Source organism: Arthrobacter sp. P1_H7 (genome assembly GCF_056405215.1).
The window spans coordinates 1-55268 of the sequence record NZ_JBFUCO010000019.1; the positions used below are offsets into that span (position 1 = coordinate 1).

56 protein-coding genes, 1 pseudogene and 2 riboswitches (1 of these 59 running past the window's edge) are annotated in these 55268 nt (G+C 67.5%); of the genes and pseudogenes, 10 read left to right on the plus strand and 47 right to left on the minus strand.

The genetic code is table 11. From position 1 onward, the window contains the following. Positions 1 to 7 precede the first annotated feature (7 nt). The 6 genes and pseudogenes from AC1DXI_RS17880 to AC1DXI_RS17905 form a co-directional block, all read right to left on the minus strand. Positions 8 to 847, minus strand: a pseudogene (locus AC1DXI_RS17880) (serine dehydratase beta chain); the annotation flags it as partial. A gap of 159 nt (positions 848 to 1006) precedes the next feature. Further along, a complete protein-coding gene (glyA, locus tag AC1DXI_RS17885) occupies positions 1007 to 2329 on the minus strand; it encodes a serine hydroxymethyltransferase (protein ID WP_476939725.1) in 1323 nt (440 codons plus the stop codon). Next, entirely contained in the window at positions 2326 to 2709 is a 384-nt protein-coding gene (gene gcvH, locus AC1DXI_RS17890) for a glycine cleavage system protein GcvH (RefSeq protein WP_476939726.1), read from the minus strand. The genes glyA and gcvH overlap by 4 nt, the downstream gene beginning before the upstream one ends. A gap of 544 nt (positions 2710 to 3253) precedes the next feature. Beyond that, a complete protein-coding gene (gene gcvT / locus AC1DXI_RS17895; protein WP_476939727.1) occupies positions 3254 to 4417 on the minus strand; it encodes a glycine cleavage system aminomethyltransferase GcvT in 1164 nt (387 codons plus the stop codon). Between the two features lie 12 nt (positions 4418 to 4429). Next, positions 4430 to 7312, minus strand: a complete 2883-nt coding sequence (gene gcvP, locus AC1DXI_RS17900) for an aminomethyl-transferring glycine dehydrogenase (RefSeq protein WP_476939728.1) — start codon at positions 7310 to 7312, stop codon at positions 4430 to 4432. A gap of 39 nt (positions 7313 to 7351) precedes the next feature. Continuing rightward, positions 7352 to 7466: riboswitch (glycine riboswitch) on the minus strand. Position 7467: 1 nt separating this feature from the next. Beyond that, a riboswitch (glycine riboswitch) is annotated at positions 7468 to 7566 on the minus strand. Positions 7567 to 7797: 231 nt separating this feature from the next. After that, positions 7798 to 8337 carry a TetR/AcrR family transcriptional regulator gene (locus tag AC1DXI_RS17905; RefSeq protein WP_026266834.1) on the minus strand — a complete coding sequence of 180 codons (540 nt, stop codon included), beginning with the start codon at positions 8335 to 8337 and terminating at the stop codon, positions 7798 to 7800. A gap of 67 nt (positions 8338 to 8404) precedes the next feature. Here AC1DXI_RS17905 and AC1DXI_RS17910 point away from each other — a divergent pair, with 67 nt between their 5' ends. After that, the gene (locus AC1DXI_RS17910; protein WP_476939729.1) at positions 8405 to 10003 is read left to right on the plus strand and encodes an MFS transporter; all 1599 of its coding nucleotides are present in this window, start codon (positions 8405 to 8407) and stop codon (positions 10001 to 10003) included. Between the two features lie 22 nt (positions 10004 to 10025). On the opposite strand, the gene AC1DXI_RS17915 is transcribed toward AC1DXI_RS17910, so the two are convergent. Continuing rightward, positions 10026 to 10529, minus strand: coding sequence for a Dps family protein (locus AC1DXI_RS17915; protein WP_476939730.1), 504 nt, complete (start codon positions 10527 to 10529; stop codon positions 10026 to 10028). Positions 10530 to 10696: 167 nt separating this feature from the next. Further along, positions 10697 to 11506, minus strand: a complete 810-nt coding sequence (locus AC1DXI_RS17920; RefSeq protein ID WP_476939731.1) for a sigma-70 family RNA polymerase sigma factor — start codon at positions 11504 to 11506, stop codon at positions 10697 to 10699. A 252-nt stretch (positions 11507 to 11758) separates the two neighbouring features. Between AC1DXI_RS17920 and flgN the strand changes: the two genes are divergently transcribed. Continuing rightward, complete coding sequence (flgN, locus tag AC1DXI_RS17925) at positions 11759 to 12274, plus strand: flagellar export chaperone FlgN (protein ID WP_476939732.1); 516 nt, start codon at positions 11759 to 11761, stop codon at positions 12272 to 12274. 14 nt (positions 12275 to 12288) lie between these two features. Here the strand turns inward: flgN and AC1DXI_RS17930 are convergent, their stop codons facing one another. The 13 genes from AC1DXI_RS17930 to AC1DXI_RS17990 all read right to left on the minus strand — a co-directional run bounded on the left by AC1DXI_RS17930 (position 12289) and on the right by AC1DXI_RS17990 (position 23188). Then, positions 12289 to 12537 carry a carbon storage regulator gene (locus AC1DXI_RS17930; protein ID WP_018775795.1) on the minus strand — a complete coding sequence of 83 codons (249 nt, stop codon included), beginning with the start codon at positions 12535 to 12537 and terminating at the stop codon, positions 12289 to 12291. A 9-nt stretch (positions 12538 to 12546) separates the two neighbouring features. Further along, positions 12547 to 13818, minus strand: coding sequence for a hypothetical protein (locus AC1DXI_RS17935; protein WP_476939733.1), 1272 nt, complete (start codon positions 13816 to 13818; stop codon positions 12547 to 12549). Beyond that, entirely contained in the window at positions 13796 to 15844 is a 2049-nt protein-coding gene (locus AC1DXI_RS17940; RefSeq protein WP_476939734.1) for a flagellar biosynthesis protein FlhA, read from the minus strand. Before AC1DXI_RS17940 ends, AC1DXI_RS17935 begins: the two co-directional genes overlap by 23 nt. Before the next feature lie 73 nt (positions 15845 to 15917). After that, positions 15918 to 17006 (minus strand): EscU/YscU/HrcU family type III secretion system export apparatus switch protein, encoded by a 1089-nt coding sequence (locus AC1DXI_RS17945; protein WP_476939735.1) that lies wholly within the window; start codon positions 17004 to 17006, stop codon positions 15918 to 15920. Next, a complete protein-coding gene (locus AC1DXI_RS17950) occupies positions 17006 to 17764 on the minus strand; it encodes a flagellar biosynthetic protein FliR (protein WP_476939736.1) in 759 nt (252 codons plus the stop codon). Before AC1DXI_RS17950 ends, AC1DXI_RS17945 begins: the two co-directional genes overlap by 1 nt. 1 nt (position 17765) lies before the next feature. Further along, entirely contained in the window at positions 17766 to 18041 is a 276-nt protein-coding gene (gene fliQ / locus AC1DXI_RS17955; RefSeq protein WP_018775799.1) for a flagellar biosynthesis protein FliQ, read from the minus strand. After that, entirely contained in the window at positions 18038 to 18904 is an 867-nt protein-coding gene (gene fliP, locus AC1DXI_RS17960) for a flagellar type III secretion system pore protein FliP (RefSeq protein WP_476939737.1), read from the minus strand. The genes fliQ and fliP overlap by 4 nt, the downstream gene beginning before the upstream one ends. After that, complete coding sequence (fliO, locus tag AC1DXI_RS17965) at positions 18901 to 19506, minus strand: flagellar biosynthetic protein FliO (RefSeq protein WP_476939738.1); 606 nt, start codon at positions 19504 to 19506, stop codon at positions 18901 to 18903. Before fliO ends, fliP begins: the two co-directional genes overlap by 4 nt. After that, positions 19507 to 20229: a flagellar motor switch protein FliN gene (gene fliN, locus AC1DXI_RS17970; protein ID WP_018775802.1), complete on the minus strand. Its 723-nt coding sequence runs from the start codon at positions 20227 to 20229 to the stop codon at positions 19507 to 19509. Beyond that, complete coding sequence (locus tag AC1DXI_RS17975) at positions 20226 to 21122, minus strand: flagellar motor switch protein FliM (protein ID WP_476939739.1); 897 nt, start codon at positions 21120 to 21122, stop codon at positions 20226 to 20228. The genes fliN and AC1DXI_RS17975 overlap by 4 nt, the downstream gene beginning before the upstream one ends. A 130-nt stretch (positions 21123 to 21252) precedes the next feature. Further along, a complete protein-coding gene (locus AC1DXI_RS17980) occupies positions 21253 to 22077 on the minus strand; it encodes an OmpA/MotB family protein (RefSeq protein WP_018775804.1) in 825 nt (274 codons plus the stop codon). Further along, on the minus strand, positions 22074 to 22883 hold the full coding sequence (locus AC1DXI_RS17985) for a motility protein A (protein WP_476939740.1): 810 nt from the start codon (positions 22881 to 22883) through the stop codon (positions 22074 to 22076). Before AC1DXI_RS17985 ends, AC1DXI_RS17980 begins: the two co-directional genes overlap by 4 nt. Positions 22884 to 22885: 2 nt before the next feature. Beyond that, positions 22886 to 23188 (minus strand): flagellar FlbD family protein, encoded by a 303-nt coding sequence (locus tag AC1DXI_RS17990; protein ID WP_018775806.1) that lies wholly within the window; start codon positions 23186 to 23188, stop codon positions 22886 to 22888. A 299-nt stretch (positions 23189 to 23487) separates the two neighbouring features. Here AC1DXI_RS17990 and AC1DXI_RS17995 point away from each other — a divergent pair, with 299 nt between their 5' ends. Beyond that, positions 23488 to 24654 carry a cytochrome P450 gene (locus tag AC1DXI_RS17995; RefSeq protein ID WP_476939741.1) on the plus strand — a complete coding sequence of 389 codons (1167 nt, stop codon included), beginning with the start codon at positions 23488 to 23490 and terminating at the stop codon, positions 24652 to 24654. A 14-nt stretch (positions 24655 to 24668) separates the two neighbouring features. Here AC1DXI_RS17995 and rox read toward each other — a convergent pair whose 3' ends face one another. The 18 genes from rox to AC1DXI_RS18085 form a co-directional block, all read right to left on the minus strand. Then, positions 24669 to 26129: a rifampin monooxygenase gene (gene rox, locus AC1DXI_RS18000; protein ID WP_476939772.1), complete on the minus strand. Its 1461-nt coding sequence runs from the start codon at positions 26127 to 26129 to the stop codon at positions 24669 to 24671. Positions 26130 to 26208: 79 nt separating this feature from the next. Further along, positions 26209 to 26673: a phage tail protein gene (locus AC1DXI_RS18005; protein WP_476939742.1), complete on the minus strand. Its 465-nt coding sequence runs from the start codon at positions 26671 to 26673 to the stop codon at positions 26209 to 26211. A 175-nt stretch (positions 26674 to 26848) separates the two neighbouring features. Then, positions 26849 to 28015: a flagellar hook protein FlgE gene (locus AC1DXI_RS18010; RefSeq protein WP_018775810.1), complete on the minus strand. Its 1167-nt coding sequence runs from the start codon at positions 28013 to 28015 to the stop codon at positions 26849 to 26851. A gap of 31 nt (positions 28016 to 28046) precedes the next feature. After that, on the minus strand, positions 28047 to 28481 hold the full coding sequence (locus AC1DXI_RS18015; protein ID WP_476939743.1) for a flagellar hook assembly protein FlgD: 435 nt from the start codon (positions 28479 to 28481) through the stop codon (positions 28047 to 28049). Between the two features lie 18 nt (positions 28482 to 28499). Then, on the minus strand, positions 28500 to 30581 hold the full coding sequence (locus AC1DXI_RS18020; protein ID WP_476939744.1) for a flagellar hook-length control protein FliK: 2082 nt from the start codon (positions 30579 to 30581) through the stop codon (positions 28500 to 28502). Beyond that, entirely contained in the window at positions 30578 to 31291 is a 714-nt protein-coding gene (locus AC1DXI_RS18025) for a C40 family peptidase (RefSeq protein ID WP_476939745.1), read from the minus strand. Before AC1DXI_RS18025 ends, AC1DXI_RS18020 begins: the two co-directional genes overlap by 4 nt. After that, on the minus strand, positions 31288 to 31722 hold the full coding sequence (locus AC1DXI_RS18030; protein WP_476939746.1) for a flagellar FliJ family protein: 435 nt from the start codon (positions 31720 to 31722) through the stop codon (positions 31288 to 31290). The genes AC1DXI_RS18025 and AC1DXI_RS18030 overlap by 4 nt, the downstream gene beginning before the upstream one ends. Beyond that, positions 31719 to 33047, minus strand: a complete 1329-nt coding sequence (locus AC1DXI_RS18035) for a FliI/YscN family ATPase (RefSeq protein WP_476939747.1) — start codon at positions 33045 to 33047, stop codon at positions 31719 to 31721. The genes AC1DXI_RS18030 and AC1DXI_RS18035 overlap by 4 nt, the downstream gene beginning before the upstream one ends. Further along, positions 33044 to 33751 carry a FliH/SctL family protein gene (locus tag AC1DXI_RS18040; RefSeq protein ID WP_476939748.1) on the minus strand — a complete coding sequence of 236 codons (708 nt, stop codon included), beginning with the start codon at positions 33749 to 33751 and terminating at the stop codon, positions 33044 to 33046. The genes AC1DXI_RS18035 and AC1DXI_RS18040 overlap by 4 nt, the downstream gene beginning before the upstream one ends. After that, the gene (gene fliG / locus AC1DXI_RS18045; protein WP_018775816.1) at positions 33741 to 34757 is read right to left on the minus strand and encodes a flagellar motor switch protein FliG; all 1017 of its coding nucleotides are present in this window, start codon (positions 34755 to 34757) and stop codon (positions 33741 to 33743) included. The genes AC1DXI_RS18040 and fliG overlap by 11 nt, the downstream gene beginning before the upstream one ends. Next, the gene (gene fliF / locus AC1DXI_RS18050; protein ID WP_476939749.1) at positions 34754 to 36358 is read right to left on the minus strand and encodes a flagellar basal-body MS-ring/collar protein FliF; all 1605 of its coding nucleotides are present in this window, start codon (positions 36356 to 36358) and stop codon (positions 34754 to 34756) included. Before fliF ends, fliG begins: the two co-directional genes overlap by 4 nt. Then, positions 36358 to 36669: a flagellar hook-basal body complex protein FliE gene (fliE, locus tag AC1DXI_RS18055; RefSeq protein WP_476939750.1), complete on the minus strand. Its 312-nt coding sequence runs from the start codon at positions 36667 to 36669 to the stop codon at positions 36358 to 36360. The genes fliF and fliE overlap by 1 nt, the downstream gene beginning before the upstream one ends. After that, positions 36669 to 37061, minus strand: a complete 393-nt coding sequence (locus tag AC1DXI_RS18060; RefSeq protein WP_476939751.1) for a flagellar basal body rod protein FlgC — start codon at positions 37059 to 37061, stop codon at positions 36669 to 36671. Before AC1DXI_RS18060 ends, fliE begins: the two co-directional genes overlap by 1 nt. Beyond that, a complete protein-coding gene (gene flgB / locus AC1DXI_RS18065) occupies positions 37061 to 37402 on the minus strand; it encodes a flagellar basal body rod protein FlgB (RefSeq protein ID WP_476939752.1) in 342 nt (113 codons plus the stop codon). The genes AC1DXI_RS18060 and flgB overlap by 1 nt, the downstream gene beginning before the upstream one ends. A 145-nt stretch (positions 37403 to 37547) precedes the next feature. Next, complete coding sequence (locus AC1DXI_RS18070) at positions 37548 to 37973, minus strand: hypothetical protein (RefSeq protein ID WP_476939753.1); 426 nt, start codon at positions 37971 to 37973, stop codon at positions 37548 to 37550. Further along, entirely contained in the window at positions 37966 to 38475 is a 510-nt protein-coding gene (gene fliS / locus AC1DXI_RS18075) for a flagellar export chaperone FliS (protein ID WP_476939754.1), read from the minus strand. Before fliS ends, AC1DXI_RS18070 begins: the two co-directional genes overlap by 8 nt. Then, positions 38472 to 39785 carry a flagellar filament capping protein FliD gene (gene fliD, locus AC1DXI_RS18080; protein ID WP_476939755.1) on the minus strand — a complete coding sequence of 438 codons (1314 nt, stop codon included), beginning with the start codon at positions 39783 to 39785 and terminating at the stop codon, positions 38472 to 38474. The genes fliS and fliD overlap by 4 nt, the downstream gene beginning before the upstream one ends. Before the next feature lie 181 nt (positions 39786 to 39966). Further along, positions 39967 to 40806, minus strand: coding sequence for a flagellin N-terminal helical domain-containing protein (locus AC1DXI_RS18085; protein ID WP_476939756.1), 840 nt, complete (start codon positions 40804 to 40806; stop codon positions 39967 to 39969). A gap of 293 nt (positions 40807 to 41099) precedes the next feature. On the opposite strand from AC1DXI_RS18085, the gene AC1DXI_RS18090 reads away from it, so the two are divergent. The 4 genes from AC1DXI_RS18090 to fliW are packed head-to-tail and all read left to right on the plus strand — an operon-like array spanning position 41100 to position 44338. Next, positions 41100 to 41588: a flagellar protein FlgN gene (locus AC1DXI_RS18090; protein ID WP_018775825.1), complete on the plus strand. Its 489-nt coding sequence runs from the start codon at positions 41100 to 41102 to the stop codon at positions 41586 to 41588. Between the two features lie 10 nt (positions 41589 to 41598). Then, a complete protein-coding gene (flgK, locus tag AC1DXI_RS18095) occupies positions 41599 to 43011 on the plus strand; it encodes a flagellar hook-associated protein FlgK (RefSeq protein WP_476939757.1) in 1413 nt (470 codons plus the stop codon). Positions 43012 to 43013: 2 nt separating this feature from the next. Beyond that, a complete protein-coding gene (gene flgL, locus AC1DXI_RS18100) occupies positions 43014 to 43937 on the plus strand; it encodes a flagellar hook-associated protein FlgL (RefSeq protein ID WP_476939758.1) in 924 nt (307 codons plus the stop codon). Then, positions 43934 to 44338 (plus strand): flagellar assembly protein FliW, encoded by a 405-nt coding sequence (fliW, locus tag AC1DXI_RS18105; RefSeq protein ID WP_476939759.1) that lies wholly within the window; start codon positions 43934 to 43936, stop codon positions 44336 to 44338. Before flgL ends, fliW begins: the two co-directional genes overlap by 4 nt. Before the next feature lie 27 nt (positions 44339 to 44365). Here fliW and AC1DXI_RS18110 read toward each other — a convergent pair whose 3' ends face one another. The 3 genes from AC1DXI_RS18110 to AC1DXI_RS18120 all read right to left on the minus strand — a co-directional run bounded on the left by AC1DXI_RS18110 (position 44366) and on the right by AC1DXI_RS18120 (position 46208). Then, entirely contained in the window at positions 44366 to 44911 is a 546-nt protein-coding gene (locus AC1DXI_RS18110; protein WP_476939773.1) for an AMIN-like domain-containing (lipo)protein, read from the minus strand. Between the two features lie 307 nt (positions 44912 to 45218). After that, complete coding sequence (locus tag AC1DXI_RS18115) at positions 45219 to 45521, minus strand: DUF4193 domain-containing protein (RefSeq protein ID WP_018775830.1); 303 nt, start codon at positions 45519 to 45521, stop codon at positions 45219 to 45221. Between the two features lie 192 nt (positions 45522 to 45713). Further along, positions 45714 to 46208, minus strand: a complete 495-nt coding sequence (locus AC1DXI_RS18120) for a GyrI-like domain-containing protein (RefSeq protein ID WP_476939760.1) — start codon at positions 46206 to 46208, stop codon at positions 45714 to 45716. 233 nt (positions 46209 to 46441) lie between these two features. Here AC1DXI_RS18120 and AC1DXI_RS18125 point away from each other — a divergent pair, with 233 nt between their 5' ends. The 3 genes from AC1DXI_RS18125 to AC1DXI_RS18135 are packed head-to-tail and all read left to right on the plus strand — an operon-like array spanning position 46442 to position 50120. Then, a complete protein-coding gene (locus AC1DXI_RS18125) occupies positions 46442 to 47512 on the plus strand; it encodes a nitrilase-related carbon-nitrogen hydrolase (protein ID WP_476939761.1) in 1071 nt (356 codons plus the stop codon). Further along, complete coding sequence (locus tag AC1DXI_RS18130) at positions 47509 to 48552, plus strand: agmatine deiminase family protein (RefSeq protein WP_476939762.1); 1044 nt, start codon at positions 47509 to 47511, stop codon at positions 48550 to 48552. Before AC1DXI_RS18125 ends, AC1DXI_RS18130 begins: the two co-directional genes overlap by 4 nt. Then, on the plus strand, positions 48549 to 50120 hold the full coding sequence (locus AC1DXI_RS18135) for an APC family permease (RefSeq protein ID WP_476939763.1): 1572 nt from the start codon (positions 48549 to 48551) through the stop codon (positions 50118 to 50120). The genes AC1DXI_RS18130 and AC1DXI_RS18135 overlap by 4 nt, the downstream gene beginning before the upstream one ends. A 668-nt stretch (positions 50121 to 50788) precedes the next feature. Here AC1DXI_RS18135 and AC1DXI_RS18140 read toward each other — a convergent pair. The 5 genes in view from AC1DXI_RS18140 to AC1DXI_RS18160 are tightly spaced (at most 46 nt apart) and all read right to left on the minus strand, a layout consistent with a single transcriptional unit that may run on beyond the window. Then, on the minus strand, positions 50789 to 51616 hold the full coding sequence (locus tag AC1DXI_RS18140; RefSeq protein ID WP_476939764.1) for a polysaccharide deacetylase family protein: 828 nt from the start codon (positions 51614 to 51616) through the stop codon (positions 50789 to 50791). A 46-nt stretch (positions 51617 to 51662) separates the two neighbouring features. Further along, positions 51663 to 52586, minus strand: coding sequence for an NAD-dependent epimerase/dehydratase family protein (locus AC1DXI_RS18145; RefSeq protein WP_476939765.1), 924 nt, complete (start codon positions 52584 to 52586; stop codon positions 51663 to 51665). Positions 52587 to 52622: 36 nt separating this feature from the next. Then, on the minus strand, positions 52623 to 53381 hold the full coding sequence (locus AC1DXI_RS18150) for an SDR family NAD(P)-dependent oxidoreductase (RefSeq protein WP_476939766.1): 759 nt from the start codon (positions 53379 to 53381) through the stop codon (positions 52623 to 52625). 28 nt (positions 53382 to 53409) lie between these two features. Beyond that, positions 53410 to 54705 carry a D-arabinono-1,4-lactone oxidase gene (locus tag AC1DXI_RS18155; RefSeq protein ID WP_476939767.1) on the minus strand — a complete coding sequence of 432 codons (1296 nt, stop codon included), beginning with the start codon at positions 54703 to 54705 and terminating at the stop codon, positions 53410 to 53412. Between the two features lie 28 nt (positions 54706 to 54733). Further along, on the minus strand, positions 54734 to 55268 hold the end of the coding sequence (locus AC1DXI_RS18160; RefSeq protein WP_476939768.1) for an aminobutyraldehyde dehydrogenase. It continues 980 nt past the right edge of the window; the window shows 535 of its 1515 coding nt (coding positions 981-1515); the start codon falls outside the window, past its right edge; the stop codon is at positions 54734 to 54736.

The following is a 55268-nucleotide window of genomic DNA, read 5'->3' on the forward strand; positions in this document are numbered from 1 at the left end:
TTCACTTCACGGCCAGGGCGATCAGGTTGACCCATTCCTGCCAGTACTTCGGGTCCCGGTAGTCGGGGTCCTGGCCGAGGGTTTCCTTCATGAGCCGTTTGTGCCAGTCCGGGGCGCGGCGGCGGACCTTGAGCCCGCCGGGCAGCAGCCCTTCGCGCTTGAGGCTGACCTCGACGCAGCCTTCCATCACCGAGTAGATGTGCAGCAGCCCTTCCCGGATCTCCGCCTCGGTGCGCGAGGCGCGCTCGTTGACGAACATGATTTCGCCGATCGAGAGGCCCTTGGACTGGCAGCGGCCCAGCAGTTCCGCGGCGGTGCGGAAGGGCAGCGGCAGTTCCTTCTTGGATTCGTCGAGTTCCTTGAGCGCGGCGTCCTCTTCGCCTTCGCGGACGATGAAGCCGCCGCCGACGGAGAAGAAAGTGGCGGTGTGCAGGACTTCGCCGTCGGCGCCGGAAACCGTGAACGTCATGCCGTTGGTGTGCCGGGGCAGGATGGTCAGCGGCCGCAGGACGATGTCCTTCACCCCGTACGGCAGGGCGACGGAGCCGGCCAGCTGCAGGGTGCCGGTTTCGGCGATCGCGGCGAGCCGGTCCTCGACTTCTTCGGGGAGGATCAGTTCGGGGTGGAAGCCCTCCAGGCCCAGCAGGATGGCGGTCATGGTGCCGTGGCCGTGGCCCGTGGCGGCCAGGGAGCCGTAGAGGTCCACGCGCAGCGACGCCACCGTGTCCAGGTCCCCGGAGGCTTTAAGTTCCTCGGCGAAGAGGGCGGCGGCCCGCATGGGCCCCACGGTGTGCGAGCTGGATGGCCCTATTCCGATGGAAAAGAGGTCGAAGACTCCAACAGCCATTGTCGGTTCCTAACTAGGTCTTGCTGTGGCCCGGCAGAGGGTCTTGCCGGAAGGCGGTGCGGGCGCCGGTAGGCGGCAGTTCCGCCGGAGGCACGACGCCGGGCGGCGGCTTATGGCCGCGGCCCGCCGCGCGTCGTGCCTTCTTCAGTCTTACGTCGCCTAGGCGAGGTTATCAACCGAGGGGTAGAGCGGGTGGGCGGCGGCGAGGGCCTGAACCCGGGTGCGCAGACCGGAGAGGTCCGCGCCGGCGTCGGCGATCAGGGCCTCAGCGATGATGTCGGCAACCTCGGCGAAGGCCGCCTCGCCGAAACCGCGGGTGGCCAGCGCCGGGGTGCCGATCCGCAGCCCCGAGGTGACCATCGGCGGGCGCGGGTCGAACGGCACGGCGTTGCGGTTCACGGTGATGTCGATTTCCGCGAGTCGGTCCTCGGCTTCCTGCCCGTTGAGCTCGCAGTGGCGCAGGTCCACCAGGACCAGGTGCACGTCGGTGCCGCCGGAGATCACGTTGATCCCCTTCGCGGTCACATCCGGCTGGACCAGCCGCTCGGCCAGGATCCGGGCACCGGCCAGCACCCGCTCCTGGCGTTCCCTGAACTCCTCCGAGGCGGCGATCTTGAAGGCCACGGCCTTGCCGGCGATCACGTGCTCCAGCGGGCCGCCCTGCTGCCCGGGGAACACCGCCGAGTTGATCTTCTTGGCGATCTCGGCGTCGTTGGACAGGATGATGCCGCCGCGCGGACCGGCCAGGGTCTTGTGCGTCGTGGAGGTGGTGACGTGGGCGTGCGGCACCGGGGACGGGTGCAGCCCGGCCGCCACCAGTCCGGCGAAGTGCGCCATGTCCACCATCAGGTACGCGCCCACCGAGTCCGCGATCCGGCGGAACTCGGCGAAGTCGAGCTGCCGGGCGTAGGCGGACCAGCCGGCAACGATCAGCGCCGGCTTGTGCTCCTGGGCCAGGCGCTCCACCTCGGCCATGTCGATCCGGTGGTCCTCCTCACGGACCTGGTACGGAATGACGTTGTAGAGCCGGCCGGAGAAGTTGATCCGCATCCCGTGCGTGAGGTGCCCGCCGTGCGCCAGGTTCAGGCCCATGATGGTGTCCCCGGGCCGGATCAGGGCATGCATCACCGAAGCGTTCGCCTGCGCGCCCGAGTGCGGCTGCACGTTCGCGTACCCGGCGCCGAACAGGGCCTTGACCCGGTCGATCGCGAGCTGCTCCACCACGTCAACATGCTCACAGCCGCCGTAGTAGCGCTTGCCCGGGTAACCCTCGGCGTACTTATTCGTCAGCACCGAACCCTGCGCCTGCATCACGGCCCTGGCGGTGTGGTTCTCCGAGGCGATCATCTCCAAACCGTCCCGCTGGCGGGTGAGTTCGGCGTCGATGCGCGCGGCGATCTCCGGATCCAGCGCGGACAGGTCCGCGTCCAGACTCGGGGAAACGACCTGCTCAAACGCGACGGTACCCGTCGCGGCGCTCACAGTTCGCCGCCGTTCTTGGACGCGTACTCCTGGGCCGAGAGCAGGGGGCCGTCCGACTCGGCGGCCACCTTGAAGAGCCAGCCGGCCCCGTACGGGTCGCTGTTGATCAGCGCGGGGTCATCGACGACGGCCGTGTTGATTTCGGTGACCTCGCCCGTGACCGGGGCGTAGAGGTCCGAGACGGACTTGGTCGACTCGACCTCACCGCAGGTCTCCCCCGCGGTCACCGCGGAGCCGACCTCGGGCAGGTCCACGTAGACGATGTCGCCCAGGGCGTCGGTGGCGACAGCGGAGATGCCGATGGACACTACGTTCCCGGCCTCCCGCGCAACCCACTCGTGCTCGTCGGAGTACTGCAGTTCAGGGGCAACTTTTGCCATGTGTTTTTCCTTTACGTTTGAAAAGTCGTGGGCCACGACAATTGTGGCTGGGTTGGGTGGCGGGTGAGGCAATTCCTCCGCGTGCTCGCTCGTTCCTCGCTTAGACGCACGCTTCCGGAATCCCCTCACCCGCCGCTATTCAGTTCAGTTTTCGGGGCCACCTGTTCTCCGGGAAGAAACCGTGGCCTTTCGTATTCTTCTAGAGCCGGGCTGCTTCTTGGCTTCAAGGGTGTCATCAAGCTCAACCCCCAATGATCGAGCTTGCGTGGCGCACCGTTGGGACAAGCCAACCCGCGGCAGGCGGTTCATCCCCAGCACCTTTGGCTTTCGAAGGCGCTTCAAAGGGCGCCTCGTACGGGAGGTGAGGTGTTCTCGAGGGGCCGGTCGGCTGGGTTTTCGGAAGCGTGCGTCTAAGCGAGTGACCGCCGTCGGGGTTCCCTGGCCGAGCTTGCGAGGCGAGGGGGACGGCGGGTCAAACGAGCGAGCACGCGTGAAAATCCAGCCGACCGGCGCCGGAGCCAGCCATGGCCCCGGCCACGGTGGACTACTTGACGCGCTTGTAGAAAGGCAGTGCGACCACTTCGAAGGGCTCGGCCTTGCCGCGGAGGTCAATGTCCACGGCGGTGCCGGGCTCGGTCAATTCGACGTCGACGTAGGCCATCGCGACCGGGTAACCGAGGCTCGGACTGGGCTGGCCGGAGGTGACCTCACCGACGACGTTGCCGTCCTTGAGGACCGGGTAGTGGCCGCGGCCGGCCCGGCGTCCGAGGCCCTTGAGCCCGACGAGCTTGCGGCCCGTGGTGGCGCCGGCGCCGGCTTCCTTCTTGGCGGCGAGAGCAGCCTTGCCAATGAAGTCGTCTTCCTTGGACAGCGCGACGACGGGGCCCAGGCCGGCGGCGAACGGATCGCCTTCGAGGGAGAGCTCGTTGCCGTAGAGCGGCATACCGGCCTCGAGGCGGAGCGAGTCGCGGGACGCGAGCCCGGCGGGGGTCAGCTCGCCGTCCTCGGCGATGGCGACGAGTGCCTGCCAGAGGGCGGCGGCGTCGTCGTTCGCGACGAAGATTTCGAAGCCGTCTTCACCGGTGTAACCCGTGCGGGCCAGCAGGAGGTCCTGGCTGGCTCCGCCGAACATGAACGGGACATCCACTGCAGCGTAGTACTTCAGGCCGGTGACGAGCTCGTGCTGCGCGGCGGGGACCAGGCGCAGCAGGATCTCCTGGGCCTTGGGTCCCTGCACGGCGATCAGCGAGGTCTCGGCGGACGCGTCACGGACGGTGACGTCGAACCCGCCGTCTTTTCCGGACCCAGCCCGTTCGGCGAGGGTCTCGGCGACTACCTTGGCGTTGCCCGCGTTGGGGACCACGAGGAACTTCTGTTCGTCATCTTTTGCTGAGGGGCGGCGGTAGGTGATGAGGTCGTCGATGATGCCGCCGTCCTCGTTGCAGATCAGCGAGTACTTGGCCTTGCCGATCGCCATCGCGGAGATCTTGCCGACGAGGGCATAGTCCAGGAAGGCGGCGGCGTCGGGGCCGGTGACCCAGACTTCGCCCATGTGGGAGAGGTCGAACAGGCCCGCGGACTTGCGGACGGCGTGGTGTTCGGCGAGTTCGGAGCTGTACTTCAGCGGCATCTGCCAGCCGCCGAAGTCCGTGAAGGAGGCGCCGAGCTTCTTGTGCTCTTCGTAAAGTGCCGTGCAGTTCTCAGTCATCGTTGGCTGTCCTTAGTTGGCGGAGTCGTCTGTGTGGTCTTCGAAGGCTTCGAGGGGAGGGCACGAGCAGATCAGGTTGCGGTCCCCGGCGGCGCCGTCGATGCGGCCGACGGGCGGGAAGTACTTGTCCTGCTTGAGCGTGTGGACCGGGAAGACGGCCTGTTCGCGCGGGTACTCGCGGGTCCAGTCGGTGCTGATGACGGCGGCGGCCGTGTGTGGGGCGTTGCGCAGCGGGCTGTGCTCCACGGTGAAGTCGCCGTGGGCCACCTGGTCGATCTCGGCGCGGATGGCGACCATGGCCGTGATGAAGCGGTCGATCTCGCCGAGGTCCTCGGATTCGGTGGGCTCCACCATCAGGGTGCCGGCCACCGGGAACGCCAGGGTCGGGGCGTGGAAGCCGTAGTCGATCAGGCGCTTGGCCACGTCCTCGGCGGTCACGCCGGTCTTGGCCGTGAGTTCGCGCAGGTCCAGGATGCACTCGTGCGCCACGAGGCCGCCTTCGCCGGTGTAGAGCACCGGGAAGGAGTCGTTCAGGCGGGCCGCGATGTAGTTCGCCGCCAGCAGGGCCGACTTGGTGGCCTCGGTGAGGCCGCGGCCGCCCATGAGCTTCACATACGCCCAGGAGATCGGCAGCACGCCGGCCGAGCCGTAGCGGGAGGCGGAGATCGGGGTGCCGTCGGCGCCGTTGGCCGGGTCCGCCGCGTTGCCCGGCATGAACGGGGCCAGGTGGGCTTTGGCCGCGACCGGGCCGACGCCGGGTCCGCCGCCGCCGTGCGGGATGCAGAAGGTCTTGTGCAGGTTCAGGTGCGAGACGTCGCCGCCGAACATGCCGGGCTGGGCCAGGCCGACCAGGGCGTTGAGGTTGGCGCCGTCGATGTAGACCTGGCCGCCGGCGGCGTGGATCGCGTCGCAGACCTCGCGGACGTCGGCGTCATACACCCCGTGCGTGGAGGGGTAGGTGATCATGATGCAGGACAGGGCGTCCTTGTGCAGCTCGATCTTGGCGGTCAGGTCCGCGTGGTCGATCGTGCCGTCGGAGGCGGTGGCCACGACCACGACCTTCATGCCGGCCAGCACGGCGGAGGCCGCGTTCGTGCCGTGCGCGGACGCCGGGATCAGGCAGATGTTGCGCTGCTCGTCACCGCGGGAGAAGTGGTAGCCGCGGATCGCCAGCAGCCCGGCGAGCTCGCCCTGGGAGCCGGCGTTGGGCTGGATGGAGACCTGGTCGTAGCCGGTGATCTCGGTCAGCTGGGCCTCGAGGTCCTCGATCAGTTCACGCCAGCCGGCGGTCTGGGATTCCGGGGCGAAGGGGTGGATCGAGGCGAACTCCGGCCAGGAGATGGCTTCCATCTCGGCCGTGGCGTTCAGCTTCATGGTGCACGAACCCAGCGGGATCATGGTGCGGTCCAGGGCCAGGTCACGGTCCGAGAGGCGGCGGATGTAACGCAGCAGCTGCGTCTCGGAACGGTGCGTGTTGAACACCGGGTGCTGGAGGTAGTCGGAGGTGCGCTCGACGGCGGGGTCCAGGCCGAAGCCTTCAGTGGTGTCTGTCACGGACGCGCCGAACGCGGCAATGACGTCGGCGACGACTCCCACCGTCGTGGCCTCATCGGCGGAGATGCCGACGGTGTCGGCGTCGATGGCGCGCAGGTTGACGCCCTTGGCGTCGGCTGCCGCGATGATCTCTGCTGCCCGGCCCGGCACCGAGACGGTGATGGTGTCGAAGAAGGAGGTGTGCAGCACGTCCAGGCCGGCGGCCTTCAGGGAGGCGGCGATGGTCTTGGCGTGGACGTGGACCGACTGGGCGATTGCCTTCAGCCCGTCCGGGCCGTGGTAGACGGCGTAGAAGGAAGCCACGATGGCCAGCAGGGCCTGGGCGGTGCAGATGTTGGAGGTGGCCTTCTCGCGGCGGATGTGCTGCTCGCGGGTCTGCAGGGCCAGGCGGTAGGCCGGGACGCCGGCGTTGTCCTTGGAGACGCCCACGAGGCGGCCGGGCATGGAGCGCTCGAGCCCCTTCTGCACGGCCATGTAGGCCGCGTGCGGGCCGCCGAAGAACAGCGGCACGCCGAAGCGCTGGGCGGAGCCGACGGCGATATCAGCCCCCTGCTCGCCCGGGGACGTGATGAGGGTCAGGGAGAGGAGGTCTGCGGCGACGGTGACGAGGGCGCCGCGTTCCTTGGCGTCGGCGATCACGGCGGTGTGGTCGAACACGCGGCCGGAGACGCCCGGCTGCTGCAGGACGACGCCGTTGATGACGCCGTCGGGCAGGCCCTTGGAGAGGTCGGCGACCTCGACCTCGAAGCCGAGGGCTTCGGCGCGGCCCTTGACGATCGCGATGGTCTGCGGCAGGCAGTCGGCGTCCAGGACGGTCTTGCCGTCGTGGGCGGCCTTGTTCTTGTTGGCGCGGCGCATCATCAGCACGGCCTCGGCGACGGCGGTGGCTTCGTCCAGCAGGGAGGCGTTGGCGATCGGCAGGCCGACGAGGTCCTGGACCATGGTCTGGAAGTTCAGCAGCGCCTCGAGCCGGCCCTGGGAGATCTCCGGCTGGTAGGGCGTGTACGCGGTGTACCAGGCCGGGGCTTCGAGGATGTTGCGGCGGATCACCGGCGGGGTGAGCGTGTCGTAGTAGCCCTGCCCGATCATCTGCACGGCGGTCTTGTTCTTCGACGCCAGCTTGCGCAGCTCGGCGAGGACTTCGACCTCGCTCAGGGCCGCGGCGAGCGCGAGGTCGGCGTCCTGACGGATATCCTTCGGAACGGCGGTGTCCACCAGGGCGTCGACGGTGTCGTAGCCGACAGCCTTCAGCATGGCGTCGACGTCGGCCTGGCGGCGCGCGCCGATGTGCCGGTCAACGAAGGACGTGGAGGCTGGGGTAACAGTCACAAGGAACTCCATAACTCAGGCGGCGCAGGGTACGCCACATTGATTCGGGTTCCTCCCCGCTCTGTATTGGACCTGAGAGTTTCCGCGCAGCCTGCGTTTCAAGGCTCCGCTTGCACCGTCGGTGAGCACAGCATGTCTGGGACACGCCTGCTACTTTCCAGAGATGCCTTGCCGCGGCGGTACATGGGCCTGAGAGATTCCTGGGGAGGGTTTGCTCCTACGGCGCCTGCTTGTACCTACTTGCAGGACTCTCCCGCCGCAGATCAAAGGCGTATTCAATTGGGGGTGACAACAGTCACAGCTCTCATTGTCCTATGCCGGGCGCGCGTCCGCAAACTCCCTCCCGGCGGCGGACCCAGGTTACGGCCGTCGAGCCGCCCGCCGGGAAATCCGGCGGCGCGAATTCGCCGGAAACGTCCGGGGTCGCCGCAACTTTCCGGCGAGCCCGGAGGCGTCCGGCGACTTCGGCGGGGGTGGCTGGGCTCGGGGGGGGGGCGTCAGCCGCGCAGGCGCTCGACGGCGGCCAGCAGGCCCTGGACGTCCGCTTCGACTTCCGGCAGGGGCCCGCCGGGGCCGCGGGTCAGCATCGCGTTGAAGTACAGCCCGTCCCCCATGTACAGGACGGCCTTCGCCATGGCTGGCCCGACGTCGGCCGCCAGCAGTTCCAGCCAGCTCGCCTGGCCGGCGGCGAAGCGGCGGAGGGTTTCCCCGTGTGCCACCTCGGCGAGCCGCGTGGCCGCCACGAAGACCCGGTCCATAGGCGTGTCCGCCCACACCGAGGACTTGATGAAGTATGCCGCCGCCCCCTCGGGGGCTGCCGCCATGGCCGCAACATCCGCGGCCAGAAGCCGGTCCAGCCGTTCCAGCAGGACCGCGATCATCGCCTCCTTGGTCGGGAAGTGGTAGAGCAGGCCGCCCTTGGAGACGCCGGCCCGGCGCGCGACGGCGTCGAGCGTCGCGGCGCGTTCGCCGACTTCGATGAGCAGGGATTCGAAGGCATCGAGTACGGCCTCGCGGGCGACGGGTTTCCTGGGCATGCCTCCCATCATGCCTGTCCGGCCGCGCATTTCTTAACTGTACCGTCCAGACGGTATAGTTACGTTCATGAGCATCGCATCGATCACCCCAGCCACCAGCACTCCGGCGACCACCGCCCCCCGGGCACCGTGGCGTGACTGGGTCGCCCTGGCCCTGCTGATGTTCCCCGTCCTGCTCGTGGCCGTGGACAACACCGCGCTCACGTTCGCCCTGCCGGCCATCGCCAGCAGCCTGACCGCTTCCGGCGTCGAACTGCTCTGGATCGTCGACGCCTATCCCCTGGTCCTGGCCGGGCTCCTGGTTGCGATGGGCTCCCTGGGCGACAGGATCGGCCGGCGCCGGCTGCTCTTCGTCGGCAGCGCGGGTTTCGCCGCGGTGTCGGCCGTGACGGCGTTCGCGCCGAGCGCCGAATGGCTGATCGCCGGCCGCGCCGGGCTTGGCCTGTTCGGCGCCATGCTCATGCCGTCCACGCTGTCACTGATCCGGAACATCTTTCCGCAGCCCAACCGGCGCAGGCTGGCCGTGGCGATCTGGGCCGCAGGCTTCTCCGGCGGCGCCGCCCTCGGCCCGATTGCCGGCGGCTGGCTGGTGGAACACTTCTGGTGGGGCGCCGTCCTGCTGGTCGCGGTACCGATCATCCTGCCCCTGCTGCTGCTCGGCCCGGCGCTGATCCCGGAATCCCGCGACCCGCAGCCGGGCCGGGTGGACGTGCCCAGCATTGTCCTGTCCCTGCTGGTCATGGTGCCGGTGGTCTACGGGATCAAGTCCCTCGCCACCCACGGGCCTGCTCCCGAGGCCTTCGCGAGCATCGGAACCGGCCTGCTCATGGGGTATGTGTTCATCCGGCGGCAGCGCAACCTGGCCAGAGGCCACAGTGCAGCCCACAGGACAGACCAAAGCACCGCGCCGATGCTCGATGTCAGCCTGTTTGGCAACCGGATCTTCAGTACGGCCATCGTGGCCAACGTCCTGGCACTATTCTCCTTCAATGGCTTCATTCTCTTCCTGGCCCAGCACCTGCAGCTGCTGGAAGGCCAGTCCCCCTCGGCGTCCGGCGTCGCCATGGTCCCGGCCCTCATCGCCACAGTCGTAGCAGGGCTGCTCGTGGTCCCGCTGGTGCGCAAGGTGCGGCCCGGCTTTGTGGTGGCCGGCGGCCTGCTGCTGAGCGCGGCGGGCTATTTCCTGGTGGCATTCGGCGACCACAGCCAAGGCCCGTCGCTCCTCCTTGCCGCCCTGCTGGTGCTCTGCCTGGGGGTCGGCGCGGCGGAGACGATCTCCAATGACCTGATCCTGGGCGCCGCGCCCGCCGACAAGTCGGGGGCCGCCGCCGCCATCTCCGAGACCGGCTACGAAGTGGGGTCCCTGCTGGGAACGGCGATCCTCGGCTCAATCCTGACTGCCTCCTACCAGGGCAATCTCCGGCTCCCCGCGGGCGTGTCCGAGCTCGCCCCGGCCGCGGCTACCAGCCAGGCCGGTGAAACCCTGGCCGGCGCTGTGGATCTGGCCCGGATGCTGCCGGCGCCTCTGGCGGAGGCCGTGACGGCGGCCGCGCGCACCGCCTTCGACTCGGGCGTGCACGTCACGGCGTCAATTGCGCTGGTCCTGATGTCCGGGGCCTGTGTCCTGGCCGCCGTCGTCCTACGGTCGGTGCCGAAGGCCAAATAGGGCTCAGCGGCCGCCGTCAGCGTCACGGGGTTCCGCCGCTTAAACACGAGCGTCCGGCGCCGGGAGGATACCCGGCGCCGGCCCGCATGGTCTCGGCATTCACCATCCAGGCGTACTGCTCAAACTTGGCGATGAACTCGTGCAGCAGATCCGCGGTGGTGGGATCTTCCTCGTCCACTTCGTCATGGACCTTGCGCATGGTGCCGACGGCCGCCTCAAGCGCGGCGACAATCCGCTCGATGGCGTCCTTCGTGTTGATCAGGCCCGCCGGGAACTCGGCCAGTGCGGTGGACTTGGAAACCGTGGAGCTTCGGCCGTCCGGGAGGGCGTGGAGGGCACGCATGCGCTCGGCGAGGTCGTCCGCGAATCCCCGGGCGGCGTCGATGATCTCGTCCAGCTGGAGGTGAAGGTCCCGGAAGTTGGTCCCGACGATGTTCCAGTGTGCCTGCTTGCCCTGAACGTGGAGTTCGATCAGGTCCACCAGGACTGCCTGCAGGTTGGTCGTCAATGTGGGTGATGCTTTCATGAATCCTCCTCGATAGAACCGGTGCCGTGCGGGCCGCGCGTGCCGCTTGCTGGCACCCCGGCCGATGCTTCCGACGCTACCGCAGGGCGGCGCCGGGCCGCGACGGTTCTGGGAGGAATTTCTCGGTCAGCTTACTAAGTCGGCTTACTAACCGTTTTTGGGGCGGTTTAGACGGCCTCGTTGAGGATGGGCCCCCGGGGGAACACGGCCCGTGTGATGCCGCCGGAGGTGGAATCGGACAGCTGGGTGAGGTAGTCGTTGCGCCGCCTCGGGGTGATCCGGGACTGGGGCTGGAACGGCTGCTCGGGGTCGTCGGCGTAGTGGGCGGTCAGGCCGTCACGCATGAGCCGGATGGCCTCCGAACGCTGCTGGGACACCGCTGCGTGCGTGGATCCGAGTTCCGCGGCGAGGTCTTTGACCGTCCGGTCGCCGAAGTAGATCTCCTCCACCACGTAGCGCATCCGTTCCGGGAGGGATTTCACGGCGGCCCGCAGGTACTGGAGCCGTTCGTCCGCGAGCACAGAGTGTTCCGGCGTCAGGGTTTCGGCCGCCAAGGTATCCACGACGGCCTCGTCGAGGGGCGTCAATGTGCGTGAGGCATCCGCGAGCGCGGCCTCCACAACGCTCTGCTGGACACCCAGGGCGGAGGCGATCTCGTCCACAGTGGGGGTGCGGCCCAGGGCCGACGCCAGGGTTTCCTGCACGGACATGGTTTCCTTGATCCGCCGGCGGGCGGATCGGGTGGCCCAGTCGCTGGCCCGCATCTCGTCCGCGAAGGCACCAAGGATGCGCCTGCGCGCGAAAGCACCGAACGGCACACCGAGGCCTGGATCGAACGAATCGGCCGAGGTGATCAGGGCAATAGCGCCGGCTGAAGCCAAATCATCGCGAGAAAGGTGTGACGCCTTCGAGCACAAATCTGAGACGAGATACCCCACCAGCGGAAGGTGCTGCGTGACCATCTCGTTGCGTTCCACGCGATTCAATACTGTGTCCCCCCATGAGACCGGATCCGAAGGGTCCTCGACCCTTAAAACGCCGAGAGCCGCACCCAAAACCGACCGGTGCTCCCCCCATAGGAGTCAGCGTTCGCAAGTAGGGCGCAGCACCCATGGAGGAAACTTATCACCTGTTCCAAGATCTGCGTGTACCCTCAGGGAAAAGCTGTGCGAAAAATGCGGTGACCGCCCCGAAGCTGTGATTCACAGGGCGGAAAGAGAATGGGGCCCATGAGCGCAAGTGATCTCTCCGCGGCACTGTGGCAGGAGCGGCGGCAGCTGGAGCTGCTCCTCTTCAGGCTGGAAACGCAGCGTCTGCATGTCGTGGCCGGGAATCTGGAATGGCTGAACTTCATGGCCTCCGAGATTGAAACCGTGCTGGACCGCCTACGCTTCGAGGCCCTGGCCCGGAGCGTCGAATCTGCTGCCGTGGCGGCCGAATGGGGTTTGCCGGCACAGACCACGCTCGTCGAACTGGTTGCGGCCGCGCCCGCCGGGCCCTGGCCCGAGATCCTGCGCGAGCATCTGGACACGCTGCACACACTCCTGGCCCGGCTGGGCGAGGCTTCCAGCGTGAACGAGGAGGCACTGCGGAACCTCCCGATGCCGGGACGCCCCGGCCCGGCGGGCACGGCCGGGCTGCTGGACCAATTGACCACGGGCGGAAACCTGGAGCGGTCCCTGGCCGTGGTCCGGCGTTCAGCCCAGCCGCTTCTGGCCCAGTATCTCGGCGGGGACCACGTCTGATCCGGAGCGGGTCCTCAGCCGTCGGCGGGAGTTGCGCGCGGTGGCATGAGTCCGCGCAGCGCATCCTCGGCGTCCGGGCCCGCTTCCGCCGCCGCGAGGTTCGCAGCCGCGATGGCTTCGATGACTTCCCGGCGCTGGATCGGCACACCCCTGGGCGCCTCAATGCCTATCCGAACACCGTCGCCGCGGCCTTCCAGAACAGTGATGACGATGCCGTCGCCGATCATGATCTGTTCGCCCGGCTTGCGTGTAAGTACCAGCATCTTCTCAATCTACCCTTCGGCCCGGGGAGCATCGTACGATTCCCGCCGGTTCTGCCATGTCGGTTCCGGCCCGGCGGGGCGCCCGTCGATCCAGCCCACGGGCAGTGCCAGTCCGTTGACGCTTTCAGGTGACCCGGTCTCCGACGCGCCCACCACCGCCACAGCGGTCACGTTGAGCTGGGCGGAGAGCACACCGACCCAGCGCGCCGTGTCCTCGTGCTTGCGTCCGGCGTCGACTACTACCCAGACCTGGTCGGCGGAGAGCGCCGCCACTGACTGCACCCGGGCCAGGGCGTTGCGGGCTTTGCCCAGTCCGAACGCGACCAGGACGGTGCGCTCCGTCACCACGGCGTGGGCGCGCGCGGCCGTGGCGCTTTGACGTCCGTCGACGTGCAGGTGGCCATAGGCGGAGAGCTCGCCGGCGGTCCGCACATCGGCGCCCCCGGACGCCATGGACATGGCCAGGGCGGCATCCATCGCGTCCTCCCCCAGCCCGACCAGGACCACGAGATCGCCGACGCCGGTCAGCGGAGCCGGAGCATCCGCAGCCCTGCCCGGCGCGGCGGCGGTGCTGGCGGCGGGGGCCGGGTGCGCGGGGCTCCCGACGGCGGCGGGCGCCGGTTCTGCCGAGTTACGGGCGGCGGGGGCCGGGTGCGCGGGGCTCGCGGCGGCGGCCTGCCCGGGGGCGGGCGCCGGTTCTGCCGGGGTCCGGAGCCCGGCCCCGAGCTGTTCCAGCAGCTCGGCGAAGTCCCGCGATTCGGTGGATACACCGGCGGGAGCGGGCCGGTGCAGGCTCAGCTCAGCGGCGTCCGCTTCTTCCAGGAGTGCGGCGATGGCGGCGCCCTGCAGGTGATGGGACGGGGCGGCGGGCCGTGCCGGCCCTCCGGCCGGGCCCGTCGGCGCTGAGTTCCGGGCCGCCGGCGGGGCCGATGCTGCCGCCGCGGTTCCGGCGTCGTACTTCCCGGCGGGGGGCACGCCGCCCGTAACAGTGCCCGCGGAAGCCGCTCCGGCGGCGGTCTCCCTGGCGGGACCACCAGTCACCGAGTCGGGTTCGGCCCCGGCCAGGATGTCGGCGTCGGGCACTACCTCGCCGGTGACGACCTCGTGCTTGGACTGGATCTCGATCATGGCCTCGTAGCGGTCCTGGGCGAAGAGCCCGGCGATTCCGGGGCTGCTGACGCGTTCGGCGGACACGATCCGGGCCGCCGGACCGTACAGCTGTTCTGCTTTGCGGCGGATTTCCTCGAGCGAGGCTCCCTTAAGCCGATAGCGGTTCGGCATGGCGCACCACTCCTACTGTTTCGATCCGGACATTGGCGGAGGTCACCTCGCGGTAGGACAACACGGGCACGGATCCCGGCTGCGCGCCGACGAGGCGGTAGATGGCGGGCCGGAGCGCGGGGGCGCAGACGAGCACGGCCTGGCGGTTGGCGGCGGCCGCGGCGTCGACGGCGGACCGCACCGAGCGCAGCACGTCGTCGAGCCGTTCCTGGCCCATGACGATCTGGCTGCCGCCCTCCGCGGGCCGCATGTCCTCGAGCATGTGTTGTTCCAGGACGGGGTCGATCATGATGACGTTGAGCACCGGGCCGTCCATGAACTTGGCCGTGAGGGCAGGGCCCAGGGCCTGCCGGGCGGCTTCCACGAGCGATTCCGGATCCGTGGAAATCTTGGCGCGGAGCGTGAGGGCCTCGTAGATCCGGGCGAGGTCGTTGATGGGCACCTGTTCATCCAGCAGGCCTTGGAGGACGCGCTGCAGCTCGGCGAGGGAGAGCAGCGCCGGGGTCAGTTCGTCGACGGCGGAGGGACTCTGCTTGCGCACGCCCTCGGTCAGCACGCGGACGTCCTCGCGGGACAGCAGCCGGGCAGCGTTCGACGCGACGATCGAGGACAGGTGGGTGACCAGGACGGAGACCCGGTCGATGACCGTGGCCCCGGTCATTTCGGCGTTGTGGCGCATCTCCCCCGGAATCCATTTCCCGGCGAGCCCAAACACGGGCTCGATCATCGCCGGGCCCGGGAGCGAGTCCAGGTTCTCGCCCAGGGCTAGCATCTGGCCGCTGGGGGCCGTGCCGCGGCCGGCTTCCACGCCGGCAATGCGGATGGCGTACGTCGCCGGCGGCAGGTCCACACTGTCCCGGGTGCGCACCGGCGGGATGACCAGGCCCAGTTCCATGGCGATCTTGTGCCGCAGGGACCGGACCCGGGCCAGGAGGTCATCGGAGGCGCCGGAGACCATGTCCACCAGGTCAGGTGCCAGCAGAATCTCCACGGGGTGGATGCGCATGTCTTCCAGCAGCTTCTCGTTGGGATCCTGTTCCGGGAAGTTCAGCGCGGTCGACTCAGCCTCCCGGACCGTTTCCGCAAGCTGTTGGCTTGCCGCGGTCCGGCGGGAGGCGATGAACAGGCCGGCGCCGACGACGACGAACGGGATCGGCGGCATGCCGGGGATCAGTGCCATGGCGACGGCGGCGACGCCGGCGATCATGAGCGCGTTCGGTGACTGCAGCAGTTGCGTGGAGGCAGTCCGGCCCATGTCCGACTCGGCGTTGGACCGGGTCACGATCATGCCCGTGGAGACGGCCATGAGCAGTGCCGGGATCTGGGTGACGAGCCCGTCTCCCATGGTCAGCAGGCCGTACGTGTTCAGGGCGTCGCCGATTTCCAGGCCGCGCTGCACCATGCCGATGGCGATGCCGCCGACGAAGTTGATGATGATAATGATGATGCCCGCGATGGCGTCGCCCTTGACGAACTTCGAGGCGCCGTCCATGGCACCGTAGAAGTCGGCCTCGGCAGAGACTTCGGCGCGCCGCTCCCGGGCCTGGGTGTCGGTGAGGAGTCCGGCGTTGAGGTCGGCGTCGATCGCCATCTGCTTGCCGGGCATGGCGTCGAGGGTGAAGCGCGCGCCCACCTCGGCCACGCGCTCGGCGCCCTTGGTGACCACGACGAACTGGATCACCACGAGGATGAGGAACACGACGGCGCCGATGATCATGGAGCCGCCGACCGTCACCTTGCCGAAGGCTTCAATGACCTGCCCGGCGTAGCCGTTGCCCAGGACCAGGCGGGTGGAAGCGACGTTGAGGCCGAGCCGGAACAGCGTCGCCACCAGCAGCAGGGACGGGAACACCGAGAAGTCCAGCGGCTTTTTGACGAACATGCTGGTCAGCAGGACCAGCAGTGCCAGCAGGATGTTGCAGACGATGAGGAAGTCGAGCAGCGGCGCGGGTACGGGAACCACCAGCAGGAGCACGATCCCCACGATGCCGATGGGCACCACCAGCCGGTTCAGCCTGTTGTTCATGGTGCTGTCCTTTCACAGACGCTGATTCCCGAAGTTTTCGTGCCGTGTTTCACGCTGTGGTGCCTGCCGTGTTTCATACGGTGGCTACCGTGGTGGCCATGCGGTGCATCCCGGCGGCGGCGCCCCGGGCCTTGAGCGCCATGACGAACGCGAGGACGCCGGCCACCGCCCGGTAGAAGTCCACCGGGATCTCGTCCCCCAGCTCACAGGCCCCGTGGAGGGCCCTGGTCAGCGGGATGTCCTGGACCATGGGCACGTTCTTTTCCTCGGCCTCTTCCCTGATCCTCGCAGCCACGTGGCCGGCGCCCTTGGCCACCACGCGGGGCGCGGACTTGCCGGGCTCGTATTTGAGGGCCACCGCCACGTGCGTCGGGTTGACCAGGACGACGTCGGCGTCCCCGATCGCGGCGATCATGCGGTTGCGGCTCATGGCCATCTGGCGCGCCCGGCGTTGGGACCGGATGAGCGGATCGCCCTCGCTGTTCTTGTTCTCGTCCTGGACTTCCTTCTTGGACATCCGGGTCTTCTTGCGGTTGCGCCGCATGACGACGAAGAAGTCGGCCGCGGCCAGAACGATTCCGGCGGCCACCGCGAACTGGACCAGGGCGGCTATCCCGCCGGCGGCGGCCTGCACTACCCCGGCGACGGGCAGTCCGCCGGCGGTCAGCAGCACCGGAACCAGTCCCTGCACGACGGTGTAGAGCACCAGCCCCACGACGCTTGCCTTGAGCAGCGCCTTGAGCCCGCCCCACACGGCCTGGGCGCCGAACAGCCGCTTGATCCCGCCGAGCAGGTTGAAGTGTTCGAATTCGAGCCTGAATTTCTTCAGGTGCACACCGCCCTGGAGGGCCGAGCCGGCGAGGACGGCCAGGAACACGACGATCAGCAGGGGTCCAACGATCCCGGCGATGGACGCGAAGCCGGCTTCCAGCGCCCGGACGGCTTTGCCGGGGTCGGGGGCGGACACGATTCCACGGACGCTGAAGAGCTGGTCCGTGGCGGCGTTGGCGGCCCGGTCCACCGTGCTGGGCAGCATCAGCGCGGCGGCGCCGACGCCGAGCCAAGCGGTGAGGTCCTGGGAACGGGACAGCTGGCCCTTGGAGCGGACCTCCCGCATCCGTTTCTCGGTGGCTTGCTCGGTCTTTTCCTGTGAATCCGCCATCAGCCCACCCCCAGCACGGCTTTGGCCGCCTGCCCGGCGAGGCTGGAAACGATCCGCGGCAGGGCCAGGAACATGAAGCCGGCCAGCGTCAGGGTGAGCAGGATCTTCAGCGGGAAGCCGAGGGAGAATGCGTTCAGGGCCGGCGCCACGCGGGTCAGCAGGCCGAGCCCGACGTCGGCAAGGAACAGCACCACCAGGAGGGGGCCGGCGATCTGCACGGCGGCGAGGAACATGCCGGACACGGCCGCGATCATGGCCTGCACCGGCTGGGCCAGGTCGATCCCCCCGGCCAGCGGCAGGGCGGCAAAGCTGCCGGTGAGGCCGGTGATGACCAGCTGGTAGCCGTCAGAGGCGAAGAGCAGGGCCAGCGCCGCCATCTGCAGGAGCCGGGTGAACTGTGCACCGTTGACCATCATTTGGGGGTCGTAGGCCTGGGCCATCTGAAACCCGCTGAACAGGTCGATCAGGCTGCCGGCGGACTGGATGGCGGAGAAGATGACGAGGACCAGGAAGCCCAGGACCAGCCCGGTGACGAGCTCCAGGACCACACCGGTGACGAACCCGGCGGTGTCCCGGGGCGTGTAGCCGCCGGCCAGGCGCTGCGTCACCGCCAGGCCCAGGCCCAGCCCCAGCATGGCCTTGACGCGCCCGGGAATGGCATGGTGCGAGAAGGGCGGTGCCACGACCAGGAAGGCGGTCATCCGGACCGTGGCCAGCAGCAGGACTTCAAGCCAGGCCGGGTCGATGGGGATGCCCACCTCACAGGCCTCCGAGCAGGGACGGAATCTTCGCGAAGAGGTCGTTGGTGAAGGCGACCATCTCCGAAATCATCCAGTGTCCGCAGACAATCAGGGCCACGGCCACCGCGGCAGCCTTCGGGACGAAGGACAGGGTCGCTTCCTGCAGCTGCGTGATGGACTGCAGCAGGGAGATGGCCAGGCCCACCACCAGCGCCGTGACCAGCACGGGCGCGGAGAGTTTGGCGGCCACGATCATGGCCTGGAGGCAGATGTCCAGGACCGCGTTGGCGTTCATCCCGAACCCGCATAGCTCTGGACGAGCGCGGTGATGATCAGGCCCCAGCCGTCCACGAGCACGAAGAGCAGGATTTTGAAGGGCAGCGAGATCATGACCGGCGGGAGCATCATCATGCCCATGGACATCAGGGCCGCGGACACCACGAGGTCGATCACGAGGAACGGGATGAAGATGACGAAACCGATGATGAACGCGGCACGGAGTTCGGCGATCATGAACGCCGGGATGAGGGTCTGCAGCGGGACGGCCTCAGGCGTGGCCGGGTTCTCGGCTCCGGCGGCGCGAGACATCAGGGCGATGTCCTCCTCGCGCGTGTGGGCGAGCATGAAGTGCTGCAACGGACCCGACGCGGCGCTGACCGCACCGTTGAAGTCCAGTGTGCCGTTGAGGTAGGGCTGGATGCCGAGGGTGTTCATCTCGTTGATCACGGGCCACATCACAAAGATCGAGAGGAACAGGGCCAGCCCGGCCAGGACCTGGTTCGGCGGGATGGAGGGCAGGGACAGCGCATTGCGGGTCATTGCCAGGACCACAAAGATCTTGGTGAAGGACGTCATCATCAGCAGCAGCGAGGGCGCAACGGCCAGGAGGGTGATGCCGATCAGGGTCAGGACGGCGGTGGAAGGTTTCCCGTCCATCCCATTGATCTGGATGTTGACGTTCCCGCCGTCGGGATTGGCGGGGTCGGTCGGCGGCACCGGCGCAACAGGGTCGATGGGTGCGGCGTGGCCTGCCGAGGCATTGAGCCACAGCAGGAGGACGGCAAAGAGCACGGCGGCGAGCCCCAGGGCCAGGAGCCTGAGGGGCCTTGCGCCAGCTGTTCGCGGGCGGGTGGTGCTGGTGGGGAGCGGGAAGATCAATTGCGGCGTCCGCTCCTGAGCGCGGCGGCAGCCTGCTTCCAGGTGGAGCCGGCCAGGATGGAGCCGTGCAGCGGCGGATGGCCCGAAGCGCCGCCGGCGCTGCCACGGCCGGCGTGGCCGCGGGCCGGGGGGTTCCGGTGAAGGGAGCTGCGGCGGGACGGCGGCAGGTCCCGGACACCGTCCGGGCCGTCGGCGAAATCGTCGGCGTCGTCGGCGTCGTCCGAACCGTCGATGGCGGCCCTGGCCTGGCCGCTGAAGTGGTTGCCGGCGAGCGGGCTGGTCTCAGCGAGGATCCGGGCGAAATCCCCGAGGCCGCGGCTGGTGCCGGGGACGGGGACTTCTTCGGGTTCGGGCGGGATGTCCCCGGTGTGCAGGACGTTGACGGCGTGCTCGGTGACGCCCAGGAGGAAGCGCTGCCCGGCGGCGTCGACCACCACCACGGAGGCTTTTTGTCCCAGGCTCTGCCGGCTGACGATGGTCAAGGCGCGGTCAGCCCGGCGCCGTCCGGTGCCTTTGCCCAGCCGGTGCTGCAGGAACCACATGAGGCCAAGCACCGCGCCCAGGGCCACGACTACCCGCAGCCCGAGGATCAGTGCGTCCATTCAGCTGAGCCCCTCGGCGACGTCGAGGATCCGGGTGATCCGCACCGCGTAGTCCTGGTCGAGGACCACAACTTCGCCGTGCGCGATCAGGCGGCCGTTGAGCAGGACATCGGCCGGGGCGCCGGCGGAGCGGTCCAGTTCGATGATCTTGCCCGGTTCCAGCGACAGCACGTCCCGGACCGACATCCGGGTGCGTCCGATCTCCACGGTCAGGGCCATTTCAATGTTGTTGATCCGGCCGAGCCGGCCGGCCACGGTGTCTCCGCCGGCGAACAGGTCTCCGCCGCGTTCCTGGCTGTTGCCGTGTTCGCGGAGCCGGACGGCAAACCAGGCCGCGGCGTTGCTGCCATCGGAGAGTTCAAAGACGGCCGTGTCGGGATCCGAGAGGAGCCCGGAGACGTCGGATTCACGCAGGTCGGACAGGACACCGGCCCCGAAGACTGAGCTGGCGCTTTCCATCGCGGGGCGCAGCACGTCGGTCACGGAGACGTGTCCCAGCTGGGAGCCTGCGCCGGCGGCCTCGTCAAGGAAGGTGCGGTCGCTGAGCATGAGGGCGAGGTCGGCGGTCACCGCGCCGACGAAGGTCGCCGTGACCGCCTGCCGGGCGTAGGCCGCCGCGGACCGGGCGGGAACCAGGGCGACAACCTTCAGGGCCACCGGGCTCGGCAGCTCCTCGACGAGCCGTTCCGCCGACATTTCGTGCTTGGTCAGGGTGATGCTCATCGTTGGTTCTCCTCGATTGTGACAATTACTGCGGCCGCGCGGGAGCCGTTGCGGGCCGGGGCGGCAGTGGCCAGCCGGGTTCCGTCCAGGGTGAGGTCAAAGGGCCGGTTCTCCAGGTGCGGCAGGGTCAGGACATCACCGACGGCGAGGCCCAGGACCTGGCTCGGGGTAACGAACGACGTCGAGAGCCGTACCGAGAGTTCCACCGGGACCTGCTCCAGTTGGGCGCTGACGCGGGCGGCCGCGTCTTCGCGGGAGTCGGTCGGGTTGACCTTCTTGAGCCGTCCCAGCAGGATGCCGGCCGGAACGGCCAGGGTGGCGGGGGCGTTGACGTCGCCGACGCTCATGGTGAAGGAGGCGACGATCATCAGTTCGCTGGGTGCGGCGGCCTGGGCGAACTGGGAGTTGTATTGGATGGTGTCCACCCGGACGGCCTCGCTGAGCAGCGGGCCCAGGGAATAACCGAGGTCTTCGAGTGCCTCGTCCATGAGGCCCTTGATCAGCGCCTGCTCGATCTGGGTGAACTTGCGGTCCGGCATGGGCGAATCGTTGGAGGCGCCGAGCATGCGGTTAACCCAGCCGAGGGCGGCCGGGCCGGGGAACTGCACCACGAGCTTGGAATCGTGGGCCTCCACGGTGCACAGGACCATGGCGGTGACGGCGGGCAGCGAGGCGGCGTACTCGTCGTAGCTGAGCATGCTGACGTCTTCCAGGCGCACCACGGACTTGACCCGGACCTTGGCGGTGAGCTGGGTGCCCCACTGGCGGGCGAAGGTTTCGAAGGCGAGCTCCAGCACCCGGCTGTGTTCGCGCGCGAGCGTCGCGKGACGGCGGAAGTCATAGACGCTGACGGTCCGCTCCCGTGCCACTTCCCGCTCATCCAGAACACTCACGGTTGCCACTATCGGCAAGGGAAGCCGCGGCGTAAGCAATCCGCCGGAGGCAAAATACAGGCAAAACACAGGCAAAACACAGGCGAAAACGCAGACGGAACACGCGGCAACCCGCCCTAGCCGGGAACGGCTATTTCTCGCTGAGTTTCAAGGCCTCCGGAATCAGTGCCCGGACGACGTCGGGCTTGTCGGAAACGACCACGATGTCCACCCGGCGGTTCCGCTCCATCAGCGCCGGTGTGGAGTCGTCGTTGACCTGGCGGGCGGAACCGAACGCGACGGCACCGATGGTGCCGGGGGCTATGCCGCCGCGGTCCACCATGTACCGCAGGACGTTGACGGCGCGCGCCGAGGACAGTTCCCACGTCGAGGGGTAGGCCGTGATGCCGTTCGCGGCATGGCCCTCGACCATGATTTCCATGCCAGCCGGCTTGAGCACCGGTGAGATGACCTGCAGCACCCGGGAGGCCCGTGAGGTGAGCTCGGGCCGGTCCGGTTCGAAGAATGCCTGCGATCCGACGAGTTTGACCGTCAGGCCGCGCTGGTCGATCTGGAACTCGACGTTCTCGCTCAGGCCGGCGGCCGCCAGGCCGGCCTGCATCTTCTGCTGCAGCGCCTTGAGCTTGTCCACTTCCTTGATCGCTTCAGCCATGTTCTCGGGGGATGCGGTGGCCGCGCCCTTGACGGCGGCGAACGCTTCAAGGTCCTCTTTCACGAGTTCCGGCGGCACCACTGTGCCCGACGCCGTGTCCACCGTTTCCGTCGCGACCGCGCCGAATCCCGTGGCCAGGGAGTTGCGGAGTTTTTCAAACTTGTTGGCGTCCACCGTGGACATCGCGAAGAGGACGATGAACATGCACATCAGCACGGTGACCATGTCCATGTAGGACGCCATCCAGCGTTCGTCGACGTGGTGTTCTTCCGGCTTCTTCCGCCCGCGCCGCCTGGGGCTCACGCGGCCTCGTCCATCCTGTCGGACTTCTCAGCGCCGGCCTTCTTGCCGGAGCTCTTGAGCTGGTGCTCGGGGACCATAGCGCGGAGCCGTTCGGCCAGCAGAAGCGGCTGGGCGCCGGACTGGACCGACAGCATGCCTTCCATGAGCAGCGTCATCCGTTCGATGTCCAGTTCCGAGAGCCGGGCCATCCGGGCGCTGAAGGGAAGCCAGATGAAGTTGGCGGACAGCAGGCCCCACAGGGTGGCGACGAAGGCTGCCGCGATCATTGGGCCGAGGTGGTCCGGTGTGGACAGGTTTTCCAGGACGTGGGTCAGGGACACCACGGTGCCGATGATGCCCACGGTGGGGGCGTATCCGCCGAGGCTCGCGAAGAATTTGGAGTTGGCGTGATCGCTCCGGGATTTGGAGTCGATCTCGTCCTCCATGAGCATCCGGAGGTCTTCGGCGTCGGTGCCGTCGGCGATGTTCTGCAGGGCACGGGCCAGGAAGGGGTCCTTGACGCTGGCTGCTTCCTCTTCGAGGGACAGCAGGCCCTCGCTGCGGGCCTTTTCGGCGAAGCGGACCATCTGGTCAATGCTTTCCTGCGGCTTGGCGGTTTTGCCGAGGAACATCTTGGGGAGGGCTTTGAAGGCCTGGACGACGTCTTTGAGGGTGTTTCCGGCGATCCCGACGGCGAGCGTGGCGCCGAAGACCAGGATCATGGGGGCCGGGAGGAGCAACGCCGACAGGCTGGCGCCCTCGAGCGACACCATGGCGATAACGGAGCCGAAGGCGAGGAGCAGTCCGATGACTGTTGCGGGATCCATCGTTACTTTCTGGGTTGTGCAGGCGCCGTGGGGCCGGCGCCGTCGTCGTAGGGGTCGTCGTCCGGGTCTTCAGTCCGGACCAGGCTGAGCGGATAGCCGGTGATGGCCGGAAAGTCCCGGGCTTTGCTCAGGATGTACGCCCGGTACTCCGCGATGAGCTCGACCACTTCGGCGAGGCTTTCGAGCACCACATAGGCGGCGCCGTCGAGCGTCACCAAGTGCGTATCCGGGCTCTCGTGGATGCGTTCAATGAGGTCCGGATTGACCGCGAAGCGCGTTCCGTTGAGGCGTGTGACGACGATCATGGGCCGATTCTGCTCTGTGAGGGGAAGGGTGTTCTCCTCCGTACTGTCGGCAGGCCGGGCCCCTTCGTTAGGCGCCGTCGTCAGGCGCTGTGGCAGGGTGCCGGTTCCGCGGCGCGGCCGCCGCGGCAAGATTCCCCGTGCCAAGGCCGCCGCCCGGTATTAGGGTGGGAGCTGACGGGGCCACCCGGCCCGCCCCGTTGGACGCCTGCTCTGTTGCAGACCGCTCTGGTGCATCCGTCCCTTGCAGTTGGTCCAGTGCCAGGAAACGACGGCCGCCCGCCTCATCAGGAAGGCCAGCCATGGCGCCATTTCCGGATTTTGAGCAGCCGTTGAACCCGTTTCCCCGCTACGCAGCCATGCGGGACAGTGAACCCGTTTTCCAGGACCAGGAGACCGGCGTGTGGCACGTGTTCCGCTATGACGACGTGCAGCGGGTCCTGTCCGAGCACGCCACGTTTTCTTCCCGGATCGGCGGGGACAACCCCTCCGAAACGGGCCAGCTCTTCGCCGCCAGTTTGGTCAACACGGACCCGCCGCGGCACCGCCAGCTGCGTTCGCTCGTGACGCAGGCGTTCACGCCGCGGGCAGTCGAAGCGCTCGCCCCGCGCATCTCGGAACTGACCAACGAGTTGCTGGACCCGGTGGTTGCCGGCGGCGCCACCGACCTGATCGAACAGCTCGCCTATCCGCTTCCGGTGATCGTGATCGCCGAGCTCATGGGCATTCCGTCCTCAGACCGGGACCGGTTCAAGCAGTGGTCCGACGTGATCGTGAGCCAAACCCGCCCGGGCGCCGATGAGTCCGTCCACACGGCAGCCAACCGGGAAATGGCGGAGTACTTCATGGGCATGATCGAGGAGCGGCGGCACCGGCCGGGCAATGATCTGATCAGTGCGCTCCTCGCAGCCGAGATCGACGGGCAGAAACTTAGTCCCATCGAGTTGCTGGGATTCTGCAGCCTGCTGCTCGTGGCCGGAAACGAGACCACCACCAACCTGATCGGCAATGCGGTGCTGTGCTTCACCGAATCGCCGGGCACGGCGGAACGCCTCGTCGCCGAGCCTGCCCTGCTCCCGCACGCCATCGAAGAGGTGCTGCGCTACCGCTCCCCCGTCCAGTCCATGTACCGGCTCTCAGCCGTCGACGCGACCGTGCGCGGCCGCACCATTCCGGCAGGCTCGCCGATCATCGCCTGGATCGGCTCGGCGAACCGCGACGGGGAGCAGTTCCCGCGCCCGGACGAGTTCGACGTCGAACGCTCACCCAACCGTCACCTCGCCTTCGGGCAGGGCATCCATTTCTGCCTCGGGGCGCCCCTGGCACGGCTGGAGGCCAGGATCGCGCTGGAGGCCGTGCTCTCACGGCTGCCGGGACTGGCGGTAGAACCCGACGCGCAGTTGGAGCGGATGGAAAGCATGATCGTCTACGGGGCGAAACAGCTCCCCGTGACCTGGCAGGCTGCCTGACGCCGAGCGCGGCGTCAGGGGCGGCGATCGTGACTGTCTTCAGCGCCCTCGAGGGCGGCCCCGAACCATGTCGGCAGGTGGTGGACCAGGTCGTTCTGGTCCGCGCCGATCCATGCGACGTGGCCGTCCGGTCGGAGCAGGACCGCGGGCGCGTCCAGTTCCGCGCTGACGTCCGCGACGTGGTCGATCCGATCCGCCCATCCTGTGACGGAGAGTTCGCCGGTCTGGTCCAGCAGGAGTCCGCGGCCTTTGCGGGTGAGCTCGTAGAGACGGCCCCGCGACAGAGGGATGTCGCGCAGTCGTCTGCCGAGCAGCTCGGGTCCTTCGCCGAAGTCGTAGCGGATCCCGATCGCGGTGATCTTCTCGGCCAGGAAACGGCTGACGTCCTCGAAGTCCATCAGCTCGGTCAGCAGCCGGCGCACGGCCTGCGGGCCGGGCTCGGTGGACAGCAGCTCGCTCTGGGCGCGGGTGACGGTCAGCACGCTCTCGGCGACCGGGTGACGCTCGGCGTAGTAGCTGTCCAGCAGCCCGTCCGGTGCCCACCCGTTGAGCTCGGCGGCCAGCTTCCAGCCGAGGTTGAAGGCGTCCTGGATGCCGAGGTTCAGTCCCTGCCCTCCCAGCGGCGGGTGGACGTGCGCCGCGTCGCCGGCGAGAAGAACCCGGCCCACCCGGTATCGTTCGGCAAGCCGGGTGGCGTCGCCGAAACGGGACAGGGAGCGTGGTGAGTGGACGCCGAAGTCGGTGCCCGTGAACGCCCGCAGCTGCGTCCGGAACTCCTCCAGGGTCGGCGGCACGGAGCGGTCTTCGGCCACGGCCGTCGCGGGCACGACGGCGCGGTACAGGCCGTTTCCGGCGGGACCGATGCCGAACCCCTTGTGGGTCTTGCGCACCTCGTCCGCTACCTTGGCCAGCTCGTCCGGCGGCGCGGTCACCTCCACCTCGCCCAGGAGCCACTCGGTCGTGGCCGGCTCGCCGGGGAAGCCGATGCCGAGCAGTCTGCGCACCAGGCTGCGTCCGCCGTCGCAGCCGACCAGCCAGCGCGAGCGCAGCCGTGAGCCGTCAGCGAGCTCGACGCTCACCGCGTCCTGGTCCTGCTCGACCCCTGTCACCTCGCAGCCGCGGCGGATCTGTGCGCCGAGCTCCCCGGCGCGCTCGGCCAGCAGGCGATCGGTGACCGGCTGGGGGATGCCAAGGACGTAGCCGTGTGCGGTGTCCAGGTTTGCCGGCGGAGGCTTGTCGATCCCGGCGAAGCGTCCGACGCCGCCGGGATACTGCTGCCCGTGGGCGAGGAACCGGTCCAGCAGCCCGAGCTGGTCCATGATCTCGATGCTGCGCGGGTGCAGGCCGAGCGAGCGGACCGCCGGGCTCGGCTCCGCGTCCCTCTCCAGCACGAGCACGTCCACGTCGTGCAGCCGCAACTCGCTGGCCAGCATCATCCCCGTCGGGCCACCGCCGCTAATGATCACGTCGAAAATATGGAACCCCAATCCCAGAAACTCACTTACCGGATTGCCCGGCTGCGTCCCGCACCCTCAAATGCGGGGGTGAGCCCGATCAGTACTCGCCCTTGATCACGAAGTAGGAGCCGCGGATAACGCCCGCCAGCTTCGATTTTTGGCGGGCGAACTTGAATCGGGGCGCCAATTCCTCCGGAATTTCCATGCCGTCGGCAAGTTTGAACCCGACCGCTCTCTTCCCGCCGCCCTCGATGCTGTACATGGCGTTGACCGACAGTCCCGATTCGTAGAAAACGTAGGCCATCCGCAAACCGTCGACTTCGAAGGCGGTCGCTTCCAGCGGGTTGGATCCGATCACGATGTCACGTTCGTCCCGGAGGATCCGGCTCACCCGGTCAACCACGTCAGGAACTTCGCTTGCAGGGCTCACTGTGAAGACGTGGCCGTACTTATTCCGGTAATAGCGGGCCTCGTTGGCGCGCAACCCGGCGAGGGCCTCGGCGACCGGAGACGCTTCCAATCCGACAGTAGAAACGGTCTCGAAGTCAACGATGTACGGCATGTGCCCTCCTGGACAGACGTGTTGGGACCAATGCTAACGCCATGACGTGTTGCAAGGACGACGGAACGTACGTGCCCTTTTAGGGTGTGATCCAAGGAGACAGCTCCGGGTCCGGCCGTACCTGAAACCCAAAGCTGTCCCCCGAATCGTTAAGGGGCAATCAAGACTTCCCTGATCAGCGCTTGAGCTGGGTCAGTTCCTGGAGGACCTCATCCGAGGTGGTGATGATGCGGGCGTTGGCTTGGAAGCCGCGCTGGGCAACGATCAGGTTGGTGAATTCCTGGGACAGGTCCACGTTCGACATTTCCAGCGAGCCGCCGGTCAGGCTGCCAAGGCCGGGATCGCCCGCAGCACCGAGCTGCACTCCGCCGGAGTTGCCGGTCGCAACGTAAGAGGAGCCGCCGGCCTTCTCAAGGCCGCCCGGGTTCGTGAACTTGGCGAGGGCGATCTTGGCGAGGACCTGCTTGATGCCGTTGCTGAACGACCCGATCAGGGAGCCGTCGCTGCCCAGCGTGTAGGACTCGAGCTTGCCGACGGGGGCACCGTTCTGGCCGCTGATGGTCAGCGAGCTCATGGCAGCGTAGCCGGAGACCTTGGAGACGTCGATGGTGATGCCGTTGACGGTGAAGTTGCCGCCGGCGGTGGGCTTGCCGTTCGTGTAGGTCACGGATCCGGTGGCTGTGGTGCCGTTGTCGTCAGCGGCGATGTTCCAGGTGCTTCCGGCCTTGGTGAAAGTCATTGAGACGCTGCGTTCCGTGCCGGCGGCGTCGTAAACCTTGACGAGGCGGTCCAGCTTGGTGCCGTCGACGGCGTCGCTGGGCAGGTTTCCGTCCAGCGTCACCGTGTCGGTCTTCTTGGCCACCATGGTGTTGGGGTTCAGCGTGATGTCGCCGACGGGGCCACCCGCGTTGATCACACCGTTGGTGGCGGTCCAGCCCTGGAGGATGCCGCCGTCGGGGCTTACCAGCTGGTTGGCTGCGTCCGGGCTGAACGCGCCGGCGCGGGTGAAGAGCTGGCTGCCGCCCTTGCTGGTGACGAAGAAGCCGTCGCCGGAAATCATCAGGTCGGTGGCCCGGCCGGTGCTCTGCGAAGAGCCCTGGGAGAAGTTGGTGGTGACACCGGCAACCCGGACGCCGAGACCGATCTGGGCGGGGTTGCTGCCGCCGGTCTCAGCCTGCGGGCCGGTGGCGCCCTGCTGCAACTGGGACAGGGTGTCCTGGAACTGGGTGGAGGAGGCCTTGAAACCGGCGGTGTTGACGTTGGCGATGTTGTTGCCGGTGACGTCCAGCATGGTCTGGTGGGCGCGGAGGCCCGAGATTCCGGAGTACAGCGAGCGGAGCATGGGAACTGCCTTTCTACGGGTGAAGAAGTGGTTAGGAAGCGGCCGGAGCAGTGAGCCCGGTGATGGAGTCGAGGGGAACGGAAAGATCGCCGATCGTGACGGACGGGACCGATCCCGAATAGCTGACGGAACTGGCGACGCCGGTCCCGGTGGTGCCGTCCGCGAGGGTGTAGCCGACCGAGTGTCCGATCAGCTGGGCCGCCGCCGTCCGCATCTGGAGGGAGAAACCCTCCTTGCTGTTGGTGGTCAGTTCAGTCATTTTTTCCATCATGGAGAGCTGGAGGGTCTGGCTCATCATCTGGTTGGTGTCCATGGGCGCGCTCGGGTTCTGGTTCTTGAGCTGCGTCACGAGCAGGGACATGAACACGTTGGCATCCATGGTCTGCGAGGGTGTCCGCACGGCAGAAGCCTGGGTGGCCTCCCCCGCCGCCGTTACCGGCTGGGATGCGATCGGCTGAATCGTCATAAGTCGCGTTCCTTCGTGTCAGACAAGAATGTCGAGGGTGGTCTGGGGGCCGTTCAACAGCCTGGCGGTGCGGATGGCTTGATCATCGGCCAGCGCATCCCAGCGGTTTCCGGGCCGCGGCTCGGCCTGCCCGTTCCGGCCGCCCGGGCCGGAGCCGCTGCCGCCGGGGTCCCGGCCGGCGGCGAACTGGCCGCCGGTACCGGCCCGGTCCTGGCCCGTGCCGTGCTGGGCACCGTGCTGTCCGAACCCGGGGCCGCTGTGATCGGAGAGGTCAAGGCTGGCCCCGAATCCGGCGCCGTGGAGTTCCCTGCGGAGTTCGGGCAGGATTCCGCGGACCGCTTCACGTCCTGCCTCCCCCGGGGCGAATAGCTCAATCCGCACGCCCGCGGCGTCGATCTGGGCCCGGACCGTCAGCGGACCGAGATCTTCCGGGCTGACCTTGAGCGTCATGATGTGCTGGCCATGGGGTGCCCCCACGAGGGTGAAAAGCGGTTTGGCCAGCTGGGGCTGGAGGGGTGCCGCGGCTTGGGGTGCCGGCGTGGACGCCGACTGGAACGCCGGCTGCGCAGCAATCTGGGCAGCCGGCAGGGGCACGGCCTGGGCCACGGTTGCCGCCGCCACAGTTTGCTGGACGGGTATTGCGGCGGCCGCAGGGGCTCCGCTTTCCGGATCGGACGGAGCCTGTGCGGCGTTGGGCATGGGTGCCGCGACGGGGTCCGCCAGGACACCGACGTGCGCCGGAGCGGGTGCGGGTGCGGGTGCGGGTGCGGGTGCCAGTGTGGCTGCCGGTGTGGATGCGGCTGCGGGAGACGTGCTGCCGGAGGGTGTGGTGCCGGAGGGTGTGGTGCCGGCCTGGGCGCTGCTGGACGGGGCAGTACCGGGCGAGGGGGTCGGCGCCGACGGCGCTTGTCCGGGCGCGGACGCGGCGACGGCGGCGACGCCCACGTCGTTGAGCGCGGGCGCGGGCGCGGGCACGGCCGCGGCGGTGGCCGCCGGCGAAGCGCCAAGCACGGGACCAAGTCCCGATGCGGACTGTGCCGCCGCTGCCCCGCTCGGTGCTGCCGACGCGGCCGACGCTGTGGCGGTGGCCTGCACCGGCGCTGCCGGGGTTTGCCCTGCCGGTGCAGCCTTGGGCGGTACCGAGGACAGCGGCGCTGCGGCAACAGTAGCCGGTGCGGTGTTCACGGCATTGACGGGTGCAGCCGTCAGGGCAGGATCCTGCCGAGTCCGGACGGCGGCTGCATTGGACCCGTCGGATGTGTCGGTAAAGGCGTCTGCGCCCGCGGTCTGCGAGGCCACAACGGCGCTCGGCTTACCGTCCGGCATGGTCGCAGCGGGGACGGCGGCCGGAGTCTGGCGCCGCCAGGCGGCCAATCCCGGGGTCGCGGAGGCCGGGGCCTGCGCAGCGGCGGGTAGGGTGCGCGCAGCGGCGGCCGGCACTTCGTCGGGAAGAACCGCCGAGGTCGCGGACGGATTGGCGGCCGGTGCGGCAGTGCGGGAGCCGTCGTTGCTGTCCGACGCCGGGGCAACGGCAGGTGCCGACTGTCCGGGCAACGCAACCTGACCAAGTTGCGCAATCTGGCCAAGCTGCCCAAACGGGACGTACTGGGCCGGCGGGAATTCGGCAGTGCCGTACTGGGCCGGCGGGAATTCGGCAGTGCCGTACTGGGCCGGCGGGAATTCGGCAGTGCCGTACTGGGCCGGCGGGAATTCGGCCGTGCCGTACTGGCCTGGGGCGTACTGGGCCGCGAGGCCCGCGCCGCCGGACGAAGCGGCGTCGGTCCCCGGTGCGGCCGCGGAAGCGGCGTCGGCCGGCGGAGCAGGGGTCGCAGCGGTGCCGGTCAGCGAAGCACCGTCCGTGCCGCCGTCGTGTTGCGGCGTTTCGGCCGCCGCGTCGTCGGCCGCCGGCACGGCCTTAGCGGCGCCGGGCTCTGCCGCGGTGCTGTTGCCTGCTGCGCCCTGGACGTCGTTGAGGACCGAGTCGAAAGTCGCGGCGGCTGTGTTTCCGTTGTCGCTGCCGGGCCGCGGGTCCGTGCCCGGCCGGGCCGCCCGGACCGGCGCCGCCAGCGCGGCCGCAAGCTCCGTCGATGCCGCCTTCATGATGCCGCCCCTGCGGGAACGATGCGCCGGATGGAGGTCAGGTTGGACTGCTGCTCCCAGGCATCGCGGATCTGGACGGTCTTGCCGGGCACGGGCGCGTCGATCGCCTTTCCGTTGCCCAGGTAGATGGAAATGTGGTTGCCGCCGAAGCTCACCAGGAGGTCCCCGGGTTTCGCCTCGGCGAGGGACGCCACCGGGGTGCCCTGGCGCATCTGGTCGCTCACCACGCGGGGAAGCTCCACGCCGAGGTCCTTGAAGACCCGCTGGGTGAAGCCGGAGCAGTCCATGCCGGTGGCCGGATTGGTGCCGCCCCACACATAGGGAACACCGATGTACTTCTTCGCCACGGCCACCACGTCATTGCCCGTCGCGGCCCCACCGGTGTGTACGGATCCGGCTGCCTGGGCGCCGGTCAGCGCGGCGGTCCCGGCCGCCGTCGTACCGCCAAGACCCAATGAGGTGCCCAGTGAGGTGCCCAGGCCGAGGCTGTCCGTAAGGGAGGCGGCGTCTGTTGCGCCGCTGCCGCCCAGTGCCGCGGCCAGTGCCTGGGTGAACGTGGCGGAGTCGCCGGTGCCGGTTGCGGTCGCGAGCGAGGTCGCAGCCGCAGCCTTGGCCGCGGCGGCGCTGGTTTCCGTGGCCGCGGGGCGGCTCAATTCCGCGATCATCGACTGGATGCCCTGCATCCGACTGATCGCCTCCGTCATGCTCATGGCTTCACCTGCTGCTCATCGCGGTGCCAGAGCGTCGAGGCAATCTCGTCCAGGGCCGACTGTTCGGCGCGCAGGTCCGCGGAGTTGACCTCGGCGTCGTGCCGGGCCTGCAGTTTTTCCAGGCCCACGGACCGCGTGCGGGCCGCGATGAACTCGGCGCGGGCGTTGGCTTCGTCGGCCTCGGCCAGGTGGGTGAGGTTTTGCAGATCCGCGAGCATGCTGTGCGCGGATGACCGGGCCGCGGCGACGGCGCGCAGGGAGGCCGAGCTGGAGATGGGGTCATCCGCGGCGGCAAGTTCGCGGCGGGCGGCGGCTTCGCGGACCCGGACGGAGCTGGAACGTGAGCGGGCGCGCGCCAGCCCGGTTGCCGCCTGGTCCTGCTGGAGCTGGCGAAGGCGCAGGAGGCCGGCCAGTGAGAATTCGCGGTTCATGCTGCTGCTCCCAGGATCGAAGTGAGGTGGCCGAGCCGTTGCCAGGACTCGGGGTGGGCCGTGGATTCGTCCATCGGCTGCTGGAGGAATCCGCTGACGGCGTGCTCGTGGTTCAGCGCTGCGTCCACCAGTGGGTTGGTCCCGGTCTGGTAGGCGCCGACGTCGATCAGGTCCTGTGCCGCCTTGCGGGCCGCGAGGACCCGGCGGAGTGTGGCGGCGGCGTCGAGGTGTGGCCGGGAATTGACCTTGCTGGCCACCCGGGACACGGATCCGAGCACGTCCACGGACGGGAAGTGCCCGGTGACGGCGAGTTTGCGGTCCAGCACCACGTGGCCGTCCAGGATGGAACGGGCGGCGTCGGCGATGGGCTCGTTGTGGTCATCGCCGTCCACGAGCACGGTGTAGATGCCGGTGACGGAGCCGGTTTCGGCCGTGCCGGCGCGCTCCAGCAGCCGCGCCAGGATGGAAAAGGTCGACGGCGGGTAGCCGCGGGTGGCAGGGGGCTCGCCGGCCGAGAGGCCAATCTCGCGCTGCGCCATGGCCACCCGGGTCAGGGAGTCCATCATGAGGACCACATCCTGGCCCTGGTCGCGGAAGGACTCGGCGATGCGGGTGGCGGTGAAGGCTGCGCGCATGCGCATGAGGGCGGGTTCGTCGGAGGTGGCGACCACCACCACGGAGCGGGCCAGGCCGGCGGCGCCGAGGTCGTCTTCGAGGAACTCGCGGACTTCGCGGCCGCGTTCGCCAACGAGGGCGATCACCGAGACCTCGGCGTCGGTACCGCGGGCGATCATCGAGAGCAGGGAGGATTTGCCGACGCCGGAGCCGGCAAACAGGCCCATGCGCTGGCCCTTCCCGAGCGTGGTCATGGTGTCCAGGACGCGCACGCCGGTCTGCAGCGCGGTGTCGATGCGGGCGCGTTTCATGGCGTTCGGTGCCTCGTTGTCGATCGGCACGCGCGGCCCGCTGAGCAGCGGACCCTTGCCGTCGATCGGGCGTCCCAGGCCGTCCAGGACCCGGCCGAACAGGCCCCGCCCGGTGGGAACCAATACCGCGCTGCCTTTGGCGCGCACCGGGTCACCGGCAGCCACGCCGGCCAGCCGGCCCAGCGGCATGCAGCGCACGGAGCCGTCCAGCGCCGCGACGACTTCGGCGTCGAGGCCCGGATTCTCTCCCACGGTCACGAGGTCACCCAGGGCGCAGTCCAGACCCGACACTTCCAGGCCCAGCCCGATAACTGAGGTGACGACGCCGACCCGTTGCGGGGCGGCCGCGGCCAGCGCGGCGGCATAGTCGGCGCCCTTGGGCCGCCACTCGGCGATCATGCCTGGCCCCGGTAGGCGCCGGCGTCGAATTCTGCGTGGCCGGACTCTCCCAGCTCTATGTCTCCCAACAAGGCGTCTCCCGGCAGGGCTTCTGCCGACGCTGCCTCTCCCAGCAGTGCCGTGCGGGCACGCCCCAGGGCTGTGCGGAGGCTGGCGTCGAACCAGCCCTGCTGGTATTCGACCTTCGCGTCGCCGCGGCCGAGGGAGGGGTCCGCGATGAGCGGCAGACCGGCGGGCAGTTCCTGGTCTTCCCGGCTGAGGACGTCGATGTCCGCCGGGTGCAGCCGGATTGCCAGCACCGTGGCGGAGTCATTCCCGGAGAGGGCCCGGGCCGGGGCGGCCCGGGCGGTCCGGGTGCCTTCGGCCAGTTCGTAGCCGAGGATCGCCTCGGCCAGTTCCAGCGCCGTGCGGGCCAGGATTTCTTCGGCATCCTGCAGCGCCTGCACGTTGCGGTGCGCAAAGTCTGTCCTGGCGACGGCGAGGGCGCGCACGGCACGGTCCAGGTCCTGCTGTCCGGCGGCCAGGGAGGCAGCCTGTTCGGCGGACATCCGGTCCCGCCAACGGCGCTGTTCCTTCGCGGCGGCGCGCACCCCGGCGGCGTAGCCCGCGGCGTGGCCTTCGGTGTAGCCGGCCTGCTCGGCGGCCGGGCCGTTGGCCCGCAGCGACGGGAAGACGACGCGCGCCGGGGCGTTGTCAGTAGACATAGTCTTCTTCGTCCCCGCGCTGGATGGTGATCTGGCCTTCGGCCTCGAGTTCGCGGATGGACCGGACGACGGCGGCACGGGCCTCTTCGATCTGCGAGGCCCGCAGCGGTCCCAGGGCGGCGATCTCGGATTCGAGGATTTCCAGGTTGCGCCCGGAGACGTTCGTGGTGATGGTTTCCAGGACCGGCTCGGAGGCGCCCTTCATCGCCATCGCCAGGACGGCCGCGTCGAGTCCGCGCAGCACCAGCTGCACGTCGCGGCGTTCCAGCTTCACGATGTCGTCGAACGTCACCATCTGGGCCCGGATCTCCACCGCGAGGTCGGGATCGAGCAGGTCCAGGCCGTCCAGCACGGATCTTTCCGTGCCGGCGTCGGTCCGGTTGATGATCTCCAGCAGCGGCTGGATGCCGCCCACCACCTTCGAGGCCTGCTGGGATACGGCGGCGCCGCCGCGGAGTTTGAGGGTGTCGGCGACAATCCCGATCGCCTCAGGCGCGCCGGATCCCATGGTGGCGATGCTGAGGGCGACGTCGGCCCGCAGCGAGCCGGGCAGCCCGGACATCACGGCCGATGCCTTGCGCGGGCTGAGGTGGGCGAGGACCAGGGCGATGGTCTGCGGCAGTTCGCCGTCGATCAGGGCCAGGATCTGCACGGGTTCGATGTCCTCGAGGAACTCGAAGGACTTGCCGGCCATGTTGACGGTCAGGCGGTTGATGAGCCCGGCGGCCTTTTCGGAGCCGAAGGAGGCCTCCAGCAGTCCCTCGGCGAGTTCCCGCCCGCCCCGGGCCTGGCGCGTGGTTGTCAGCGCGGCCTGGTGGAAGTCCTTCATGATCTGCTCGGTGACGTCAGAGTCCACCTTCCGGAGCTTGACGATCTCCCCGGCAATCTCCTCCGCCTCGGTGTCCGTGAGCTGGGCCATGACCTTGGCGGCGTTCTCGGGGCTCATCTGCATCAGGACGACGGCGGCGCGCTGGGTGCCGGTCAGGGGCGTATCGGTTGCTTTCATGCCGGTTGCCTGTCATCCATGAGGCTGCGCAGGTAGTCGGCGGCCCGTTCCGGGTTTGCGGCGACCATGTTGTCGATTTCAAACCGGCGGCGCTCGGATTCCAGCTGTTCGGTGCTCGGGCCCGGAAGCGGGGGCAGGGCGGTGATCGGGATCGCCGACGTCGCCGGCGGAAGGGCCACCACGGGAGGGGCCACCGGCATGATCTCCAGGTCCAGGCGTTCGCCGAGGTCCACGGGCTCGCGCTTCTGGCGGCGCCGCAGGATGATCGTGACCACCAGGGCCAGGATCAGCAGGCCGAGCAGGATGCTGCCTGCGGTGACGAGGGTTCCGAAGAACGCGGCCTGCTTTTCGGCTTCGGCGTTGGCCTGGGCCTCGGCGAGCGCCTTGGCGGCGTCGTCGGCGGCTGCGGTGCTGAACGGCACAACCTCGACCGTGACGACATCGCCGCGCGCGGTGTCGGCCCCGGCAGCGGAGGTGACGAGGTTCTTCAGCGAGGCCAGGTTCAGGCCGCCGGCGGCGGCCTGGCTGACGGCGACGGAAATGGTCTGCCGCTTGATGGCACCGGCCGGGATGACCCGGTCCTCGGTGACCTTGTTGACCGCGTTGTTCTTGGTCTCGGTGGAGGAATCGAAGTTGCCGTTGCCGCTCGTGCCGCCGGGAACAGCGATGTTGTCCGGGCCGAGGACGCCCGCGGCGCCTCCCCCGGTTCCGGTGTATGTCTCGGTCTTGGACGATTCACTGAGCGGCAGGGCACCCTCGGCGTTGGAGAAGGTCTCGCTCTTCTGCTGGGCCGATTCGCCCGTCACGTCGGCGGCAACGGCGACCGTGGAGTTGCCCGGGCCCACCACACGGTCCAGGACGGCCCGGACGGCGTCGGAGGTGCGTTGCTGGTAGTCGCTGGCCTGCTTGGTGGACGATCCCGCGGTGCCGCCGCCGACGGTGGAGAGCACGTTGCCCTGGGAATCGACCACGGAGACGTTGGAGGGCTTGAGGTTTTCGATGGCGGCGGAGGTCAGGTGGACGATTGCCTGCACCCTGTCGCTGGACAGGGTGGCGCCGGCGTCGGTCGCGATGAACACCGAGGCGGTGGTGTCCGGGGCCTTGGACACAAACACTGTCTTCTCGGGGATGGCGAGCCGGACGGCGGCGGTCTTCACGCCGTCCATGGCGGAGATGGTGCTCGCGAGTTCGCCTTCGAGGGCGCGCTTGTAGGTGACGGACTGCTGGAACTCCGAGGACGTCACGCCCATCTTGTCCAGCAGGGAGTACCCGGTGGCGGCGGCAGTCGGCAGGCCCGCGGCCGCTGCCTTGAGGCGCTCGTCATAGACCTTGTCCTGCGGCACCAGGATGGTGGATCCGCCGTCGCTGAGCTCGTACGGAACGTTGTCCTTGCGGAGCTGTTCGACGATGCCGTTGGCGTCGGTGGTCTGGAGGCCGGAGAACAGCGGGGTCAGCACGGGGCGGGTAAACCAGGCGGACAGGGCCACAATGCCGACCACCAGCAGGGCGGCGCCAATCACGGCGATGGTGCGCTGGCCGGCGGTGAAGCTCTTCAGGCCCGCGCCGAAGCGCTGGAAGAAAGCGGTAATCTGCGGAGGCATCAGGCCTGCATCCTCATGATCTCGTTGAACGCGTCAACGCCCTTGTTGCGTACGGTGGCCATGAGCTCGAGCGTCACCTGGGCGCGGGTCGCGGCAAGCGTGGCGTTGTGGATGTCATCCAGGTTGCCGGTTACGGCGGAGACAGCCAGCTGGTTCGACGTCGACTGCAGCTGCTGGAGGTTATCCACCGCGCCGGTGAGGGAAGTGGCAAAGGCGGAGCCGTCAGTGCCGGCAACGGGGGCCGCTCCGGCGCCTGTCACATAGTTTGTCGGCAGGACGCCCTGGACGGGGGCGATGGGGGCGACAGTCATTAGGAGCGTCCAATCTCAAGGGCGGCCATGTAGGTCTCGCGGGCGCGATCCACCACCTGCGCGTTGGCCTGGTAGCCGCGCTGGGCAATGATGAGCGCACCCATCTGTTCGGCCATGTCGATGTCCGGGTACTTCACGTTGCCGTTGGCGTCCGCCAGCGGGTGGTCCGGCTGGTAGACGATCCTGCCCTCGGCGTTGCCGAGCTGGGTGCTCTTGACGTACACGCCCGAGCCCTTCGAGCCCTCTGCGGCCTCAACGTACCGGGCCTGGAAGGCGGGGCCGGACGTGGCGGAGGCGTTGTTCATGTTGGCGAGGTTGTCTGAGACGGCATCGAGCCACTTGCGGTGGACGGTTAGGGCGGAGCCGGCGATGCCGATTGCGTCGAAGGTCATCAGCTGGTCCTCAGGGCGGAGCGCACGGCGGTGAATTCGGTGTTGACGGCGCGGGCGGCGAACTGGAACCGCAGCACGGTGTCGATGTTGGACAGGGTCTCGGTGTCCAGGTTGACGTTGTTGCCGTTCAGCTGGGTGGGCTCCAGGGATTCCGCCGTGGTTGCCTGGACACGGCCGCTTCCGGACTGCATCGACGCTGCCAGGGCGTCCTCGAAGCTGACGCGCTTCGCGTGGTAATTCGGCGTGTTGACGTTCGCGATGTTGTTCGCGATGGTCCGCTGGCGCAGTGCCAGCCCGTCCATGGCGCTGGCCAGGGCGGCGGAAGTCACGGATTCGAGCACAGAGTCCTGCCTGGGAAAGGTGGGGGTGGCCGATCCGTGGCCGGTAATCGAGCGATCCGTGCTCTTACAGTGGTTATCGGCACTGCTCAGCGCCGCGTTAGGCGAAATCAGGAGAGGATTTCAGATGTTTTGGAACCCGGGATTCCTAGCCGTTGACATCCAGGTACAGGGCCCCGGCGGACTCCCCCACGCCGGGCACGGACGATACCGCCTGCAGCTGCCGGGCGACTCCCAGCCGCGCCTCTTCCAGCCGGAGGGCAACGCGTTCCTGGGCGGCTGCCAGGGCGACGGCGCGGCGCCGTGCGGTCGCCGGCAACGGCCCGGTCATCGACGGCGGAGACCAGCGCTTTTCCGGCCGGGGTTCCGCCACCGATCCCGCAGGGACGGCGAGCGGGCCCAACGGATCCTTCAAGGTACGCTCGGCGGACTGCACCGCCATTTCGAGCACGTCCAGCACAGCCATCCAGGCGGCCAGAGTGGTGTCTTCAGGGATCTTGCCGGAAAGGGGTGATCGGGCGTTGTTGGATCCGGCTCCCCCGAGGCCGGATTCCGAGTCAGCCTGTTCAGCCAAAGCCGAGACTCCCGCTGCCTGTTCCGGGCCCGGTGTTCCAGGCGCCTGCCGCCGGGAATCCGGCTGGAGCTGCGGAGGGAAACGCCGCGGGGGCTGCGGGCACGGGGACAGCGGCGGCGGCCTCATGCCAGGTCTGCCGCAGGGGTTCCAAGAGTTCGATCGCTTCGCGGGTCAGGGCCGCGTCGCGCTGGATATTCGCGTTGATCAGTGCCGTGGAGACGTAGTTGTAGACCCCCAGCAGGCCGTTGGCCCCGTCCCACGCGTCGACCTTCAGTGAGGAGGAGAGCTCGGACACGATGGCCTGGGCGTGCAGCAGGTTTTCCGATGCGGTGGTCCAGTCGGCTGCCTGCTGCGCGGTTTCGGCCCGGCCCAGATCCAGCAGGAGCCGGTCGTAGAGCATGGTGAGCAGGCGCGCGGGCGGGGCTGACAGGACCGAATCCGCGAGGTACTGATTCCGCTGGCCGGCATTGCCGTAACCGCCGCCGAAGGAGGTCAGAGTCATGATGAAGAGCTTCCTGAAGAGAGTCCTGCGAGTTGGGAGGACAGCCAGGCCTGCTGGGCCTTCATGCCACTAAGTGCCACTTCCAGGCCTGAATAGGTCCGTTGAAGAGTTGCCTTGCGCGATTCAAGCCGGGTGTCCCAGTCGCTGACGCGGTTGGTAAGATCCTGGACTTCGGACTGCTGGCCAGTGATCTTGGTGGTCAGCGTGCCGGTGTATTTATCCGACGCGGCCGTAGCGGCGGAGGCGATGCGCCCGGCAAGTTCCTGCACCTTGGCGGCAGTGCCGGCAGGATCGGCGGCGAGGGCCGCTGCGAACTTGGTGCCGTCGAACTCCATCGTGCCAGCCTTCGTGATGCTGATGCCGATCTCCGACGGCGATCGCGGCGGGGTGCCCACTGGGAGCGACGCCGAAGAGAGGATGCTCAGGTTCACCGAGCGCACCGTGCTGTCTCCAGCAAAGACACCCGCGGTGGTCGCGGCGCCGCCGGAGTTGCTCACGGCGCTCTTGCTTGCCACAAGGGAAAGAACGCCATTCACCCCGGCTATCAGGTCCGAGGCGAGCTTCGTGATGCCAGCGTCGTCACGGCCCACGGTGAGCGTTACGGGAGTAGCAGTTACTTCCTTGGCAGCAACGGAAACGCCGGGCAACAGCTCGGTGAAGGTGTTGGTCGACGACTTTACTACCTGGGCAGCGCTGGTGCCGGGCCAGAGTGCGATTTCCGCGTCCTGTGCAGCTTTGACATCAGTGAACGCGGTTCCCGGGTCGGTAATGGTGAAGGCACTGGCGGCGCCGGGCTTGGTAGCCGAAAATTGGAGGCGGTAGTCGCCGCCGCCGACGGCGACTTTGCTGGCCGTGACACCTGCATCGGCCTTGTTGACTGCTGCGACGACGTCGTCCAGGGAGCTGGTCAGCGGGGAAATGACCACGGACGTGCCGCCGCTGGTGACTGTCATGGTGGTGTAGGGCCACGCCGCCACCGGTTCGGAGACGGTGACTTGGGTCTGGGCCAGTTTAGTAACAGTGAAATCGATCGAGCCGGCCTTCGCCGCGGCGGTGGTGCTGACTGCGACTTTGTCGCTGTTCGTTGTCGCGGAGTAGAGCTCAAGGGCACCCGGCTTGGCCGCGGCCGTGGCCTGGCTCGCGAGCGCAGCAACCTTACTGTTCAGGCTCTGAAGTGCCGAAACCATGGACTGAATCTCATACGACTTGTCCTTCAGCTGAGTCTGCGGGATCGCTTCGACCTGCATGAGGGAGCCGATCAGGGCCGTGGTGTCGAGCCCGCTGGCTAGCCCGTCCAGGGAGATTCCCATCGCTGCCACTCCTTGCTGTCGGGTTGTTGCTGGATATTCGCGCTTCAGGAGCTGCGCGGAAGGACCGGACGATGGTTTTTTGCCATCGTCCGGCCCTTCCGCAGCTTGATGATCGGGGGTGTTTCTTCGTCCGATCAGGGTGGCAGACTCATTCCTGGACTACCAGACTGCATGAACCGGACTAGCGCAGGAGCTGGAGAACACCCTGGCCGGACTGGTTGGCCTGGGCCAGCATCGCGGTACCGGCCTGGGACAGGATGTTGGACTTGGTGAACTTAACCATTTCCTCCGCCATGTCCGTATCGCGAATACTGGAGTTGGCAGCCGACAGGTTCTCCTTGGAGACCTGCAGGTTCTTGATGACACTCTCGAAGCGGTTCTGATCGGCACCGAGGGAAGCCCGGGCCGTGGAGACGCCCACGATTTCCGTATCAATGGCCGCGATGGTGGTCAGGGCATTCGCAGCGCTGTTGAATCCAGTCGCTGCCAGGCCTGAGATCGTGGTTCCCACTGCCGCGACATCTTTCAGGTTCACTGAGATCTGGTCAGCAGCAGTGCTTCCCGCCCCAACCTGGAAAGTCATCGGCGTGGTTGAGGCCGCGTTGTCCAGCAGCTTTGTCCCGTTGAAATTTGTCGAAGCTGAGATACGAGTCAGCTCGGCACCCAAAGCGGTCACTTCCGTGGCGATAGCCGCACGCGATTCAGTGTTGTTGGAGTCGTTACCCGCCTGAACAGCCAGGTCACGAACTCGCTGCAAGATCGAGTGAACCTCGGTGAGAGATCCTTCAGCCGTCTGGATGACGCTGATGCCGTCCTGGGCGTTGCGGGCAGCAACTCCCATGCCGTTGACCTGGGACTTCAGGCCTTCGGAGATTGCCAGGCCGGCAGCGTCATCAGATGCGCGGTTGATGCGCAGGCCGCTGGAAAGCTTTTCCAGCGACTTGGACAGGTCGTTCTGAGTGTTGCTGAGGTTGCGGTACGCGTTGTTCGCAGCCAGGTTGGTGTTGATCTGCATTCCCATGATGTTTCCTCCATGATTGGGACGATGTGCGATGGCCCATCCGTGGGCCTTCAGGAGTAGTTATCGCCGTTTGGCCAGCACACGTAAGGAAGATTCCAAAAGAGTTTTTCAGTTCAACGCCCGGGCTGCTCCTGACTGTTATCAGCCTTATTGCCGCTAACGGATCGCGCACCCCTGCCGATAGTTTCTACGAACCCTGCTGAAGGCTGAATCGTCCGCACGATGAAATCGACGCCCCGGCACCACCGCACCAGTCATCTGCACCATTCACACATGAGGGAGCCGTCCGGACCATGGCCATCCACGAACTTTCAGCCCTGCTGTGGCGGGAGCGTGAACTCCTGGACGTTCTCACCTTCAAGCTGGAGGAAGAGCAGTTGCTGCTCACCGCCGGGAAATCCCGCTGGCTGCCCCACGGCACCAAGGAAGTCGAGCAGGTCCTGGAACACCTCTCCAAGGCGAGCCTCGCCCGCACAATCGAAGCCGCCGTCGTGGCCGAAACCTGGGGGCTGCCCACTGACGCGTCCCTCGGCGAACTCGCCGCTGCCGCGCCGGAAGGCGCCTGGTCCGAGATCCTCACGGCTCATCTGACGGCGTTGACCCACCAAACGACACTGATCAAGGAACTGCGCGACTCCAACGAGCAGTACCTGCGCACCGCAGTCCGTTCCACCCAGGAATCCCTCGCCGATCTGCGGCCCACCGCTGCGGCCGGCACCTATGACGCCCAGGGCAAGACCGGGGAAACTGCAGCCTCGCGTATTTTCGACAAGCAATTCTAAGGAAGCGACCATGAGTACCTTCGGCGCCCTGAACACCGCCTACCGTGGCTTGACCGCCGCCCAGCAGGGCATGAACGTGGCCGGGCAGAACATTGCCAACGCCGCCACCGAGGGTTACACCCGGCAGCGCGTCCAGCAGTCGTCAATCGTGGCGCCCGCGCAGGGCCTGTTCGGCTCGGGCCGCCCCGAGGCCGGGAACGGCGTCTCCGTGGACGGCATCGCACGCTTGGGCAGCAGCTTCCTTGACTCGGGCGTCCGGTCGACGGCGGCCCAGTCCGGCTACGCCAGCGCCCGGTCTTCGGCGCTCCAGGGGATCGAAGGCATCCTGCAGGAACCCGGCGAAAACGGCATCTCCACCGCGCTCCAGGGCTTCTGGTCGGCCTGGCAAGGCGCCGCCAACCAGCCCAACGACTCCGCCGCCAAGGGACTGGTCCTGCAGGCCGGCAGCGACCTCGCCACCAAGGTCTCCTCTTCCTACCGCTCCCTCGAGGACCAGTGGAGCAGCGTCCGTGGCCAGGCCCAAGGCGCCGTGGACGCCGTCAATGCCGCCGCCACGCAGGTGGCCGCCTTCAACACCAGCATCCGCTCAACCCTCGCCGCAGGCGGATCCGCCAACGAGCTGATCGACGCCCGGGCCAAGCTCACCGAGACCATCTCCCGGCTGACCGGCGGCACCGTCAAGGAACAGGCCGACGGCACCGTGAACGTCCACGTCGGCGGAAACGCCCTCGTCATGGGCAGCTCCGTCCGGGCCCTCGCCCTCTCCGGAAGCCAGACTGCGGACAAGCTCGGCACAGCCGTGCAGCTTGAGTGGGCGGACCGTCCGGGCGCGGCAATCGCCGTCGCCGACGGGGAAATCGCCGGCGCGTTGTCCGTCCTGGCCCCTGCCGCGAACGGCGGCGCCATCGATTCGGCCGCGCAGTCACTGAACAAGTTCGCCGGCGACCTGCGGGACGCGGTCAACGCCCTCCACTTCGGCGGACGGACGTCTGACGGTACTTCATCGGGCAACTTTTTTGACCCGGCGGCCGCGGGCCCCGCCGCCCTCGCCCTCGCCGTTGTGCCCAAGGCCGCCGCGGAAGTCGCGGTAGGCGTGGCGGGCGCGGGGAACCTGGACGGCAGCCTCGCCGACAAGATCTCACAGCTTGGCACTGGGCCGGGGTCTCCGGACAGCGCCTGGGCAAACATCGTCACCGGGATCGGAGTGCAGTCACGCGGCGCCCAGCAGCATGAAGCGTTGAGCTCGGCAGCGGAGATCTCCGCGCAGTCCAACCGCGCCTCGCAGTCGTCCGTCAGCCTCGACGAGGAAAACGTCAGCCTGCTCACCAACCAGCACGCGTACCAGGCCGCGGCCCGCGTCATGACGGCTGTGGACGAAGCCCTGGACGTCCTGATCAACCGCACCGGACTGGTAGGAAGGTAGACATGCTGAACCGGGTAACAAACCTGACCATGAGCACAACCGCCCAGCGGACCCTGCAGGCCCAGCAGTCCAAGCTGGCCCAGCTGCAGGAAAAGGCCACCACGCTGGACAAGATTTCGCGCCCTTCCGACGATCCTGCCGCCACCGCGCAGGCTCTCGATACGCGCGCACGGCTCGCCGCCAACGCCCAGTACGGCAGGAACATCGACGACGGCGCCGGCTGGCTCAACGCGGCCGACTCCGCCCTCAGCCAGGCCACCAACGTCATGAACCGCATCCTCGACCTCACGGTCCAGGCCGGCAACGGGGCGCTCAACCAGGCGGGCAAGGACGCGATCGCCGTCGAGCTCGAAGGGCTGAACAAGGATCTGCTGTCAACCGCCAACAGCAAGCACCTTGGCCGCAACATTTTTGCTGGAAGTTCTGACGCGGCCACGGCCTTCAGCCCGGCCATCCCGGCCGACCCGAGCGTTCCGGGTGACACCGGGACTCCCCCGGTCTTCAACGGCGTCGCCGGCGGTTCAGTGGAACGGCGCATCAGTGCCGACAGAACAGTACGGGTCGACGCGGACGGCGCCGCGATCTTCGGCAGCGGCTCCGGCTCCGTCTTCGACGCCGTCACCAAGACCATCGAGTCCCTGCGCAAAGGTGAGGATGCCACTGTGAACCTCACAAACCTGCAGGCGTCTTTCAAGAACATCGTCAGCGGGCGTGCTGAAATAGGAACACGGCAGGTGCAGCTGGAACGCGCCGGCAACGTCAACACCGAACTGGAGGCCACCTTGGATGCACAGAAGATGGGCATTGAAAAGGCAGATCTCGGCAGCGTCATCATGGACCTGAAGCTTCAGGAAACCAACTACCAGGTGGCCCTCGCGGCGACGGCCCGGGTGCTTCAGCCCACCCTGATGGACTTCCTGCGGTGAGCACCCCGGTCATGGACACTCCCGTCGCCAGCCTGCCCCTCACTTTCACCGCACCCATGCCGGGCTTCGAGGAGCTGCACGATTTCACGCTGCGGAGCGTCGAGGGCGCGGCCGGGCTGTACGCCCTGGAGGCAGGTTCGAGCCCGGTGCGGCTCTTCCTGGCCGACGCCGCCGTGTTTGCACCCAGCTATGCACCGCCGATCCCGGCAGCCTCGCTGGAGGCCCTGGAACTCGGCGAGGAGGAGGACCCCCAGGTACTGGTCGTGGTCAACCACTCCCCCGGCTCCACGACCGTCAACCTCATGGCTCCGATCGTTCTGAACCGCGCCACGGGACGCTGCACACAGCTTGTGCTGGACGGCCGCGACTTCCCGCTCCGGGCCGAGCTCAACTCGCTCTAGCCAAGCGGCCCGGCACGGCGCGCAGCCTCACCAGAAATGCGCCACGTCCACCACGAGCCGCGACCCGGCACCCGGCCCGGGCAGGGTCAGGACCCGGAACGGGAGCCGGGCGCGTACCCCCAGGCCAATGGTCGAATAGCCCTCGAAGCTGCCCGCCCACGCCACCTGCCGGAAGGTCTGGTAGCCGGTCACGTTCGCCAGTTCACTCTTGTTCGCCGGGTTGTAGGTGGGATTGCCGGCCTCGTCATATGCGGGTGCGTTGACCGTGAGCTGAATGAAGGCCTGGCCCCGCAGTGGGACCGGCAGGCCGGACCCGTCCTGCACCACCCCGGGTACGTAGCGGACGCTGTAGCCGGCCACGGGGCCGTTGAGGTCAATGACCAGCCGGTCAAAGCAGTAGTGCTGACCGGTCCGGACGTTCACCACCTTGGCCTGGCTCATGGCGCGATCCGCTTTGGCCAGCGATCCCCAGGCCTGTCCGCAGTAGGGGTCCGCGGCGGCAGGCGCCGGCGCAAGAATCCCGAGACCGGCGGCCATCAGCACTGTTGCGAGCAACGCGCGGAACTTCTGCAACTGGGTCTTTTTCAACGCCGCCACCTCTTGGTGCTGTCTGGGCCCTTGGGCTGGCGGAACAGTCAGCGCAGGTCAGACGCTTCCAGCGTAGGCGGCCCCGACCCTGCGGGCGAGGTCCTCCACGGTTTCGGCGCCCAACCGTTAGCGTGGCCCGCTGCTGGTCACGGACGGATTGCACGGACACAACCCGTGAATATCGTTCACGAACAGATAACACCGCCAGCCCCAGGCCAGGCCGGGAACGGCGAAGCGCCGGCACCCTCGCGGGTCCGGCGCTTCTTACGGCCTGGCTGTTGCTTGGAAGGTTTTAGCCTTCGCAGTCGCGGCAGTACTTCATGCCGTTCTTCTCAAGAGCCACCTGGGACCTGTGACGGACCAGGAAGCAGGAGGAGCAGGTGAATTCATCGGACTGCTCCGGAACAACAATGACCGTCAGCTCTTCGCCGGACAGATCCGCACCGGGAAGATCGATGCCTTCAGCGGTGTCATTCTCATCGACGTCGATCACGGCGGTCTGCGCGCCGCCGCCGCGGGACGCCTGAAGGGCCTCCAGCGACTCAGCGGGAGATTCTTCTTCTGTCTTGCGTGGGGCGTCGTAATCGGTAGCCATATCGGGGTTCACTTTCGTTGCTGCGCAGCGCCATTTCAGGCACCTCAGTGAAGCAGTTTAGGACATTATGCATGGAGTTGAGCAATAGTGTGGCCTATCAGACACAATGAGTCGGACGGGCACTGGAAAACCGGTGCAGCGGCCCCGGCGGAGAGCCTCCGAGCTTCTAACGGGCAGTTCAGGTGCGGCAGTTCAGGCGACCGGCCAGACCACCAGGGTCTGCCATTTCGCCGGGTCGGGTTCGACGCCGGGATCGGTGAGGTAGTACTCCCACATTGCCACCCCCGGGTTCGCGCCGTCCTGCCGCATCCGCGCCATGATCGCGCCGTAGGTGTGCTGCAGTGATTCGTAGGGGCCGATGTGCATCGCCTCGTAGCCCTGGCCTGCGGGGAGGATCCCGGCGATGACCGCAGTGTCCGCGCCGCCGGGATTCGTGAAAGGTGCGGCGAGCGGAAACCCCGCCTCGACGTCGACGACGTCGGTCGGCGTGCCGCGGTACAGCGCGAACGGCGGTCCGGCCAACTGGACGTGCTGCTCCTGCACCGCACCCATGACGGCGGAGAAGGCACGGCCGAAAAATTCCCGCAACGCATCCATCGGGACTGTCTCACGCACCACCGCAGTGGGCTGTTCCTTGAGTTGGGCGGCCCTGATGTCCGGAGCCGACCCCGGGTTCGTTTGAGTCATACCCCAGACTCTGCCGGGTCCAATCCACGGTCTAGGGCCTTACGGCCCGCGCCCCCGCGGAGGTCGGCGCCGTGGGTCAGAAGCGGTCCGGCCGCCGGTCCCGGGGCGCCGCAGGTTTCACCGCGAATAAATAAATGAACTTTATTCATATTAGGTCTTGCCCCGCGCGGCCGTCACCCTCAAACTAAATGAACAACGTTCATTAATGTGACGCCCGTCTCACTGGAGTAGCCATGATCGAAATCACGTCCCTCGACACCCCGCCCTCCCTGGCCCGCACCGCCTCGTCCCCTACCGCGCAGTCCAGCACCGCGCCGTCCAGCACAACGCAGTCCAGCCGGCCGGCGCTGCGGGTCGGCGTCGTCCAGCATCGCTGGCATCCTGACGCCGCGGCCCTGCACGCAGAACTGGACGAAGGCATCGGGCGGGCTGCCCGGCTGGGAGCCGCCGTCGTCTTCCTCCCCGAGCTCACACTGTCCCGCTACCCTGCGGACACGCTTCCCGAAAATGACGCCGCCCGGGGCGGGACCACGCGCCCGCGGCCCTCGGACATCGCCGAGGACCTGTTCACCGGCCCCACGTTCCGCTTCGCGGCGGACGCGGCCCGGAGACACGGAATCTGCGTCCACGCTTCGCTCTACCAGAAGGCGGAGAATCCGGACGGCACTGACGACGGCCTGGGCCTGAACACCGCCATCCTGGTCTCCCCCGGGGGCGAACTCCTGGCCCGCACCCACAAGCTCCACATTCCCGTCACGGCCGGCTACTACGAGGACAAATTCTTCCGCCAGGGCCCGGACGGCGACGATGCCTACGAGGTCCATGCCCCCGCCGAACTCGGCGGCGCACGGTTGGGCATGCCCACCTGCTGGGACGAGTGGTTCCCGGAGCTGGCGCGGATTTACTCCCTCGGCGGGGCGGAGCTCCTGGTCTACCCCACCGCCATCGGCTCCGAGCCGGACCACCCGGACTTCGACACCCAGCCGTTGTGGCAGCAGGTCATTGTGGGCAACGGCATCGCCAACGGGCTGTTCATGGTGGTCCCCAACCGCTGGGGCAGCGAAGGCACGCTGAACTTCTACGGTTCCTCCTTCATCTCCGACCCCTACGGCCGGATCCTCGCCCAGGCACCGCGGGACGAATCCGCAGTGATTGTCGCGGACCTCGATCTCGACCAGCGCCGGGACTGGCTCACGCTTTTCCCCTTCCTGGCCACCCGCCGCCCGGACACGTACGGGCGGCTGACCGAACCGGTACGCGCCGACGCCCCGCTCGGCTCCGACACCAGCAAGGCCAACGCATGAGCGCCTGGCGGATGCCGTCCGAAACGGCACCCCAGGACCGTGTCTGGATGGCGTTCCCCACCGGCGGCTACACCCTGGGCGAAACAGCGGCAGAAGCCCACGCCGCCCGCTCCGTCTGGGCCGCCGTCGCGAACGCCGTCGTGGAATTCGAACCGGTCACCATGCTGGTGGCGCCGGCTGATGTGCAGACCGCGGCGGACTACCTCCACCCGGACATCGAGGTGGTCCCCGCCGCCCTGAACGACGCCTGGATGCGGGACATCGGCCCCACGTTCGTCCTCGACGACGGCGGCCGGCTCGGCGCCGTCGACTGGGTCTTCAACGGCTGGGGCGGCCAGGACTGGGCCGCCTGGGACAAGGACTCGCTCGTGGCGGCGGCCGTCGCGGCCCGCTCGGGAGCCAGCCACCTCGTCTCACCGCTGGTAAACGAGGGCGGCGGCATCCACGTCGACGGCGAAGGCACGGTCCTCGTCACCGAGACGGTCCAGCTCGACCCGGGCCGCAACCCCGGGCTCGGCAAGGCCGACGTCGAGGCCGAGCTGGCCCGGACCCTCGGTGTCAGCCACGTCGTCTGGCTTCCCCGCGGGCTGACCCGGGATTCGGAACGGTTCGGCACCCGCGGCCACGTCGACATCGTCGCGGCCATCCCGTCCCCGGGCACCGTGCTGGTCCATTACCAGCAGAACCCGGCACACCCCGATTTCGAGGTCAGCCGGGACATCATCAGCCACCTCACCACCACCCGGGACGCGGCCGGCCGCGACTGGAACATCATCGAGGTCCCCGCCCCGGAAACCCTGACGGACGAGGAGGGTTTCGTCGACTACAGCTACATCAACCATCTCGTGGTCAACGGCGGCGTTATCGCCTGCACTTTCGGCGACCCGATGGACGAAAAGGCCTTGCGCATCCTTGGCGACGCCTACCCCGGCCGCAGGGTAGTCGGCATCGACGCCCGCGAGCTCTTCGCCCGCGGCGGCGGCATCCACTGCATCACCCAACAGCAACCGTCCGTCCCCCAGAAGACAGGTCAGCCATGAGTCAAACTATCGGCCGCGAAGACGGCACCACTACCGCGCCCGACGTCGTCGATCCGGCCGGTTCCAAGCACGGCATCACGGGCAAGGGGCTCAAGGGCGGCCAGCTGGGCCTGCTCGCCGTCGTCGTCCTCGGCATCTCCTCCGTGGCACCCGCCTACAGCCTGACCAGTTCGCTGGGACCCGCCGTCGGGGCCGTGGGCCTGCAGCTGCCGGCGATCTTCATTGTCGCGTTCATCCCGATGATCCTGGTGGCGTTCGCCTACCGTGAGCTCAACGCCGATTCACCGGACAGCGGCACCACCTTCACGTGGGCCACGAAGGCGTTCGGCCCGTTCGTCGGCTGGATGGGCGGCTGGGGCCTGCTGGCCGCCAACATCATCGTCCTGTCCAACCTGGCCGGCGTCGCGGTGGACTTCTTCTATCTCTTCCTGGCCCAGGTGTTCAACAATCCCGAACTCGCGGACCTGACCTCCAACACGGCCGTAAACATCGTGACGTGCCTGGTGTTCGTGGCACTGGCCGTCTGGGTCAGCTACCGCGGCCTGCATGCCACCAAGCTGGTGCAGTACACCATGGTCGGATTCCAGGTCCTCGTCCTTGGCATCTTCGTCGTCATGGCACTCACCCACGCTGCCTCGGGCGACTCGGGAACCGCGATCGCCTTCAGCTGGGACTGGTTCAACCCGATGAAGATCGGCAGCTTCGAGCAGTTCGCCGCCGGCATGTCGCTGGCCGTCTTCGTCTACTGGGGCTGGGACGTCTGCCTCACCGTGAACGAGGAAACCAAGGGCGGCAAGGGCACCGCCGGCCGGGCAGGAACCACGACGGCGGTCGCCGTCCTGGCCCTGTACCTCGTCGCGATCGTGGCCACCATGATGGTTGCCGGCACCGGAACCGACGGCATCGGCCTGAACAACCCGGACAACCAGTCGAACATCTTTGCAGCACTGGCTTCCCCCGTCATGGGCCCGCTGGCCATCCTGATGTCCCTGGCCGTGCTCTCCGGCACCGCGTCGTCCCTGCAGTCCACCATGGCCTCCCCCGCCCGCAGCCTGCTGGCGATGGGCCACTACGGGGCGCTGCCGCCGCGCTTCGCATCCGTCAGCAAGCGGTTCGGATCCCCCGGTTTCGCCACGGTGATTGCCGGTGTGATCTCCGGCGGCTTTTATGCCGTGATGAAGGTGGTCAGCGAGAACGTCCTCAATGACACCATCATGGCCCTGGGCCTGATGATCTGCTTCTACTACGGCCTCACGGCGTTCGCCTGCACCTGGTACTTCCGGCACAGCCTGTTCTCCAGCGTCCGCAACTTCTTCATGCGGCTGCTGTTCCCGGTGCTGGGCGGACTGGTCCTCACCGTGGTCTTCTTCCAGACCGCCGTGGACAGCTGGGCACCGGAATTCGGCAGCGGCTCGGAGGTCTTCGGGGTGGGCCTGGTGTTCATCCTGGGGATCGGCATCCTCGCCCTCGGCGTCGTGATCATGCTGGTCGCCGCGAAACTGCATCCGGGTTTCTTCCGGGGCGAGACCATTCGGAAGGATACTCCCGCGCTGGTGGTTCCGGAGTAGCCTCGCAGCAAGGAGATAAACCGCACTGCGTATGGCCCTGCCTCCCGGACTCCGGGAGGCAGGGCCATCATGGGCGTGGTGGGCGATGTCTTTGGCGCCGACGGGCGTCCCGGCCCTTGTCTCCCTCGGGTGGTTGCTGGTGGTCGGCGGAGCGGCGGCGGTTGCCCTGTCCCTTGTGCTGACGCTGCTGCGGAATCGCGGGAACGGCCAACGGTCCTGACCGACTGTCCCTGACCGTCGTGTGCCGCAGAATCAACGAGGGGCCCGGTGGTCAAGAGATCACGGGCCCCTCATTTGTGATTGGGACTATTGGCCTACATGTTGTTGGCGGCGCTCACGGCCCGACCTTCAACAGTTCCGGCTCTGGCTCTGGCTCTGGCTCCGTCTCTGTCGCCGTCGCCAGGTGGCCGCTATTGCGTCGACGCAGGCGCCTCTCCACCGCGAAACCTGCCAGACCAAGGAGCACGAAAACCACAATCACTGCGTAGTTCTGGTACCAGGGGGCTTCTGGCTGCCGCGGCCAGGCGATATTGACGATTTCGAAACCCAGCCACAAGAGCGCGGCCACGTTCACTACCGGGCCAAGGACTCCCAGGCTGAAGGGTCCGGCTTTCCACGCTCCCTTCAGCCGAACTGCCAGGGCGGCCGGGGTTCAGTAGTCCGGGGGTTCAGTAGTCGGGGTAGAGCTCCGCGGACGCTGTAACGGGGTTGAGGGGCTCGGCAATCATTTCCGGGTCGCCGAGGGCCGCGTCCGCGAGCGCTTCGCACGTCGAGAAGCGGACGTCCCCGCGTTCCAGCGCCGTTTCGATAACCGTCCGCAGGGCTTCCAGCCGTCCTGCCCGTCCAGTGAGAAACGGGTGGCACGTGAGCATGAATAGCGCTCCGTGACGTCGCATTGCGTCGATCTCGTGAATCCACATATCAGCGACCACCAGAGGCGACTGGATGATTTCACCGATCCTGGGTTCAGGAAGGAAGGCATACTGCTCCCAGTCGTCCAGGCTCCAATGCGGGGGAAGCTCCGCAACCGTTCCTGCGGAGGTTTCAATAAGATACGGCACGTCCGCATCCATCAGGCTGGAATCGTATTTGAGCCCGTACTCAGCTACTAGCGACGGCGTCTGCCAAGAGGGCTCCCACAGCGCGGCGCGGTGCCCCTTTGGAGAAATACCGAAGCGCCCGAGTGCGGCAAGCGCCAGGTCGAAGTCGGCGCGTTCATCGTCGAAACTCATGTTCACCGCGGTCCGGTGAGTGTGGGAGTGGTGCGCGATCTCGTGCCCCGATTCCAGGACCTGTTCAACCATGCGGGGATATCGTTCCGCGGTTACCCCTGGAATGAAGAATGTCGCCGGCTGCTGGACCTCTTTCAACATTTGGAGGATCCGAGGAACCCCCACTTTGGGTCCAAACGCCTGGTGAGTCATCGCCATCGCATTCTCGGCATAGCGGCGGCCGGCAGCCAGAATGGGGGACTCGGCGTCGACGTCGAACGTCAACGCGGCAACGCATGCCGCCCCCTGCCTCCATCCTCCCTTTCCAAGGTCAGAAGTCATGGCCGGAGAGCCAGTCTGCATAATCGCCGAGGGCCCGCTGCAGCGGCCAGGCCGATTCGTAGCCCAGGTCCGTGGCCGCGGAAGCGATGCTGAAGTGGCCCTGCAAGTCCAAGGTTGGATCCGTCCCGGGACCGATCTCCACGGTGGCGTCCGGGAACGCCAATCGGACTTCTTTGACGACGTCGCTCAGTGTCCAGTATTCGCTGCCGGAGATGTTGTAAGCCAGGGGCCTGGCTGAGGCTGTTTGCGGTGCCTGGACTGCTGCCAGCGCGGCAAGAGCGACGTCGCGGACGTAGACCAGGTTGTAGCGGTGATCGGCACCGTGGTCGAGCGAGAATGAACCGTCACGGACCACGCCGCGCATGATGTCCCGCATGATTTCGTCCATGCGGTTTCCGGGTCCGTAAACCTGGCCGATGCGCAGGGAGATAACGTCGATGCCATACCTGTCGCCGTAGACCTGGCCGAGCCATTCCCCGGTAACCTTCGTTATGGCGTACGGCGTTGTGGGATTTACGGGCTCCGATTCGAGAACCACAGGCGCTGAGGTTTTTCCGTATACGCACTCGGAAGAGAAGAAAACGATCCGTTTGACGCCGTGGAGCCGTGCCGCCTCGAAAACCGCCACAGTTCCCTCGACGTTGGCAGCGAAGGTTGCCAAGGGAAAGCTCAGCGAATACGTCGGGTGGGATATTGCGGCGGTATGGACGATGGTGTCCACGTCGTGCTCCTTGAGAACCTCGAGGAGACGAGGGATATCGAAGAGCTCGCCCTGAACGGACATGACATCTGGGCGCGGCGCCTCGAGGAAGTCCCGGTTGTAGCTGACGGTTTGATGACCGGCGTCGGAGAGTTCGTTGACTATGTGGCGGCCGGTGAATCCGGCACCACCTGTGACCAGGACAGAGCTCATGTGATTTTGCCTTTCAGCACGTGTGTTGGATGGGGGTCAATGCCCAAGCGGGAAGGTTGTCGTTCGACCACCGTCGACGACCAGGTTTGTTCCCGTGACATACGAGGACTCAGGACCCAGTAGCCACAGCGCCGCGGCTGCAATCTCCTCCGGCAGGGCGAATCGGCCAAGCGGTACTGAAGCTTCGTCTCGGGCTCTCTCTTCTTCGTTCGCGAACTCGGCCGCGAGCATAGGCGTATCCGTCGTGCCCGGCGAGAGTGCGTTGACCCGGACGCCGGCGGGAGCTAGTTCGGCGGCCAAAGACCGCATCATCGAAAGCACGCCGCCCTTGGTGGCGGTGTACGCGGAGTAGCCCGTCTGGCCGACCAGTGACAGCTCGCTGGCAGTGCAGACCAGCGATCCGCCGCCGTTGGATGTGAGCGTTCGCGCCGCTGCCCTGGCGAAGTGGAAAGTGCCGGTCAAGTTCACCTGGATCAGCCTTTGCCACAGCTCGTCGGACGTTTCGGCGATCGGCGCCACGCTGGAGATCCCTGCAGCGTTGAAGGCACCGCTCAGTGGTCCGAGTTCAGCTTCGGCCTGGGCGAAGGCGCTATCGACCTGCACGGACTCAGCCACGTTGGCTTCGATGAAGATCACAGCGCCCGTCAGCTGGCGTTTTGCATCATCAAGCAACCGGTCAGGCAGCCCTACTGCCGCAACCTTGGCACCGTGCGCCAGAAGGGCTCGAGTGGTCGCCAGACCGATGCCGGAGCTGGCTCCGGTGACAAGGTAGGCCTTGTCCTGAAAATGGCTCATGTCGTCTCTTCCCGCGTCGAATTGCTGGTTAGCCCACGAGGGCCCGCGTGTGGTCGTTGAGGAACATCCCGCGGGGGTCGAACTCCCGGCGGATCTGGATGAAGGTGTCGAGCTCCGGGTAGAGACGCTCCAGGCGGCTTCTGGTCATGAAGTGGATCTTGCCCCAGTGTGCACGTGGCTCGAATTCCTGCAGCACCGCATCGGCGTCCCGGAAAAAGGGCCAGTAGTCGGTCCCAGGTTCGGTGGTCAGCGTGATGACGGTGGTGTCGCGTCCCTGGAACTGTGACATGTAGCCCTCGTCGGCTTTCACCCAGCGGACCTCAACGGGGTACTTCTGATCGGAGTGCTTGGTGCGGATCAGGTCCTGGACAGCCTCGACGGCCGCCAGGCCGTGTTCGCTGGGAACGAAGTACTCGAGTTCGTGGAACGGTGTGGTGAATCCGCCCGGGTAGATGCGGTACGACCGGTCCAGCCGGGCACCCTCCGTGCCGGAAATTTCCCGTTCGTCCTGGACGTCGGCGATGTTGTACCGCTTGGTGTAGCTGCGGTTTGCCATGCTCTGGCCCGGCGATCCGGGCAGGTCCAGGAGCTCACAGGAATCGTTGTCCGGGCACCAGAGGAACGAGTAGTGCCTGTTCCCGTCGATATCGGCCTGCCAGGTTGCCGCGGTCTCTGCCCAGGTGGGATACGTGATCTGCTCCTGCAGGTAATAGCGGTCCTCGACCGCCAGTTCGACCTCCAGGAAAATTCCGAGGGTCCCGAGGGCGACCTGGGCTGCCCTGAGTTCGCGGAGTTGCCCCTCACCGATTTCGACGATTTCGCCGTAGCCGTTGATCAGCCGGACCCAGCGCAGGGCTGATGAGAAGCTGCCCAGGTTCTTTCCGGAGCCGTGGGTGCTGGTCGCCAGTGCCCCGGCGATCTGCTGCTTGTCGATGTCGCCCTGGTTGCCCAGTGCCAGCCCCTGCTCCCACAGCGGATCGCCAAAGGCGTTGATGGTGGTGCCGGCCAGGGCCCGTGCGCGGCGCCGCACGAGATCGGTTCCGGTGATTGCCGAGAGTGCGGACATGTCCATCAGGACGCCGCCCGTCTGAACAAGCGGAGAGGACGAATGCCCTGAGCCGACCGCGCGTACTGGCAGGCCTTCCCGGATGGCGAACCGGACGGCGTCGAGCGCCTCCTGTTCATTGCGCGGCCGGACGGTGAAGGCCGGCGTGGCGCTCTGGTTTCCGCCCCAATTGGTCCACGTTACGTCGGTTCCGAAGGGAGCGGACGGCGTTGCGGCACGGACGGACGACGCGGCGTGGGGATGATTCGTGGTGGTCATTGCTGAGCTCCGATGCTGGTCTTAAGGCTCATGCGCCGTGGTTGATCATGACGTGCTTGGTGCGGGAGTAATCGTCCAAGGCGTACAGCGAGAGGTCGCGGCCGTAGCCGGATCCCTTGAATCCGCCCCAGGGAACCTCGCAGGCCAACACCAGGTGCGAATTGACCCAGACGGTGCCGAAATCGAGTTGCTTCGGAACCCTGAGCGAGAGGCTCGAATCCCGCGTCCATACCGAGGCGGAAAGGCCGTAGGGACTCTCGTTTGCCCGGGTGATGGCCTCTTCAGTGGAGCGGAAGGACTCCACGGTGACCACGGGGCCAAAGATTTCGTGGGTAGCAACATGCGCCCCGGCCGGGACGTTGCTGATTACGGTGGGTTCAATGAAGTAACCGGGGCCTTCCAAGGCCGAGCCGCCGATGGCCACCTGCAGGCCCGCAGCCTTTGCCTCGGCAAGGGCTTCCTTCACGCGTTCGAAGTGCGGGCGCGAAATCATGGGACCGATTTCCACGTCCTCCCCTGCGCCCGGAGCGCCGACGACGAGCGTGCTGACTTCGCGTACCAGG

What these genes read in the sequence shown, in the direction of transcription:
- gcvH (WP_476939726.1), bottom strand. Translation starts at nt 2,709, where the DNA reads ATGGCAAAAGTTGCCCCTGAACTGCAGTACTCCGACGAGCACGAGTGG.
- gcvT (WP_476939727.1), bottom strand. Translation starts at nt 4,417, where the DNA reads ATGACTGAGAACTGCACGGCACTTTACGAAGAGCACAAGAAGCTCGGC.
- gcvP (WP_476939728.1), bottom strand. Translation starts at nt 7,312, where the DNA reads ATGGAGTTCCTTGTGACTGTTACCCCAGCCTCCACGTCCTTCGTTGAC.
- AC1DXI_RS17905 (WP_026266834.1), bottom strand. Translation starts at nt 8,337, where the DNA reads ATGCCCAGGAAACCCGTCGCCCGCGAGGCCGTACTCGATGCCTTCGAA.
- AC1DXI_RS17910 (WP_476939729.1), top strand. Translation starts at nt 8,405, where the DNA reads ATGAGCATCGCATCGATCACCCCAGCCACCAGCACTCCGGCGACCACC.
- AC1DXI_RS17915 (WP_476939730.1), bottom strand. Translation starts at nt 10,529, where the DNA reads ATGAAAGCATCACCCACATTGACGACCAACCTGCAGGCAGTCCTGGTG.
- flgN (WP_476939732.1), top strand. Translation starts at nt 11,759, where the DNA reads ATGAGCGCAAGTGATCTCTCCGCGGCACTGTGGCAGGAGCGGCGGCAG.
- AC1DXI_RS17930 (WP_018775795.1), bottom strand. Translation starts at nt 12,537, where the DNA reads ATGCTGGTACTTACACGCAAGCCGGGCGAACAGATCATGATCGGCGAC.
- AC1DXI_RS17935 (WP_476939733.1), bottom strand. Translation starts at nt 13,818, where the DNA reads ATGCCGAACCGCTATCGGCTTAAGGGAGCCTCGCTCGAGGAAATCCGC.
- AC1DXI_RS17940 (WP_476939734.1), bottom strand. Translation starts at nt 15,844, where the DNA reads ATGAACAACAGGCTGAACCGGCTGGTGGTGCCCATCGGCATCGTGGGG.
- AC1DXI_RS17945 (WP_476939735.1), bottom strand. Translation starts at nt 17,006, where the DNA reads ATGGCGGATTCACAGGAAAAGACCGAGCAAGCCACCGAGAAACGGATG.
- fliQ (WP_018775799.1), bottom strand. Translation starts at nt 18,041, where the DNA reads ATGAACGCCAACGCGGTCCTGGACATCTGCCTCCAGGCCATGATCGTG.
- fliO (WP_476939738.1), bottom strand. Translation starts at nt 19,506, where the DNA reads ATGGACGCACTGATCCTCGGGCTGCGGGTAGTCGTGGCCCTGGGCGCG.
- fliN (WP_018775802.1), bottom strand. Translation starts at nt 20,229, where the DNA reads ATGAGCATCACCCTGACCAAGCACGAAATGTCGGCGGAACGGCTCGTC.
- AC1DXI_RS17985 (WP_476939740.1), bottom strand. Translation starts at nt 22,883, where the DNA reads ATGGATCCCGCAACAGTCATCGGACTGCTCCTCGCCTTCGGCTCCGTT.
- AC1DXI_RS17990 (WP_018775806.1), bottom strand. Translation starts at nt 23,188, where the DNA reads ATGATCGTCGTCACACGCCTCAACGGAACGCGCTTCGCGGTCAATCCG.
- AC1DXI_RS17995 (WP_476939741.1), top strand. Translation starts at nt 23,488, where the DNA reads ATGGCGCCATTTCCGGATTTTGAGCAGCCGTTGAACCCGTTTCCCCGC.
- AC1DXI_RS18005 (WP_476939742.1), bottom strand. Translation starts at nt 26,673, where the DNA reads ATGCCGTACATCGTTGACTTCGAGACCGTTTCTACTGTCGGATTGGAA.
- AC1DXI_RS18010 (WP_018775810.1), bottom strand. Translation starts at nt 28,015, where the DNA reads ATGCTCCGCTCGCTGTACTCCGGAATCTCGGGCCTCCGCGCCCACCAG.
- AC1DXI_RS18015 (WP_476939743.1), bottom strand. Translation starts at nt 28,481, where the DNA reads ATGACGATTCAGCCGATCGCATCCCAGCCGGTAACGGCGGCGGGGGAG.
- AC1DXI_RS18020 (WP_476939744.1), bottom strand. Translation starts at nt 30,581, where the DNA reads ATGAAGGCGGCATCGACGGAGCTTGCGGCCGCGCTGGCGGCGCCGGTC.
- AC1DXI_RS18025 (WP_476939745.1), bottom strand. Translation starts at nt 31,291, where the DNA reads ATGAGCATGACGGAGGCGATCAGTCGGATGCAGGGCATCCAGTCGATG.
- AC1DXI_RS18030 (WP_476939746.1), bottom strand. Translation starts at nt 31,722, where the DNA reads ATGAACCGCGAATTCTCACTGGCCGGCCTCCTGCGCCTTCGCCAGCTC.
- AC1DXI_RS18035 (WP_476939747.1), bottom strand. Translation starts at nt 33,047, where the DNA reads ATGATCGCCGAGTGGCGGCCCAAGGGCGCCGACTATGCCGCCGCGCTG.
- AC1DXI_RS18040 (WP_476939748.1), bottom strand. Translation starts at nt 33,751, where the DNA reads ATGTCTACTGACAACGCCCCGGCGCGCGTCGTCTTCCCGTCGCTGCGG.
- fliG (WP_018775816.1), bottom strand. Translation starts at nt 34,757, where the DNA reads ATGAAAGCAACCGATACGCCCCTGACCGGCACCCAGCGCGCCGCCGTC.
- fliF (WP_476939749.1), bottom strand. Translation starts at nt 36,358, where the DNA reads ATGCCTCCGCAGATTACCGCTTTCTTCCAGCGCTTCGGCGCGGGCCTG.
- fliE (WP_476939750.1), bottom strand. Translation starts at nt 36,669, where the DNA reads ATGACTGTCGCCCCCATCGCCCCCGTCCAGGGCGTCCTGCCGACAAAC.
- AC1DXI_RS18060 (WP_476939751.1), bottom strand. Translation starts at nt 37,061, where the DNA reads ATGACCTTCGACGCAATCGGCATCGCCGGCTCCGCCCTAACCGTCCAC.
- fliS (WP_476939754.1), bottom strand. Translation starts at nt 38,475, where the DNA reads ATGACTCTGACCTCCTTCGGCGGCGGTTACGGCAATGCCGGCCAGCGG.
- fliD (WP_476939755.1), bottom strand. Translation starts at nt 39,785, where the DNA reads ATGGGAATCTCCCTGGACGGGCTAGCCAGCGGGCTCGACACCACGGCC.
- AC1DXI_RS18085 (WP_476939756.1), bottom strand. Translation starts at nt 40,806, where the DNA reads ATGGGAATGCAGATCAACACCAACCTGGCTGCGAACAACGCGTACCGC.
- AC1DXI_RS18090 (WP_018775825.1), top strand. Translation starts at nt 41,100, where the DNA reads ATGGCCATCCACGAACTTTCAGCCCTGCTGTGGCGGGAGCGTGAACTC.
- flgK (WP_476939757.1), top strand. Translation starts at nt 41,599, where the DNA reads ATGAGTACCTTCGGCGCCCTGAACACCGCCTACCGTGGCTTGACCGCC.
- flgL (WP_476939758.1), top strand. Translation starts at nt 43,014, where the DNA reads ATGCTGAACCGGGTAACAAACCTGACCATGAGCACAACCGCCCAGCGG.
- AC1DXI_RS18115 (WP_018775830.1), bottom strand. Translation starts at nt 45,521, where the DNA reads ATGGCTACCGATTACGACGCCCCACGCAAGACAGAAGAAGAATCTCCC.
- AC1DXI_RS18120 (WP_476939760.1), bottom strand. Translation starts at nt 46,208, where the DNA reads ATGACTCAAACGAACCCGGGGTCGGCTCCGGACATCAGGGCCGCCCAA.
- AC1DXI_RS18125 (WP_476939761.1), top strand. Translation starts at nt 46,442, where the DNA reads ATGATCGAAATCACGTCCCTCGACACCCCGCCCTCCCTGGCCCGCACC.
- AC1DXI_RS18130 (WP_476939762.1), top strand. Translation starts at nt 47,509, where the DNA reads ATGAGCGCCTGGCGGATGCCGTCCGAAACGGCACCCCAGGACCGTGTC.
- AC1DXI_RS18135 (WP_476939763.1), top strand. Translation starts at nt 48,549, where the DNA reads ATGAGTCAAACTATCGGCCGCGAAGACGGCACCACTACCGCGCCCGAC.
- AC1DXI_RS18145 (WP_476939765.1), bottom strand. Translation starts at nt 52,586, where the DNA reads ATGAGCTCTGTCCTGGTCACAGGTGGTGCCGGATTCACCGGCCGCCAC.
- AC1DXI_RS18150 (WP_476939766.1), bottom strand. Translation starts at nt 53,381, where the DNA reads ATGAGCCATTTTCAGGACAAGGCCTACCTTGTCACCGGAGCCAGCTCC.
- AC1DXI_RS18155 (WP_476939767.1), bottom strand. Translation starts at nt 54,705, where the DNA reads ATGACCACCACGAATCATCCCCACGCCGCGTCGTCCGTCCGTGCCGCA.